The organism is Embleya sp. NPDC001921 (assembly GCF_053594475.1).
The window spans coordinates 57,672-115,342 of the sequence record NZ_JBSFEO010000031.1 but is presented as its reverse complement, the minus strand read 5'-3'; the positions used below and the strand labels follow the sequence as shown (position 1 = coordinate 115,342).

Below are 57,671 nucleotides of genomic sequence, written 5' to 3'. Positions count from 1 at the left end.
CAGGACGGCGGCGACCAGGACGCCGAATACCGGCACGCCCGCCCGGTTGAGGGCGGCGAACCGCCGGGGGAACACGCCGTCCTTCGCCGCCGCGTACGGCATCTCGGCGCACAGCAGGGTCCAGCCGTTGAGCGCGCCGATGCCGGAGACGATCGCCATCGCGGCCATCACGCCGCCCCAGGGGCCGCCGCCGAACATGTGGTTCAGCGCGTCGGAGAACGGTGCGGACGAGTCGACGAGTTCGGCGTGCGGGACGGTCCCCATCACCGCGATCGTGCTCAGCATGTACACGGCGGCACAGGCGAGCGTGCCGTGGATCGAGGCCCTGCCGATGTTGCGTTCGGGGTTCTCGACCCTGCCGGCGGCCACGGACGCGGCCTCGATGCCCGAGTAGGCGAACACCACCAGCGCCGCGGAGACCTGCAACGCGCCGAGGAAGTTCTTGCCGCTCGTGTTGAACTCGCCGAAGTTGCCGCTCTCGACGAAGAACAGGCCGACGACGGCCACGAACATCAGCGGGACGACCTTGAGCACGGTGGTCACGACCTGGAACAGGCCCGTGTTCCAGGTCCCGGACAGGTTGATCAGGGCCGGGATCCACAGGCCGACCAGGGCGATCGTGATCTTGCCGGGTGTGGAGTCCCAGTGCAGGAAGTAGTTCACGTAGCCGACCCAGGCCACCGCGATGGCGGCGTTGCCGACCCAGGCGGTGATCCAGAACGACCACGCGGTCAGGAAGCCGGGGAACTCGCCGAACGCGGCGCGGGCACAGGCGTACGGACCGCCGGCCGCCGGGACGCGCGCGCCCAGTGCGCCGAGAATCGCCGCGATCGCCAGGGCGCCGACGGTGACCAGGCCGAGGGCGAGGATGCTGATCGTGCCGTACTTGGCGAGCGTGGCCGGCAGCAGGAAGATCCCGGTGCCCAGGACGCCGCCGACCACGAGTGCGGTCGCCTGCGGGAGGCCGAGGGTGCCCTGCGAGGTCTCGCCCGCCGCGGGTGCGGGCGCCGGCGACGAGGTCTCGGGTGCGGTCGCCGGCGAGGACGTGGGGGTCGTGGGATCCACCACGTGGCTCATCGCTGCTCCTCCGTGTGTCGAGGCGATCCGGCGCCGCGGGTTCGGCTCCGCTTTCCACCACGTTCGGATCCTGCACCCGGAACCGGGCGCGCACCTCCGACACAGGTCACCACCTGCGGCGTCGCTGGAACCTCTCGACGCGGGACCGTCGATCCGCCTCGATCGGCACAGGACACTGAAGCGACATACCCGAAACTTTCCGGCAATCACGCACGCAGGGGCGGCATCCGTGTCGCCACGGATACCGCCCCTGCTGCGAACAGGTGACGCGGACTCAGAGCCTGGGGTCCACCGGCTCCGATTCCAGCGCGAGTACGGCGAAGACCGCCTCGTGCACGCGCCACAGCGCCTCGCCGGCCGCCAGTCGGTCCAGCGCCTCGGCACCCAGCGCGTGCTCACGCAGCGCCATCGAACGCTTGTGGCCCAAGCCGCGATCGCGCAACCGCTCCAGGTTCACCGGTTCGGTGTAGTCGGCGCCGTAGATGATCCGCAGGTACTCCGGACCACGGCACTTGACCCCGGGCTGCACACGTCGGTTCGCCACTCGCGCGGCCTCGCCCGCGAGTGGTTTGACGACCATGCCCTCACCGCCGGCCGCGGTCAGCGCGGTCCACCACTCGACGCCCGCCGCGACCTGTTCGTCGTCGGTGACGTCCACGACCAGTCGACCGGTGGGCGCGAGCAGCCCCGAGGTGTCGGCCGCCACCAGGCGGTCGGCGAGCGCGAGATGCCACGCGTGGTCCCGGCCCAGGTAGGACCCGCCGCGCCCGGCGAGCACCTGGAACGGCGCGAAGCGCAGCCCCGCGAGACCGTCGGTCTCCCAGCAGTACCGGCCGTACGCGTCCACGAAGGCGTGCGCGTTCGCCTCGCGGTCCCGGATCCGGTCGGCGAGTTCGCCGACGTCGATCCCGCGTTCGAGTGCGCGCGCCAGCGCGGCGCCGGCGACCGGCAGCGCGGAGGTCGCGGCCGCGCCCACCGACGCGTACTGCTGCCGCAACAACTCCTGCGCCTTCGCCGACCACGGCATCAGCTCGGCGTCGAACAGCAACCAGTCGGTGTCCAGTTCCGCCCACAGCCCCGCCGCGTCGATCGCCGCCCGCAGGCGGTCCAGGAAGCCGTCGGTGGTGGCGCGGTCGGGGAAGAAGCCGCGGCCGGTGCGGGTCCACACCGCGCCCACGCCCATCCCCTCGTCCACGCCGAACGCCTCGCGCGCGACCGCCTCGTCCCGGCACACCAGGGCGACCGCGCGCGAGCCCATGTGCTTCTCCTCGCAGATCACCGTGGTGACCCCGTCCGCGCGGAACTGCGCGAACGCCTCGGCCGGGTGTTCGAGCAGGCCCGGCAGCGTGCTGGTCGCGCACGGGGCCATCGTCGGCGGCAGGTACACCAGCCAGCGCGGGTCGATGGCGAACCGGCTCATCACCTCCAGGGCCGCCGCCGCGTTCTCCTGACGTACCGTCACCCTGCCCGCGCCGGCCGTCTCGACGTGCCGGCGACCGACCCCGCCGGGGTTCAGGTCGAGCACGTCGCCCAGGTCGAGGGTGCGCCCGTCCCGACCACCGGGGGCCTCCGAGGCCAACGGTCGCACCGGCTCGTACCAGACCTGCTCGGCCGCCACGGCGACCAACTCGCGCTCCGGCCAGCGCAGCGCGGTCAGCTCACCGCCGAACACCGCGCCGGTGTCCAGGCAGATCGTGTTGTTCACCCACACGGCACGGGGCGTGGGCGTGTGGCCGTAGACCACGGTGGCCTTGCCCCGGTACTCGTCGGCCCACGGGTAGCGCACCGGCAGACCGTACTCGTCGGTCTCCCCCGTGGTGTCGCCGTACAGCGCGAAGCTGCGCACCCGCCCGGACATCCGACCGTGGTACTTCTCCGGAAGACCCGCGTGGCACACCACGAGCCTGCCCTCGTCGAGCAGGTAGTGGCTCACCAGGGACTCGCAGAAGTCGACCACCTCGGCGCGGAACTCCTCGCTCTCCGCGGCCAGTTGTTCGAGCGACTCGGCCAGGCCGTGGGTGGTCTTGACCTGCCGCCCCTTGAGCGCGCGCACCAACTTGTTCTCGTGGTTGCCCGGTACGCACAGCGCGTGTCCCGCGCCGACCATGCCCATCACCAGGCGCAGCACGCCCGGCGTGTCCGGTCCCCGGTCCACGAGGTCGCCGACGAATACGGCGGTGCGGCCCAGGGGGTGTACGGCGTCGACCGGGCGCCCCACGTCGTCGCGGGTGATCCCGTAGCCGAGCTCGACCAGCAGCGTCTCCAACTCGGCGCGGCAGCCGTGGATGTCGCCGATCACGTCGAACGGCCCGGTCAGGTGCCGCAGGTCGTTGTATCGGCGCTCGTGCACGATCTCGGCGCGGGCGACCTCGTCCACGCCGGAGAGCACGTGCACCTTGCGGAAGCCCTCGCGTTGCAGGCCGCGCAGCGAGCGGCGCAGGTCCCGGTGCTGGCGCTGGACCACGTGCGGGGGCAGGTGCATCCGGTCCGGGCGCTCGGCGTTGCGTGCCTGGCACTCGGCCTCGGGGATGTCGAGCACGATCGCGACCGGGAACACGTCGTGGTCGCGGGCGACCTTGACCAGGTGCGCACGGGCCTCGCGCTGCACGTTGGTCGCGTCCACGACGGTCAGCCGGCCGGACGCGAGCCGCATCCGGGCGACGTGGTGCAGCAGGTCGAACGCGTCGCCGGAGGCGGCCTGGTCGTTCTCGTCGTCGGCGACCAGGCCGCGGAAGTAGTCGGAGGAGAGCACCTGGGTGGGCTTGAAGTGGGTGCGGGCGAAGGTCGACTTGCCCGCGCCCGTGGTGCCGATCAGGACCACCAGGCACAGGTCGGGCATGGTCAATGCGCGGCGGGCGCTCGCGTCGTGGGTCATGCCGTGGCTCCGGTGCCTTCGTCGTTCGCGGTGGGGGTGGGGATGGAGGCGGGGATGGGGGTGTCGATGGGTCGGGGGGCCTCGGCGGCTCGCGCGGTGCCGGCGGGTTCGGTCTCGGTTCGGGTGAACACGGCCATCTGGGTGGAGGGGCCGACCTCGGGGTCGACCTCGCCGACCGGTTCGAAGCGGGCCGCGTAGCCGTACTTGGCGGCCGCCCGCTCGGCCCACGCGCGAAACGTGGCGCGGTCCCATTCGAAGCGGTGGTCGCCGTGCCGCATGGCGCCGGCCGCGAGGCCTTCGCCGCCCGGCTCCTCGGGGGCGTAGCGGATGTTGTATTCGACGTTGGGCGTGGTCACCACGACGGTGGCCGGCCGGGCCGCGCCGAGCACCGCGTACTCCAGGGCGGGCAGGCGCGGCTCGTCCAGGTGCTCGATCACCTCGCACAGCACGGCCGCGTCGTAACCGACGAGCCGCTTGTCGGTGTAGGTCAGCGCACCCTGGATCAGCCGCACGCGGTCGCGCTGCCGTTCCGACATCCGGGCGAGCTTGAGCTTGCGCTCCGCGATGGTGAGCGCGCGGGTGGACACGTCGACCCCGACGATCTCGCGGAAGCGCGGCTCCCGGAGCATCGACCCGATCAACTTGCCGTCGCCACAGCCCAGGTCGAGCACGCGCTCGGCCCCGGCCGCCCGCAGGGCCGCGAGGATCGCGTCCCGCCGCTGCCTGGCGAGCGTCACGGGCCGCTCGTCCTCATCCGCGCCCGCGACCACGGCGTCGGCGGTCGCCGGCGTGGTCGCGAGCGCCTCCTCCGCGGCGACATCGCCGGCGCCCGCGCCTGCGGGGGCATCGCCCGCGCCCGCAGGCGCGGTCGCCCCGGTCGCGGGGGCACCCGCGGGCGCCCCCGCCGGCGTCGCGCCCACGCCCTCGGGCACGTCCGCGGCCGAAGCGGCGCTCGCGACCGCGCTCGCGACCGCGTCCGCGGCCGACTCCTCCGCCGCCCCCGCGTCCTCCTCGACCTCGTCCGGTACCGCGTTGTCCAGGTTCTCCGGCGCGGTCTCGTCGATCTCGGCGAGCCGCTCGATCGCACTGCGGGTGAGGGTGTGTCGCCGCGAGAGGTACCGGCTCGCGATCAGGTCCCGGTCCGGGTGCGCCGACAACCAGCCCTCGCCGGCGCGGAGCAGCTTGTCCACCTCGTCGGGTGCGACCCAGTAGTGCTTCGCGTTGTCCAGCACCGGCAGCAGCACGTACAACTGCCGCAGCGCCTCCGCCAGCGGCATCGTGCCGGTCAGCGCGAGCCGCACATGACGCGAGTCGCCCCACGCCGGGAAGCGCGGATCCAGCGGAATCGGCTCGATCGCCACCTGCCATCCCAGCGGCTCGAACAGCCGCCGGACCATCTCCTCGCCACCGCGCGCGGGCAGCGCGGGCACCTCGATCTCCAACGGCAGCGGCGTCGCGGGCAGTTCGGGCCGCGCGTCGCAGCGCCCCTGCATCGCGGTACGGAAGACCGTGCCGAGCGCGACCGCGAGCAGCGACGAGGCGGCGTAGGGCCGGTCGTTGACGTACTGCGCGAGCGCGAGGTCGGGCGAGCCCTTGGCGCCCTTGCCCCGCTTGACCCCGCGCGTGAGCGCGATCGGGTCGACGTCGAGCAGCAGCGCCGCGGTGCAGCGCGTGTCGTCCGCCTCGGGGTAGAACACGTGTGCTTCGCCGTAGGTCGTGGAGAACCGTTGCGCCTTCCCGGGATGCTTGTGCAGCAGGAAGCCGAGGTCGGTGGCGGGCTGATGAGTGGTTGCGATGGTCAGGAACACCAGGCCGATTATGTGCCAGACGCCCACGCGCCGACGATCGCTTTTCACCGGTCCGCGCCGGCACTCCGTACCCTCGGCACGCTCTCGACGCACCCTCGCCGTACCTCCCTTCCCGCGGAGCCCTCACCCGCCGACGCCACCGGCAACGTCGCCATCGACGCCACCTCCGTCCCCATCCCCGTCCCCGTCCCCATCGACGTCGACGTCGACGTCGACGTCGACCGACAGTTCCACCGCCATACGGCTCGCCGCCCCAGGCGCGCTCGCGACCTCTCGCGGGCTGTGCTGGCGCAGGCTGCCCAGGTCGATCGACACGTCCCGTTCGGCGGCCGCGCGCACGAGCGCGGCGAACGCCGGGTGGACGGCGGTGCCGTCGTCGGGGTCGTCGTCGGTGACCACGTGGTCCGTGCACAGTTCGCGTCCGGCCGGACGTACGCCGGCGATCGTCCGGCGGCCCGGGACGGACCAGCCCTCGGGAACCGGTTCGGCCAGCGGCAGGCACAGGGCGACCTCTGCCCCGGCCGCGTCGGCGGGGCGTCCCAGATCGAGCCAGAAGGCGCCGGTGGGTGCGATGCCGTCCGCGTGCAGGCTCGCGTACAAGTCGAGCAGGGCGCCCTCGATCGCGACGTCGGCGTCCACGACGTCGCCGTCGGGGCCCTCGATCACGGGTTCGGCGTCCTCGGGCGTCGCGACGTACTCGACGACGCCGACCCACGCCTGGGGCCCGGTCCGGCGCAGTCGCACGTCGTAGTCCACGTCGGCGCCGGCGAGCACCCGCTCCGCCGCCGCGATCGCCCGGTCCTCGCGTGCCCGTTCGGATCGGATCGCCTCCCGGCGCGCCCGCAACGCCTCGTGCGCGGAACCGCCGTCGCCCATCGCGGTGCGGATCGCCGCGAGCGGCACGCCGGCCGCACGGAGCGCGCGGACCAGGCCCGCCTGTTCGAGTTGGCCGATCGTGTACCGGCGGTAGCGCGTGTGCGGATCCACGTCCGCGGGCACCAGCACGCCCTGTTCGTCATACCATCGCAGCGCCTTGACGGTCAGGCCCGTGGCGCGCGCGAAGTCTCCGATGCCGAGGAACATCCCCATCACCTCCCGATCGACCACAGTGCCCTCTCCCGTGACGGGAGGGTCCACCGCGGGGGCACCGGGAGGGCCGGCGCATGCGCACGCGAAGTTCCGTCGGCCGGAACCGGGAGGCCGGCGCACACGCGCGGGAAGCTCCACCGCGCGGGCGTCGGAAGGGCCGCCGCAGGGGCACGGGGATGTCCCACTGCAGGGGCGCCTACCGCAGGGGGGCGCGCCGCCACGATCGTCGCGATCGCGGCGGGCGCGCGGCCCGGATCACCAGTCGTCGGGCTCGGTGACGGTCAGCAGGCGGACGAATCTCTCGTAGGACACCTGGCAGCTCTCCAGGCGCTCGTAGGTGCGGGCCGACAACGCGACGGGAGCGCTGGGTTCCAGAGCCACGCTCCAGAACCAGCCCGGCGCTCCGGTGGCCCGTCCGATCACGGGCACGAGGTCGACCACCCGGCGACGCAGCCGGTCCAGCTCGATACGGCAGGCCCCCGCCGTGACATGGCCCCGAGCGGACCGCGCGAGCACGCGGCCGTTCGGGGCGATGAGCCGCCACCGCACGTGCTGCTCGGCGTCCAGGTGGACGTCGTAGCGCGCGTGCCGTTCCGGCGTACCGTCCGGGGCCCGCGACTCATCCGAAGCGACCGGCGACATAGTCGGCCGTCCGGGGGTCGCGGGGGGCGCCGAAGATCGCGGTGGTGGGTCCGGCCTCGACGATGTGGCCGGGGGTGTTCTCCGCCGCGAGGAAGAACGCACAGTGGTCGGAGACACGTTGGGCCTGCTGCATGTTGTGCGTGACGATCACGATGGTGACGTCGTTGCGCAGCTCACCGATGGTGTCCTCGATCCGCCGGGTGGAGGTCGGGTCGAGCGCCGAGCAGGGCTCGTCCATGAGCAGCACGTCCGGGTCGACCGCCAGGGAGCGGGCGATGCAGAGACGTTGCTGCTGGCCCCCGGAGAGCGCGCCGCCGGGTTGCCTGAGCCTATTTCTCACCTCCATCCACAGGCCGGCCCGAACCAGCGAGGACTCCACGACGGCGTCCTTGTCCGCGTTGCGCACGCCGGTCAGCTTCAGGCCGGCGACCACGTTGTCGTAGATGGACATCGCCGGGAACGGGTTGGGCTTCTGGAAGACCATCCCGACCCGGCGCCGGGTCTCGATCGGGCGGCGGGTGGAGTCGTAGATGTCCTCGCCGTCGAGCAGGACCCGGCCCGCGAGTTGGGCGCTGGGCACGAGTTCGTGCATCCGGTTGAGGATGCGCAGGAACGTGGACTTGCCGCAGCCGGACGGCCCGATCAGGGCCGTGACGGAGTTGGCCGCCATTACGAGGTCGACGCGTTCGAGCACCTTGTGGGTGCCGAACCAGGCGCTGACGGCCTCCGCGGTGAGCGTGGAACCACGCCCGCCGGCGGATTGGGCCGGTAAAGGCTGGGTCTCGGCTGCGGGAGCGAGAGTCGTCGCACCGCTGTCCGGGCTGGTCACGTGCGGAGCCTCCGGGGTGTGGAGTGGGACGGGACGAGAACCGGCGTCAGAGCGTCGCCGGGAGTACGCGAGCGGCGGATTCGTACAGTGCCCACACGACGGCGAGCACGACCGGGGTGCCGAGCAGGAGCGTGACTCGGCGATCGGGATGGCGGCGCAGCGCCCAGGCCAGGACGACGAGCACGAGCGTGAACGCCTGTGCCCACAGCAGCAGTCGCACGCCGGCGTCCGCGTAGCCGCCGGTGCCCTTCTCGTCCGCGCGTAGACCTTGCGGACGGCGGCCCTCCTGGGCCTTGGGGGCGCCCTGCAGTTCGGCGATGACCACGGTGCGGCCGCCGGGCCGGATCCACGAGTCGGCGGTGATCAGCACGAGCCGGTTCTCCCGGCCGGGCGCGAGCACGTCGTCCTTGCCGTTGGTCACATGCCGGCGCTCGATCACCTTGTAGGTGAACTCGCCCTGCTGGGTGGTGGCTTCGATGCGCTGGCCGACGCGCAGTTTGCCGATGTCCTGGAACGGGCCGCCGAAGGTGTGTGCGCGGCCCATGATCACGCTGTGTCCGCCCTGGCCGGGCAGACCGCTGGTGCGCAGGTGTCCGGGTCCCTTGGCGAGCGAGTCCGCGGTGGTGCCCTCGACCACGACCTGTCTGAGGCCGATCGCGGGGATCCGCAACATCGCCACGGGGCTGCCCTTGTCGATGGTGCCGCCGAGCGGACCGACGTCGCGGTAGAGCTCGTCGGAGAGCCGGTCGGCCAGGATGCTCTGGTCGCGCGCCTGTTGGATGTCGGAGACCACGTACAGGTAGCCGACGAAGCCCGCGATGAGCAGCGCGAGCAGCGCGACCGACGCGCCGGCGATCGTGTACGGGTCGGGGCGCCCCGCACCGGGCTTGCTCGCGCTCGCGGGCGGTCGCGCGCCGGTGCCCGCGGGTGCGCTCGCAGGCGTCGATGCGGTCGCGGGGACGGTCGCCGGCGCGGTCGCGGGCACCTTGGAGACGGTGTCGGCGGTCATGCGGCTGCCCCCTGGCGACCGATCAGGCGCAGGACGGCGGCCACCGGTGGTGGCCAGTCGCCGGTGCGGCGCTTGTGCCCGAGCGAGAGCAGCACGGGGCAGGCGAGCAGGGCGGCCCCGCTCACGCACATCAGGATCAGCAGCACGACCGCGGACGGGTCGCCGGCGAGCGCGTCCTTGATCACGTTGGCGACCGAGGGGAAGGGATTGTTGTCGGCGGGCGGAGCGGCCGCGCCGACGGGGGCGGTGGTGGGCGCGGTCGACGGCGCCGCGGTCGGGGTCGTGCTCGGGTCGGTCACCGGCGGGGTGTTCGGGTTGCCCGTGTTGCCGGCGCTCGTGCCCGCCGAGGTGCCGGCGTTGTTGTTGTTGCCGCCCTGGTCGACCGGCGGCGCGGTGGTGGGCGGCGGCTCGCCGGTCCACTTGGGCGCGGCGGCGATCTTCTGCCGGGCGGCGGCGATCTGCTGCTTCTGGGCGTCGCTGAGCGGGATGTAGCCGGGCGGCAGGCTGCCGGGCTGGAAGCTCCCGGTCTGCACCTGGCCGGCGCCGGCCGCGTAGGCGAGGAAGGCGTCGATCTTGGCCGCCTTGGCGGCGGTGAGTTTGTCCGTGGAGACCATCGCCACGTCGGTGACGGTGAGCGGGTAGGCGTTCGCGACCGTGCTCTGGAAGTCGTTGGTCAGCGTCACCCCGTCCGGCCCCGGCTTGGCGGCGGCGAGGCCGGCGCGCACGGTCGCGGGGTCGGTCGGGTCGACGAAGTTGCCCGCCGCGTTGCGAATCTTGGCCACCGGCGTGCCCATCCGGGTGGCCGCCTCGACCGAGGTGATCGCCATGACGCTGTGGAAGCCGTACTTGTCCTGGCCGTCGTCCTTGGGGCCGACGTCGGTCATCGAGCGGTTGGTCGGCACCGAGTTGCCCAGCCGGTTGACGATGTCCTCGTAGACCGTCTGCGGCACGTTCACGTCGACGAGCATCTCCAGGCGGTTGGTGTACACCGCGAGCGGATAGCCGACGCTGCCCACGCGCCACTCGGGAGGACACACCACGTTGTTCTGGTCCGGTGTGCCCGAAAGCCACGCCAGGGTCTCCCGGTCGGAGGCCAGCCACGTGGTCAGCGCCCAGATGGTGTCGTCCTGGACGCCCCGCAGGATCGGGGTCCGGATGTTCCCGGGCCAGTTGCGGGTGTCGTTGATGGCGGTGAACTCCGGGTCCGTCCACAACGACCTGATCGAACCGGGCGTCTGCGGCGCGGCCGGATACGCGCCGGTGATCAGCTTCGCGATCAGACGGGGCGTCAGTTTCATCGACGGAATGGGCAGGTGGGTCTGCACGTCGTCGATGTTGAACGCGAACGCCAGCGCCCCGTTGGTCAGCGGCGCGTACACCGTCTTGGCCTTGTCACGGATGCCCGGCAGCGGTACCGGACGGGCCTGGTCGAGTGCGCCGCCGATCGGCTGCTGGGTGACGCCGATGTCGACCCCGTCGCTGAGGAAGACCTCGCGACCGCTGGGTCCGGAGCCGGCGCTCACCGTCATGTTGACCGCGTTGTTCCGGGCGGAGCACAGGCCGAACACCCACGAGGCACCCGCCTGGGTGAACTCGCCGGAACCGTTGACCGACAGGTCCGGATGCTCCATGCCCGGGCAGGCGTCGGGAGTGGGTACGAAGGACAGCGGCGTGAACGCGGCCTGCCCGGCGGCGAAGGCCAGTTCCATGTCGGTGTCCCGAGGCGCCAGGGTGTCGCCCAGGAGCACGGTCGACAAGGGCCGGAAGGAAGTGGCGGTGCTTGTCTCGTCGGGCATCACGAACACCGCGATCGAGCACGCCTGCCGGTCGGAGCAGCCGAGTTCGGCCAGTTGCAGGGCGGGCCGCACCTGGATCCAGACCTGTCCGGATCCGTCCGCGGCGGTGGGCAGCCCGGTCTGCTTGGTCGCCAGCCCCGGCGGCAGTCCGTCGGGTTGGCCGATCTCCTGGCCGTTCTGCGTCCAGCGCGGCGCCCAACAGTCCCGAGGCTTGGGCGTGGTGCCCTTGCACTGCATCACCACGATGCTGTTGGTCCCGGCGGCGAGCGTGAAGCCGGTCCACTTCACCAGGATGCGCTGGTTGACCAGGTTGGCGCTCTGCGACACGGTCACCGCGGGCCGGCCCGGCTCGGCCGCGCCGGCGGAGCCCGCGACCACGCTCAGCCAGCCGGCGAGCAGGGCCACGCACAACGCGAGAATGCCGGCGACGGACAGGGCTCGCCCGTCCGACGAGGCGGCGGATCGTTCGGTGCCCGTCACGGCGACTCCACTTCTTTCGCCCGCGTTCGGAATCGACTCCCGGCGAGGACGACCCGCGCCGATCCTCGCGCGGCGCGGCGGCACCGCGGGAGCGAAAACCGGCACGGTGTTCGAAAGTTCGCCTGCGCCGCACGGACCGGACATCTCCCGGTCACCCGGCTCGACCGGATCGACCGACTCACCCGGCTCGACCGACTCAACCGACATCGGGCCCACGTCCTCGACCGAGGCGGCTGTACAGGAACGGGGCGCCGAACACGGCCGCCGCGAGGCAGACCAGGGTCAGCGCGTAGAACCACACCGGTGGCAGCGGTGGCGAGTCGCCCGCCTCGACGGATCCCGCGCTGACGGGCCCGCCGTTCCCCTTGTCCCCGCCGGCCACGACCTCGCCGGTGCCCGCGTCGGGCGTACCGCCGTTGCTCCCGTCCCCACCCTGCGCCCCGGGCGTGCCCCCGGCACCGGGGCCTCCCGCCGTGGGAGTGGAACTCCCGCTCGGGTTGGCCGAGTTGTTGCTGTTGTTCTGGTTGTTGTTGCTGTTCGTGTTGTTGTTCTGGTTGCCGCCGTTCTGCTGCGGCTGCTGCTGTTGCGACTTCTGCTCCGGGGGGACCCAGGACGGGTCGAAGGTCGGGTTCGGGCACGCGTCGAAGTCGGCCTTCGTCGGCTTGTCCAGGTTCGCCGGCATCGCTCCCGGATCCGGCGCGCCGGGGATCGACTTGATCGCCTCGTAGCCGAAGCTGACCAGCTTGGGCGGCAGCGGCGAGTACCCCAGCCGCGGGGCCTGCGCCTGCCCCGCGCACAGGAAGTACTTGATGAACTTGCCGAGCGTCTCGCCCTTGGCCTCGTTGAACGAGAACTGCTTGGCGGCCGGCACGATCATGTAGCTGTAGCTGGAGATCGGATACGCGCGCCGATCGGCGTTGGTGTAGACGTCGTCGAGGATCTGCGTGCTGTCCGGGTTCAGCCGGGCCTTGGTGAGCGCGACGGCCACCGCGTCGGAGGTGGGCTGGACGTACACCCCGCCGGCGTTCTTGACGGAGGCGACCGGGAACTGGCGTTGGAGGGCGTACGCGGTCTCCACGTAGGTGATCGCGCCGTCGCCGTAGCCGGCCGCGACGTAGTTGGCCACGCCCTCGGAGCCCGCCTGCGCCTTGGCCGCGCCCTTGACCGGGAATTCGGAGGTCATCCCGCCGGGGAAGAACGGCCGCCAGATGTCGTTGACCTGGTTGGTCAGGAAGGCGGTGAACTGCGCGCTGGTGCCCGAGCCGTCGGAGCGAACGACCGGGGTGATCGGCGTCGAAGGCAGCGACAGCGCCGGGTTGTCGTCCTTGATCGCCTTGTCGTTCCACAGCTTGATCTGGTTGGTGAAGATCCCGGCGATGGTGCGCGGCGACAGTTGCAGGTTGCGTACCTGCTGGCCGCGGATCTTGAGGTTGTACATGAACGAGGTACCGCCGGCGACGATCGGCAGGTACTTGAACTTGGTGTTCGTGCTCGCCAGCGCCGCGAGTTCGTTGGTCGCCTTGCCGGTGCGGTCGACGTAGTTGCCCTGGAAGGGGATCTCCGACACCGCGAAGTCGACGAGGTGTTGGGAGAAGTCGGTACGTCCGGCGGTGGAGCCGTTCTGGTTGTAGTCGACGGCGAGGCCGCGGGCGGCGACGTCGGCCGCCCACTGCTTGGTCGCGGGCGCGCTCCAGGTGGAGCCGCTGCCGTGGATCGCGGCGGCGGCGGACGCGCTGCCGGCGGGCATCAGGGTGAGCGGGACGGCGAGCGCGGACGCCGTGGCCAGTCGTAGCAAGAGCGCGGGTACGCGCCTGATCCTGGTCATGAGGTGGGCTCCGGGGTGAGGGACTTGGCGACGGCGGTGCGCTGCCGCTTGCGACGCCCGGACTCGCCGGGGGTGCGCCCGCCGATCAGGCGCGCGAGGGTGAACAGCACGAGGACGATCAGCAGCAGGGTGACGCCGGCGCCCCACGCGAGGGAATTGAGCTCGTCGCTGGGCGACTTGTAGTTCTCCCAGATGAAGTACGGCAGCGAGTTCTGCACACCGCTGAAGGGGTTCCAGTTCATCCCCGCGCTGCCGCCCGCGACCAGCAGTACCGGCGCGGTCTCGCCGACCACGCGGGCGCAGCCGAGGATGACCGCGGTCACCAGGCCGCTGCGCGCGGTGGGCAGGACCACGTTCCACAGGGTGCGGAACTCCCCGGCGCCCAGCGCCAACGAGGCCTCGCGCAGCCCGTTGGGCACCAGGCGCAGCACCACTTCGGTGGCGCGGGTGACCACCGGCATCATCTCGACGGACAGCGCGAGCCCCGCGGCCAGGCCGCAGAAGCCCTGGCCCAGTGAGATGACGAAGAAGGCGTAGACGAACAGGCCCGCGACCACCGAGGGGATCGCGGTCATCGCCTCCACGACCACCCGCACCACGGCCGCGAACCGGCCGCCGACCTCGTTCATGTAGATCGCGGCGGTCACCCCCAGCGGAACGCTCAGGACGATCGCGATGCCCATCTGCTGGAACGTGCCGACGATGGCGTGCGCGGCGCCGACCGCGACGCCTTCGGTGCTCAGCGCGCTGAAGTGGCGCTGGGTCGCGGTGAAGAAGTCGGCGTGCAGGATCTGGCCGAAGCCCTTGACGAAGACGTACCCGATCACGGTCGCGACCGTGCCGACCATCAGGGCCGCGCCGGTGGAGATCACCGCGCCCGCCACCCGGTCGCTCGCGGCCACCCGGTCCAGGCGCATGCGGGTGGCGGTGGCGTAGAGCACCAGGAAGCACACGTACGCGGTGATCAGGTATCCCTGCCAGCCGGTGACCGGCAGGATCCGCCCGTAGAGCACCCAGGCGAGGCTCGCGCCCGCGACCCCCGCGCCGAGCGCGACGCCGATGTCGTCGGGGGCCACGCGGCGCAGCGCCACGCGGGCTTCCTCCGGTGGTCGCGGCGCGGTCGCGGGCGGCGGCGCGTCGGGCCCGGGCCGAACGATCGGCTCGGTGACGGTCATCGTCGTGGATCCCCTCGGTGGTGGGTCTGGTGGAGCCGCTGTTCGGTGTTCAGATCTCGGTGGACTTGCCGCTGCGCGAGCGCGCGACCAGCACACCGGCGACGGTGTTGACGGCGAGGGTGAGGACGAAGAGCGCGAGGCCGGCGGCCATCAGCGCGGAGATCGACTCGTTGTCCGCCTCGCCGTACTTCAGGACGATCAACGAGGAGATCGTCGAACCCTGGCCGTCGAGGATGCGGAACGAGAAGTCGGTGTTGAACGAGATGATCATCGCGACGGCGATCGTCTCGCCCAGGGCCCGGCCCAGGCCGAGCATGACCCCGCCGATCATGCCGCCGCGACCGAACGGCAGGACCACCGCGCGGATCACGCCCCAGCGGGTGGCGCCGAGTGCGAGTGCGCCCTCCTTCTCCCCGACCGGCGCCTGGCCGAACACCTCGCGGCTGACCGAGCAGCAGATCGGGATGACCATGGTGGACACGACCACGCCGGAGATGAACAGCGACGAGCTGAACTGGCTGTCCACGAAGCGGGCCTTGACGTCGATCGTGCGGATCTCGAAGATCGGCAGGAATTCCAGGTTCGTGGCGAGCCACCGGCTGACCGGGATCAACTGGGGTTGCAGCACGAAGAAGCCGAAGATGCCGTAGATGATGCTGGGCACCGCGGCCATCAGGTCCACGGTCGAGGTGAGCACGCCGCGCAGGCGCCGGGGCGCGAACTCGGTGATGTACAGGGCCGCGGTGAGCGCGATGGGCACCGCGACCACGAGCGCGACGAGCGCGACCAGGACCGTGCCGGTGAGCAGGCCGCGTACGCCGAACGTGCCGGACTTGGGCTCCCATACGTCCTCGGTCAGGAATCCCCAACCGGCCCGATCCAGTGCGCTGCTGCCCTGGTAGAGCAGATAGCCGCCGATCGCGACGAGCAGCCCCAGGACCAGGATCGCAACGCCGCGCGTGGTCCAGCGGAAGGCGTGGTCGGCCCTGGTCCGGCGTACCACGATCCGCCGGGGCCGATCGATGAGTTCCGGCGACTCGGGTGCGAACACGGGCGGATGTGCCATGGCTGTCGGCTCCTGGAAGCGGGTGGCGAACCGACCTGACCGTTCGTCATGTCGCCCGGCGATCAAGCCGGATGCCCCTCGCCTGGAGACAACCAGAGCGCAGCCCCTCGGCGACTGTCCGCTACGGAAACAACCGGTGCCGAGGGTGTACGGCAGTTGTCATATCCGTGCCGCGCGGGTTGTGGAGTATCCGGTTTCCGTTACAGGCGCGGCCCGTTCGTGTGGGCGCCTCGTGCGGCCCGGTGCCGTTTCCCTGCCGGACATCCCACGACGATCAAGCCGCCGGCAGCGTTGTCGGCGTCGGCCACTGCGGTCGACGGCCAGCAAATGCCAAGAGAGAGTTGAGACTTCGAATGTCCAGCGTCTTCAGCATGCGCAAGACCGCCACCGTACTGGGCACCGCGACCGCCGCCATGGCGCTCGTCGTCGGCGCCAACGCGTCGGCGAACGCGGCCACTTACGTCAACGCCGGTTCGGACACGCTGCAGAACGTCACCGCGGCGCTCGCGTCGGACTATGCCGCCAACGTCGACCCGGGCGGCAACAACTGGATAACCGTGAACGCCGGCGTCCCGGCCGGTGGCCAGGCCACCGGCAAGGCCGCGTGCAACACCCAGTACGGCACCGGCGCGAACCCGTGGCCGAACGGCTCGAGCGCCGGCATCAACGCGCTGCTGGCCGAGCGCGCCGGTACCAGTGCCAACTGCCTCAACTTCACGCGTTCCTCGCGTGGCCCGAAGGCCGGTACCGCCGAGACCACGCTGACCTTCGTCCGCGTCGGTGGCGACGCGGTCACCTGGGCCACCAAGAAGGCCGGCGCGCCCGCCAGCCTGACCGCGGCGCAGCTGCACGGCATCTACGACTGCTCGATCACCAACTGGAGCCAGATCAACGCGAGCCTGTCGGGTGCGATCCAGAAGCACATCCCGCAGGCCGGTTCCGGCACCCGCCAGGAGTTCATCGACAAGGTGCTCGGTGGCTTCGACCCGACCTCGGCCGCGAACGGCGCCTGCGCCGCGACCGTGATCCAGACCGCGCAGGAGAACCGCGGCGACGCGCCGCAGATCACCACGACCGACGCGATCATCCCCTACTCGCAGGCCGCGTACGGCGAGCAGACCACCCCCGCGTCGGGCGTGACCAACCACACCAACGGCTTCACCCCGCGCCAGATCGACAACAAGGCGCCGAACGCGACCGGCTTCATCGGCAACCGCTCGGTCTACTTCGTCTACGACCCGCTGGACACCGAGAGCGACACCGACACGATCGCGTTCATCAACTGGGCCAAGGCCCCGGCTCAGCTCCCGATCTGGCAGACCTTCGGCTTCGTCGCCTAGTCCTGGCCCGAGCCGAACCGCAAGGCGTGACCACTGGCGGGCCGTCCCGAATCGGGGGATCAGGGACGGCCCGTCCCACGGGCCTTCGGGCCCGCGGCGCAACCTCTTCTCGATGAGCGCGGGGCCCCGCGCGAGAACGTTCTCGGTGTCGTGCGCACGACGCGGCCGCCGAGGAACGACAGCAGCGGTGGGTTCGCCCTGGACGACACCGCGACGATCGTGTGCACCAGGGGGCCGAGGCTCCGGCGCAGCTCCCGATCCGGGCCTTCCACGGTTTCAGGCCCTGATCGTCGTCGGACCGACGTGATGTTCCCACTCGGTGCCTTCCCGATCCGATGTCTCGGGAGTCCTCGCGGCACTGTTCACCCTCCGGTGGCGGATCGCTCATCCATCCGCCATCGCGAGCGCCTGACGTTTCCCTCGCGGATGCCCAATCGGCCGCCGCGTGCTGTTTTGCTCGAACCCACTGACCCCGGAAGGGCATTTCATGAAGCTCCGTCGTCTGCTCGCGCTCACGGTCGCGGTTCCGGCCGCGCTCGCGATCGCCTCCGTGCCGGCCATCGCCACGGACGCCGCTCCCACGTCGTCGGCGACCAGCACGCCGGGCACGATCAAGGTGAGCCCGCTGTACGGCCCGGCCGACGCCACCGGCAAGGCGACCGTCCGCGCGAGCGTGCCGTGTGGCCCCGACGCGACCGCGTTCCGGTTCGTCGTGCGTTCGGAGGGCGCCAACGAGCGGGTCTTCGGTGGCTCGTTCCTGGGCACCCCGCTGCCGGCCGACAAGGTCGCGGACACCGCGGTCGTCGGGCTGCGTGCGCTGTTCCCGGTCGGCTCCGCCACCCAGGAAGGTGTCGCGCACAAGCTCGTCGCCCAGTGCTACACGACCGGCGCCGACGGTGTGCTGACCATCACCGAGCCCGCGTCGGTCGACCTGCGCGTCAACTCCGGTGTGTGGAGCTCGCTTTCGCCCGAGGCCCGCGCGCTGCCGACCAAGATCGGCGCGCTGCGCTTCGGTCTGGTCCTGTTCCGCGGCTTCGCGCCCGGTGAGCACGTGGACGGCGCGGTGCGCGCCGCCGACGGCACCTCCACCCCGGTTTCGCTCCAGCCGCAGATCGCGCCCGACGGCACCTGGGGCGGCGCGCTGCTGACGCTCCCGGCGACCGTGGCCGACGGTTCCTACACGCTCGTGCTCTCCGGCACGAACTCGAAGGCGGCCACCTCGGTCGCGATCACCCTCGACTCGTCCCGCCTGTGGTGGTGACGCGGCGTCGGTGACAACGCCTTGGGCCGCCGGGATTCTCCCGGTGGCCCACTTGCGATCCGTCCCCGTTTTCCTTTCTTCTCAACGGAGTTGACCAGATGAGCCTAAGACTCGCGCGCGTGCTGGCATCGTGCGGAGCCGGGCTGCTCGTAATGTCGGCCATGCCGACGCTCGCGGCGGCAGCCGACTCCGGCTCCCCGACACCGACGATCATCGTCGCTCCGGGCACCGGCAAGATCGATACCAAGGTCACGATGAAGGCGACGGTGCCCTGCGCGGAACCGGCCGTCAACTTCCGGTGGACCGTGTCCGGGGGCACGCTCACGACGCCGCGTCTGATCGGTGGCGAGACCGGCGATCCGCTTCCCGCCGATCGCGTCCCCGACCGCACCGCACCGATCCGGTTGTTCCTGGCGGCGACCGATCTCACGGGCACCTTCAAGATGACCGCGCAGTGTGTCAGCGAACTCGGCGAGTTGCTGAGTGAACCCGCGTCGGTCGACATCACCACGGCGGACGGGGCGGACGGCAAGACGTGGAGCGTGGCCGCTCCGCCCACCTCCGAGCCGCCGACCACCGCGCCGCCGACGACGACGCCACCGACCGGCGAGGACGAGACGCTCGTTCTCGATCCCACGACCGGTGAGTTGGGGGCCCGGGCGAGCATCACCGCCTCGAAGGCCTGTCCTCAAGGCGCGACCAAGTTCCTGTTCATCATGACTCCCCCCGGGGGCGGCTCCGAGATTCGCATCGGCGGATTCTCCCCGCAGCCGCTGCCCGCGGACCGCAAGCCGGCGATGACGCCGAAGCCGATCAACCCGAACGGGGCGGCCGGCGACTACCGCATCCGGGCACAGTGCCTGGACGACGCCGGCGCGGTCGTGGCGAACGACCTCGCGCGGGTCAACCTGAAGCTCGAGGGGACCACCTGGAAGGTGGTGGCCACGGTCGTCCCGACCGTGGGCTTCGACGAGGAGATCAAGATTCCCGACGCGACCGGCGTCGAGGTCAACTACTCCCTGTCGTTGACGAACTTCCCCGCGAGCGTCCCGTTCAAGGCCACGGTCACCAAGAAGAACGACACGACCTTCCCTTCGGTCGAGCTGGCCTCGGACCGGACGGACGCCCAGGGTCTCTTCACCGCGGTCCGCTCCGTCTTCCCGCGGACCGGCGCCACGTGGACCGACGGCGACTACATCCTGACGGTGACCGCGTCCGAGACCGGGCCCAAGGTCGAACGCCCCTTCAAGATCACGCTCGTGCACGCCGGAGCCACCAACGGATCGACGACCGGCACCACGACGGGCACCACGACCGGTACCACCACGGGCACCACGACCGGTACGACGACGGGCACCACGACCGGCACGACCACCGGGACCACCACCGGCACCACGGCCGGTGACACCACCGGAACGACCACGGGTACCACCACGGGCACCACGACCGGTACGACGACGGGCACCACGACCGGCACGACCACCGGAACGGCCTCCGGCACCAGTTCCGGCAGCTCCGCCGGCAGTGGCAACGGAGGCGGCGGCGGTAGCCTCGCGCGCACCGGAAGCCTGCTGGACCCGCGCCTGCTCGGCACCGCGGGCGGCACCCTCCTGATGATCGGCGGCGTCATGTGGTACCGCGCACGCGGCACCCGCAGCGCTCTGCTCGCGGGCAGCGGCACCTTCGGCGACGGCGACGAGGACACTCCCGCGACCGCCTGATACCGAGGGGACACACCGAACGGCCGCCCGCTGTAGCACCGGGGGCGGTGGGGTGAGAAGAGGGGCTCTGTCGCAGCGCACGGGCTGCGACAGGGCCCTTTCCCATTCCCGGGTCTCGCGGGCGTCCGGGGTCTCGCGGGTGTCCCGTTCGCCCTCGGCTCGCCGGTTCAGCCGCCGAGCTGGGTCATCACCTCCGACGCGATCAACTCCAGGTGGTCGAGGTCGTCCAGGTCCAGGATCTGGAAGTAGATCCGGGTCGAGCCGATCTCGGCGAACCGCCCTATCCTGTCCACCACTTCGCCCGGTGAACCGGCGAGTCCGTTCTCCCGCAGCTCGGCGGGTTCGCGGCCGATCGCCGCGGCGCGCCGGGCCACCTCGGCGTCGTCCTTGCCCACGCAGGCCACCAGCGCGTTCGAGAAGACCATGTCCTGCGCCTTGCGGCCGTGCTCGATCAGCGCGTCCCGGACCCGCTCGAACTGCCGCGCGCTGGTGTCCACCGACCCGAACGGGACGTTGAACTCGTTCGCGAAGCGGGCGGCCAGGGTCGGCGTGCGCTTGGCGCCGAAGCCGCCGATCAGGATCGGCGGGTGCGGGTGCTGCGCGGGCTTGGGCAGCGCGGGCGAGTCGGCCAGCGAGTAGTGCCGCCCGTCGTAGCCGAAGGTGTCGCCGACCGGGGTGTCCCAGAGCCCGGTCAGGATGTGCAACTGCTCCTCGAGCCGCCCGAACCTCTCGCGCGGGAACGGGATCCCGTACGCGGTGTGCTCCTGTTCGAACCAGCCCGCGCCGATGCCCAGTTCGACCCGACCTCCGGACATCGCGTCGACCTGCGCGACCTGGATCGCGAGCACGCCGGGCAGGCGAAAGGTCGCCGCCGTCATCAGCGTGCCCAGTCGGATGCGTTTGGTCTCCCGGGCCAGTCCGGCCAGGGTGATCCAGGCGTCGGTGGGACCGGGCAGGCCGTCGCCACTCATGTGCAGGTAGTGGTCCGAGCGGAAGAAGGCCCCGAAGCCGAGGTCTTCGGTGGCCTTGGCCACGGTCAGCAGCGTGTCGTAGGTCGCGCCCTGCTGAGGTTCGGTGAAGATACGAAGATCCATACACCCATCCTCTCCCGAGCGCGCGAGTCGCACGGGAGCCGACCACGCACAGCCCCCGGAAGCCGAACAGGCGTACCGCACGCACCCCGAGCGGCCGCACCGCCCGAAAGCGGAGCGGGCCCGGCGCGCGGGAGGCGATCACGCGAGCCGCGCGGGGAAAGGCACCACGTGCGCCGAGCCGCGCCGCCGACGTGGCGGGATCGCGGGGGCGTGCCGATGCGGTCGGCCCGACCAGGTCGCGGTCTCCTCGGCCGCGCGCAGCCGGACCAGATTGCGGAAGACGATCGCCCAGGCCGCCGCGCAGGCCCGGCGCTCGGCGGGCTCGAGCCGCGCCCAGTCCCCGCAGGGGTTGTCCGCCACCCCTTGCCTGGCCAGGAGCGTGAGCACCTTGGCCACTCGCCCGAGCACTCGGGCGGCGCCCGCGATCGGCACACTCGCCGGGTCGCCGCCGGGCAGCGGAACCACCGTGTCGGCGTCGGGACCCACGATCCGGGTGACGATCTCCCGGGCATCGCCGAGTTCGTCGGCGACCCGACACAGGCAGCCGCCCCGGTCCGGCTTGCCGCTCCACGCGTGCACCACCTCCTGCACGGTGTGCAGCGCGAGGGCGACGGCGGCCAGCGCGCGTGGCGTGGAATCGACGGTGGCCAGTTCGTCGTCCAGTTCGGCGAAGGTCTGAACGGTGTGCATGATCGCTCCCTCGTGCGGTACTTGTCCGGCTCGCCTGGAGTCGGTCCGGTGTGTTCACGACGCCTCCAGGTTGCGCCCGGGAGACGGACGAATCGCCCGCCACCGAACAATCTGTGGACAACCAAGCGGATTTCGGCGCGGTTTCACTCTCCGGAGTGACGTACTCCCCGGGTTGTCCACAGGACGTCGGCACGCAGAGTGACCGTGTGCCAACCTGATCGTTTCCCGGGAGGGTGCCTCGATCGATTCCCGACCGAGCACCGCGTTCCGGCCGGCCGCTCCCGAGGTCGACCGGCGATCGAGCACACGGCACGAACACACATCAGGGGGTGGTGGCATGTCCCGCACCGACGGCGACGGCACAGCGGACTACACCGTCGACACCGGCGAACTGCACGGTCTGGTCCGGCGCTTGCACAACATCGGTACCGACTACCTCGCGCGCGGCTGCTTCGCCGAGCCCGCCCGGGTCGCGGCCGACACCGCGCTGGGCACCGACGCCCTGGGCTCGCTCCCGGGCGCCGCCGAGCTGAGCGAGCGGCACCGCCGAGCCTCGGCCCGGATGGTGGACCTCCTGACCGAGATCCGCGCCGAATTGGCCACGACCCGGGTCGAACTCGGCCACACCGCCGACCGGTTCACCGACACCGAGGCCGAGGTCGGCACGCTGCTGCGCACGGTGGCGCCGCGATGACCGTCCCCGACGCGATGACCGCCCCCGACGCCGTGGACGCGTACACGGCGATCCACACGGCCCGGCCCGGCGAGGTCTGCGCCGCGGCCGACGGTTGGCGCCTGGCCGCCGCCCGGCTGGCCGAATTGCGTGACGCGCTCGCCGAGACCGCCCGGCACGGCGCGGGGATCTGGACCGGCGGCGGCGCCGAGCGATTCACCGCCCGCTGCCACGCCCTGGCCGATACCGCCGATCGACTCGCCGCCCAGGGCAACGCGCTGCACGAGCACCTCGGCGCGGCGGCACAAGCCGTGGCCCGGGCCCAAGAGCACGCGACCGACCCGACGGCGGCGCGAGCCGCCGCCACGCGCCTGGAGGACGTGTATCGCGACCTCGGTGACCGCCTGTGCGCCCTGCCCGACCCACCGAGCCCCATCGACGCACCGAAACCCACGCCATCGAGCCCGGCCACGACCACCGACATCACCGACCAGACCTTGCCCCGCCCATGCGCAGCGGCCACCGCCCCGGCCGCCACCGATCCCACTACTCCCAACGTCGCTACTCCCGAACCGACCACCAAAGACCCCGCCACCAACGACCCCGCCACCCCCGCAGCCGACTCCACCCCGACCGCCATGCCGGACGAGACCTCACCCCCACCGCCCGCCACGACGACGGCCTCGTGCGAGCCTCCCGAACCCCCGACTCCCGAGACCCCCTCGACGCTCCCGCCGACCACAACGCTCCCACCGCCCACGACGACCTCGACGACCACACCGCCTCCGCCTCCGCCTTCGCCTCCACCACCCCCACCGCCCCCGCCATCTCCACCGACTCCCCCGACCACCCCACTGGCCACCTGCATGGCCGCCACGACGCCACCCCCACCACCGGCCGACCTCCCACTCTCACCACCGCTCCCACCCGCGCCCGCGTCCGTGCCCGTGTCCGCGCCACCCCTCCCGTCTCCCTCGCACACCTGCACACCTCCATGCCCACCCGCCCCACCGACCCCGCCCATCGTCGGCAGCCCGCTGTCCCACGAGCCCCGCCCGGTACGCCCAACCGGAATCGACTCACGCCCCCAACACGCCGCGCCATCCCCCTCGGCCCCGGTCGCCCCGGTGACGGGCATCCGGGTCGCACCCGACCTACGCGGCGACGGCAGCGGCGACAACGACGGCCCGGCGACCAGACACGACGCCGCACACTCCGACCGCGTCCCCGACCTCGTCGGCGGCACCGCTCGCAGCGGCACCCACCCCATCCCCACGTCCCCCACGTGGGTGACCGCCCCCACCCCAGTCGGCACCCCCACCACCCCAACCCCCCGCACCCGCCCCGGCACCCGCTACGCAACCCACCCTGCCGAAGACTGGTGGACCACCCCACCACCACCCCAGCCACCGGCACCGGCCTGACCCACGCCGGCCCAGCCCACCCCAACCCAGCCCCACACCCGAACACACGAAAGGGCCGCCCCGACCAAGCCGGGACGGCCCTGCACCAAACACCTACACGTACACCTATCTACCTACTACCAACGCCTACACCCACACCCACCACCTGCACCCACACCCAACCCACCAACCCGCGGCAGATCACCGCCGCCCGCGCCCACCGTCCCGCTTCGCCGCACGCGGCGCCGGCTCCAGAATCGCCACCGACTCCACATGATGCGTGTTCGGGAACAAATCGAACGACCGCACCGACCGCAGCTTGAACCCGACACCCGCGAAGTACGCCACATCGCGCGCCAGCGCAGCCGGGTCGCACGCCACATACGCGACCCGTCGCGGCGTCAGCCGCGCGATCCGCTCGACGACCGCCTTGCCCGCCCCCGCGCGCGGCGGGTCCAGCACCACGATGTCGGCCCGACGCAGGAAGCCCGGCCGGCTCAGCACCTTCTCCACCGTGCCGGTCTCGAACCGCGCGCCCGGCACGTCCCGAAGGTTGTGGATCGCGTCCTCGACCGCCTGCTTGGAGCTCTCGATCCCGATGATCGTGTCGCTGTCCGCGAGCCGCTCGGAGATCGCGCCCGCGAACAGGCCGACGCCGCAGTACAGGTCGAGTGCCAGGTCGCCGGGTCGCGGCTCCAGCCCTTCCACGACGGCCTGCACGAGCACGTCCGCCGCGGCCGGGTGTACCTGCCAGAAGCCGCCCGCCGAGACCTTCCAGGTCCGTCCCGCGGCCACCTCGCGCACCGCCGGTCGGCCGTGCACCTTGCGCACCCGGCCCTTGTCGTCGGCCCGGAACACCGACACCGCGCGGTTCAGCTCGACGATCGGCATCCGCCCGTCCGCGCCCTCGGCGGGCACCACGGTGACCGCGCGGTCCAGCGAGCCGGTCGCCGAGACCGCCTCGACCGAGGCCACACCGGGCCACTCGTGCGCCTCGATACCCAGTTCCTCGACGCCGGGCGCCGCGATCGGGCAGGAGTCGATCGGCTGCACGTCGTGCGAGCGGTGCTTGCGCAGCCCCGCGCGGCCGGTCGCCGGGTCGACGGTGAACTGCACGCGCGTTCGCCAGCCGAGGCCCTCGGGCATCCCGGGCGGGCTGTCCACGCCTTCGACCTCGACGTGGACGTCGACCTTGCCCAGCCGCAGCAACTGCTCGGCCACCACGTCCGCCTTGAGCCGGCGCTGCGCGGCGGGCGTGGCGTGCTGCCAGTCGCAGCCACCGCACATACCGGGACCGGCCACCGGGCACGCGGGCGTGATCCGGTCCGGCGAAGCCGCCAGCACCTCGACCACATCACCACGCAGGAAGCGCGACGTGGGCCCACCGTCGGTGATCTCCACGACGGCCCGCTCGCCCGGGAGACCGTGCCGGACGAAGATGACGCGGCCCTCGTGGCGGGCCACGCAGTGCCCACCGTGAGCGACCGGGCCGATCTCGACCTCGTACCGCTCACCCCGCAGGGACTGGTCCGATTCGGGGGTGGTCGATCCGACAGGCACGGCACTCCTCATACAGCTCAGCTCGCACAGACATCGACAAGAGTTCGGTGATCCCTCGGCCGGCGGCGCCTGACGGCGACGCCCGGGGACGACACGACGACACAAAGAAAGCGCCTCACGGCAGTGGGCGCGGTCCCAGGGTAGTCCCTACCCGAAGAACCCGCGCCCACCGTCATGAACCACCGTCATGACCCGCTGTCATGGACCCCAGGCCATGACCCGACGTCATGACCCACAGCCACGCCCCGGATCAACCCACCGACACGAACCGACTCAGGAGCCCGAAGCCGACCCCGACCCCGACTCCCCCGCCGACGCGCCCGGCCCCGCCGACCCGCCCGACCCGCCCGACTTGCCCGACCCGCCCGTCCCGCCCGACCCCCGCCGACCATCCCCCGCACGCGGCGTGCGCGCCGGTCCGCGCCGTACCGACCCGGGCGCGACCCACGCCTTCGGCTCCTTGAGCCGCTCGGACGACTCCAACTGCCACGGCACCGAGGTCACCATGACCCCCGGCGTGAACAACAGTCGGCCCTTGAGCCGCAGCGCGCTCTGGTTGTGCAGGATCTGCTCGTACCAGCGCCCGACCACGTACTCGGGGATGTACACGTTCACCACGTCGCGCGGGCTGGACCGGCGCACCGACTTCACGTACTCGATCACCGGTCGGGTGATCTCGCGATACGGCGAGTCGAGCACCTTGAGCGGCACCTCTATCCCGCGCTCGTCCCACTCCCGCCGCAGCGCCTCGGTCTCGGCCGGGTCGACGTTGACGGTGACCGCCTCGACCACGTTGGGCCGCGAGTAGCGCGCGTACGCCAGGGCCCGCAGCGACGGCTTGTGCAGCTTGGACACCAGCACGATCGCGTGCACCCGCGAGGGCAGCTTGGTGTCGTCGATCTCGACCGCCGCGAGCTCGGCGGCGACCCGGTCGTAGTGCCGGCGGATCTGCTTCATCAGCAGGAACAGCACACCCATCGCCGCAATCGCGATCCAGGCGCCCTGGGCGAACTTGGTCACCAGCACGATCACCAGCACCGTGCCGGTCATGAACAGACCGAACGCGTTGATCACCCGGCTGCGCATCATCCGGCCGCGCGCGGCCGGGTCGGTCTCGGTCTTCAGGTGCCGGGTCCAGTGCCGGATCATGCCCGCCTGGCTCATCGTGAAGGACACGAAGACGCCGACGACGTAGAGCTGGATCAGCTTGGTGGGCTCGGCGTCGAAGGCGATGATCAGCACGATCGCGAACGCGGCCAGCATGATGATGCCGTTGCTGAAGGCGAGCCGGTCGCCGCGCGTGTGCAGTTGCCGGGGCAGGTAGCGGTCCTGGGCCAGGATCGAGCCGAGCACCGGGAAGCCGTTGAACGCGGTGTTCGCGGCCAGGATCAGGATCAGACCGGTGACCGCGAGCACGAGGTAGAACAGCGGCGACGCGAACGTGCCGCCGAAGACCGCGTCGGCGACCTGGGCCACCACGGTCTTCTGCTCGTAGTCGGCGGGCGCCCCCTGGATCTGACTGGCCGGGTCCTCCGCGAACCGCACCTTCGTCATGTTCGCCAGCGCCAGCATGCCCATCAGCATGGTCACCGAGATGGTGCCCATCAGCAGCAGCGTGGAGGCCGCGTTCTTGCTCTTGGGCTTGCGGAAGGCCGGTACGCCGTTGCTGATCGCCTCGACACCGGTCAACGCCGCACAACCGGAGGAGAAGGTACGCAGCAGCAGGAACACGAGCGCGAAACCGCTGAAGCTGTCCTCGGCCTCGATGTGGAACCCGGCGCTCTCGGCCTCCATGTCCGCGCCGGTGGCGCCGCGGATCAGGCCGAACAGGGTCATCCCCAGGATGGCGGCCATGAACGCGTAGGTGGGAACCGCGAAGAGCTTGCCCGACTCGCGGACGCCGCGCAGGTTCATCGCCATCAGCAGCAGCACCAGGCCGACCGCCAACAGCACCTTGTGTGATTGCAGTGCGGGCACCGCGGAGGCCATGTTCGCCACCCCGGAGGAGACCGACACCGCCACCGTCAGCACGTAGTCGACGAGCAGCGCGCTGCCGACCGTCAAGCCGGCGTTGGGCCCCAGGTTGACGCTCGCGACCTCGTAGTCACCGCCACCGCTGGGGTAGGCGTGCACGTTCTGGCGGTAGGAGGCGACGACGGTCAGCATGACCACGACGACGGCCAGACCGACCTTCCACGAGAAGTGGTAGGTCGCCATTCCCGCCATGGAAAGGGTGAGCAGGATCTCGTCCGGCGCGTAGGCGACGGAGGACAGTGCGTCGGAGGCGAAAATGGGCAGCGCGATGCGCTTCGGCAGGAGCGTCTCGGACAGCTTGTCGCTGCGCAGGGCTCGGCCGACAAGGATGCGTTTGGACAGATCGGTCAGTCTTGACACGCAGGTGATCGTAAGCCCATCGACTTTCGCCGGGCCGGGGGCATGCCGCAAGGCTCCCACGTGTAACGTCTCGGCGAGGTCTGCCACCCTGGTAACACCACAAACGAGCATCAGACCGGGCACAACGGACCAAATCCGGAAGGACGGCCGTGCACATCGTCATCATGGGCTGCGGGCGCGTGGGATCCACGCTGGCCCAGACGCTCGAGGAACTGGGGCATTCGGTGGCGGTCATCGACCGCGATCCCTCCGCGTTCCGCCGGCTGGGGTCGCACTTCTCCGGCCGCCGGATCAAGGGCATCGGTTTCGACCAGGACACCCTGCGCGAGGCCGGTATAGAAGAGGCCGGCGCGTTCGCGGCGGTCAGCAGTGGTGACAACTCGAACATCATCGCGGCGCGGGTCGCCCGCGAGACGTTCGGCGTGGAGAACGTGGCCGCGCGGATCTATGACCCTCGGCGCGCCGAGGTGTACGAACGCTTGGGCATCCCGACGGTGGCCACGGTCCGCTGGACCGCGGACCAGATGTTGCGCCGGCTGCTGCCCAGCGGCGCCGAACCGCTGTGGCGCGACCCGTCCGGGAGCGTGCAGCTCGCCGAGGTGCACGTGAGCTCGGCGTGGGTGGGCCACCGGATCACCCGGCTCGAACAGGCGTCGGGCGCGCGCGTCGCCTTCATCACCCGTTTGGGCGAAGGCATCCTGCCGACCTCCGAGAGCGTGATCCAGGAGGGCGACCTCGTGCACGTGGTCATGCACCAGGCGGATGTGGCCGCCGTCGAGGCGGCCTTCGAGAAAGCGCCGGAGGAGAGCTGATGCGGGTCGCAATCGCGGGCGCGGGTGCGGTGGGTCGCTCGATCGCGGCCGAGTTGTTGGAGAACGGCCACGAGGTCCTGCTCGTCGACAAGGCACCGGACGCCATCAAGGTGGACAGCGTGCCGCAGGCCGAGTGGCTGCTCGCCGACGCGTGCGAGATCTCCTCGCTCGACGAGGCCGCGCTGCAGCGCTGCAACGTGGTGATCGCCGCGACCGGCGACGACAAGGTCAACCTGGTCGTCTCGCTGCTGGCCAAGACCGAGTACGGCGTCCCGCGCGTGGTCGCCCGGGTGAACAACCCGAAGAACGAGTGGCTGTTCAACGAGGCGTGGGGTGTGGACGTCGCGGTGTCCACGCCGCGCCTGATGTCGGCACTGGTCGAAGAGGCGGTCAGCGTCGGCGACCTGGTCCGCCTGATGCGGTTCAGCCAGGGCGACGCCAACCTGGTCGAGCTGACCCTTCCGGGCGACGCCGCCCTCGTCGGCACGCGCGTCGGTGACGTGGCGTGGCCCGAGGACACGGCTCTGGTGACGATCATCCGCGAGGGCCGGGTGCTGGTACCCGGCAAGGACGACTCGCTCGAGGCCGGCGACGAACTGCTGTTCGTCGCGGCGCCGCACCGCGAAGAGGAACTGGAGGAGCTGCTGTCGGCCTGACCGACGGCGCCCTTCGAACGACGGCTCAGGCGGCGGCCAGGTCACCCATGACCTGGTCCGCCTCCTCGCTGAAGGCGCGCGCGATCGGCTCCCTGCCGTACGGGCGCAGCCGCCTGCGGAAGTCCGCGAGGAAGTCGTTGCACTGCGCGGAGGACAGATTGCCCGCGATCCGCAACGCGTCGGTGGCCTTGAGGCACGCCGCGTCCAGGTCGCCTTGGGCCAGGTGCGCCGCGGCCATGAAGGTGGTGTCCTGCGCACACCGGCGGGACGCGCCGGCCCGGCGCAGTTTGATCGACTCGCCCGCGAAGCCGTGGATCTTCTCCGGCAGGCCCAAGTCGCGGTGGCTGTGCGCGAACTCGTGCTGGAGTTCCGACTCGTCGAAGTAGTTGCACCACGACGGGTCGTCCTCGATCGGGCCGGCCGCGTCCAGATGCCGCTCGGCGACCCCCATCGCCCGCTCGCACGCGCGCCGGTCGCCCAGCGCCGCGTAGCCGCGCGCCTCCATCGCGGCCACGATCGCGCGCGCCCGCGGACCCAGCTTGTCGCCGGCCCCCTGATCGGCGGCCCGGGCCAGTTGCACCGCCTCCCAGCCGTGCCCCAGGTACACCGCCTGGCAGGCCATGTTGGCCATCACGTAGGCCCCGTACGCCGGGTCGTCGGCCGCCTGCGCGAGCCGCAGCGCCTGGATGTGGTAGCGCTGGGCGAGCGCGTGCCGGCCGGAATCGAACGACAACCAGCCCGCCAGTTCGGTGAGTTCGGCGACCGCGCGGAACAACCGGCGGCCCACCTCCTCGCCGTAGGAGCCGGCCAGCTTGGTGCGCGCGACGCCGTTGAGGTGGTTGACCACGGTGTCCCGCAGATCCCCGCCGCCTTGCGCGCGGTCGAGTCGACGAAAGGCCAGGACGGTCTGGTGAATGCGTAGTACGTCCGCGTCGCGCACGGTGGTGGGCCCGTGCGAGGTGAGTCTCTCGGGCTCACCCTCGGCCCGGGACGCGGTCGACCAGAACAACGCGGGAGCGGCGAACGCCCCCACGCCGAAGGCCGTGTTGGCCAGGAAAGTACGGCGGTTCATGTCTCTCTCCGACAATTCGGCCACGGCGTGTCTGACTTCGGCCGCGGTCCGGGCGACGTTCAGCCCGTCGAAGGGGTCGGGGGTCGGTGGCCGCCGATCGCACAGCCCGAGGTCCGCGACCGTGAGTTCGCATCCCAGCCGTCGACCGAGAGCCTCGGCCAACAGTTCGGGAATCGGCCAGCGCGGCTGGGCACCTTCCAGCCAACGGGCCACCGAGGTGTGGCTGCACCCGAGGTGCAGGCCGCGCCGTTCGGCGACCGTGTTGACCCAGCGGGCCAGTTCGCGCCGGGAGAAACCGGCTTCCGCTACCAATGCGATGAGGTCACCGTTTCCGGCCACCGTCCCCGCCTCCTTCGTCCACTGGAGGTCTAACGGGGACGCTAATCGCACAGTTACGGGATCATGCGGGAATAGCTGATTGGACCGCACCTGGCCCAAATTCTCCGGAATCGACCGGGATGCGGGGCTTGAATGATCACTCCGATGATCAACTCACGACCGCGAACGGCACATGCCACACGGCTCGAATCATCGGTCGTCCCACGAAACCGGGGCCCGATCGCGCCGCCCGCGGACACGGACTCGATCGCCACGGCGCAGCCACACATCGCTCGGCCCGCACCCACGACCGCGCCCGCCCCCAGTCCCGGTCCGCGCCCGCCCCGGGACCGCGCCCGCCCCGGGACCGGGGGCCGAACCGCACCGGAACCGCCCCGAACGCGAACCGCACCCGCACCACTCAATCCGCGACGCGATCTTCCCGCCGCTCGTCGCGCTGCTCGACCACCGCCGACGCACCGCCGTCCACCGCACCGCCACCCGCCGCGGACCGCTCGCCGACACCGCCCGCGTCGTCCGCGTCCTCTTCGTCGTCCGCGTCGACGACCCGCACCGGCGGCGGCGCCTTCGACATGATCAGCCAGGTGATGTAACAGACCACCAGGAACGGCGGCACGCCCAGCGCGACCTTCGCGATGCCCAGCGCGGTGACGTTGCCGGTCCAGTAGATCGGAATCTGGATCACGATCCGCAACACGAACATCACGAACCAGACCCACGTGGCCTTGCGGTACGCCGCGTACCGGCCCGGGTTCTGCCGCCAGGTGAAGTTCTCGCCCAGTGCCGGGCCGAGCACCACGCCGATGATCGGCCAGCGCACCAGAAGCGAGATCAGATAGGCGAGCGCGTAGCCGCCGGACAGCAGCATCCCGAACGCGTAGAAGTTCTCCGCCTTGCCGGACTTGACCGCGATCCAGCCGGCCACCGCGACACCCAGGAAGCCGCCGAGCGCGTGTTGCAGGGTCTCGCGGCGCGCGATCCGCACCACGGCGAACGCCAGCGCGACGCCGCCGGCGGTCATCGCCGAGGTCCAGGTGGAACGGCTGATCGTGTAGGCGATCACGAAGACCAGCCCCGGCACGGTCATGTCGATCATGCCGCGCACGCCACCGAAGGCGGCGATCATCGAGGCCGCGCTGTCGGTGGGGGCAGGCTGCTCGCCGGCCGCGTCGGAAGCGGGCTTTTCCATGTGGGCGGTCACTCGTTCACTCTCGGCCGACGGGGCGCAGCTCGTACCTGGGGTTGAACAGGACGGGCCGCCCCTGAGTGGTGCTCACCCGCCCGTGGGCGACCAACTGCCGCCCCGGCTCTATCCCGGCTATCCGCCGACGACCGAGCCAGACCACCGACAACGCGGCCGAGCCGTCGTACAACTCGGCCTCCAACGCCGGCACGCCCGCTCGCGGCCGAAACGTCACCGTCCGCAGCGTGCCGCCGACCGTGATCAGATCCCGCTCGACCACGTCCACGATCTTGGTACAGCCGAGCCGCTGGGTGTCGTGCAGCAGCTCCTCGGCGTGCAATTCCTCATGGGTCGACGTCCACCGATCCAGCATTCGCCGCAATCGCCCGGACCGACGCTCCACCCCGGCTGCGCTACCACTCATGCCGGCAAGGGTACCGCCTAACCCACGGCCCGCCGCTGCCCGAAATCACCCGCCGACAGGGCCCGACCCGCTCGGCCGAACCGGCACCGGACCCCCGCGGGCACATCGGACGCGCTAACCCTCGAACCGATACCCCATCCCCGGCTCGGTGAGCAGATGCCGCGGATGCGAAGGGTCGTGTTCCAGCTTGCGCCGCAACTGCGCCATGTAGACCCGCAGGTAGTTCGTCTCCGTCCCGTACTGCGGCCCCCACACCTCCTGCAACAGCGCCCGCTGGCTGACCAGCCGGCCCGCGTGCCGGACCAGCACCTCCAGCAGATGCCACTCGGTCGGCGTAAGCCGCACGTCGGCGCCGTCCCGGGAGACCCGCTTGGCCGCGAGGTCCACCGTGAACGAGTCGGTCACCACGACCGGCGCCTCCTCCTCGGGCACCGCACGCCGCACCGCCGCCCGCAGCCGCGCGAGCAACTCGTCCATGCCGAACGGCTTGGTCACGTAGTCGTCGGCGCCCGCGTCCAGCGCGGCCACCTTCTCCGCCGACGCGTGTCGCGCGGACAACACGATGATCGGGATCCGGGTCCAGCCCCGCAGTCCCTTGATCACCTCGACCCCGTCGATGTCCGGCAGGCCCAGGTCCAGCAGCACCACGTCCGGATGCCGGTCGGCGGCGGCGGTCAGCGCCGCCGTACCGTCCCCCGCGGTGTCCACGTCGTAGCCCCGAGCCTTGAGGTTGATGGCCAGGGCCCGCACGATCTGTGGCTCGTCGTCGACGACCAGGACCCGTGTCATCGTTGTTCCTCCAAAGTGGTTCGTTCCTCGGCCACAGGGGTTCGCCCCTCGACCGCGCCCGCGGCCGGCGATCCGGCCGTCCGCAGGGCCAGCACCATCGTCAGCCCGCCGCCGGGGGTGTCCTCGGCCATCAACGTGCCGTCCATGGCCTCGGCGAAGCCGCGCGCGACGGCCAGGCCGAGTCCCACCCCATTGCCCTTCGGCGCGTCGCCCAAGCGTTGGAACGGCTCGAAGATCCGCTCCTTGGACTCGTCCGGCACACCCGGGCCGCGATCGGCGACCCGCAGCTCGACCCGGTCCTTGAGCGCTCCCGCCGACACGTGCACCCGACGACCCTCGGGGTTGTGCTTGACCGCGTTCTCGATCACGTTGGCCAGCACCCGCTCCAGCAGGCCCGCGTCCGCGCACACCGCGGGCAGCGTCTCGGGGATGTCCAGCGCCACCCGGTCCTCGGCGACACCGGCCAGGGCGCCCGGCACCACCTCGTCCAGGCCGATGTCGCCCATCAGCGGGGTCACCGTCCCGGTCTGCAGCCGGCTCATGTCCAGCAGGTTCCCGATCAGCGTGTCCAGCCGGTCCGCGCCGAACTCGATCGCCGCCAGCAGCTCGGCCTCGTCCTCCTCCGACCAGCTCACGTCCTCGGCCCGCAGGCTGGACACGCTGGCCTTGATCGTGGCCAGCGGCGTGCGCAGGTCGTGCGAGACCGCCGCCAGCAGCGCGGTGCGGATCCGGTTGCCCTCCTTGAGCCGGCGCGCCTGGGCCGCCTCGGCGACCAACTGCCGCCGCTCCAGGACCACCGCGGCCTGCGCGGCGAACGCGCCGAGCACCCGACGGTCCTCGGCGGGCAACACCCGGCCCGACAACGCCAGCGCCAGCGTGTCGGACACCGGTACATCCACGTCCGCGTCCTCGGGCCGGACCGCCGGATGCGGCCCCACACTGCCCACGCACATCCACGGGCTGTGGTGCTCCTCGCGCTGGAGCAGCGCCACCGACTCCATCGCGAACGTCTCGCGCACCCGGTCCAACAGCGCCGGCAGCGCCTGCTCGCCGCGCAGCACACTGCCCGCCAGGAAGCTCAGCGTCTGCGCCTCGGCCTGACTTCGCGCCGCCTGATGGGTGCGTCTGGCCGCCAGGTCCACCACCGAGGCCACCGACAGCGCGACCAGCACGAAGATGCCCAGCGCGAGCATGTTCTCCGGGTCGTCGATGGTCAGGTTGTGCAGCGGCGGCGTGAAGTAGTAGTTGAGCAGTATCGAGGACACCACGGCCGTCAACATCGACGCCCACAGCCCGCCGATCAGCGCGACCACGACGGTGACCGTCAGGAACAGCAACATCTCGGTGGACAGGCCGTGGCTGTCACGTGTCGCGTCCAGCGTGTAGGTGAGCGCGGCCGGACCGATCACCGCCACCGCCCACGACGCGATCCGCCGCCGGCGTCCCAGCGGCGAGCGCAGCGGGCGCAGCACCCGCCCCACGCCCGCGTGCTCGTGCGTGACGATGTGCGTGTCGATGTCGCCGGACTGCGCGGCGACCGTGGCGCCCACGCCCGGGCCGAACAGGTACTGCCAGGGCTTGCGCCGACTGCTGCCCAGCACTATCTGCGTCGCGTTCACCCCGCGCGCGAAGGACAGCAGCGCGGTGGGCACGTTCTCGCCGACCACCGAGTGGAAGGTGCCGCCGAGCGATTCGACCAGCGCGCGCTGCCTGGCCAGCGCCTCGGGCGAGGCACCGGTGAGGCCGTCGCTGCGCGAGACGTACACCGCGAGCAACTCGCCGCCGGAGCCTCGGGTGGCGATCCGCGCGGCCCGACGCAGGAGCGTTTCGCCCTCCGGGCCGCCGGTGAGGCCGACCACGATCCGCTCCCGCGCCGGCCAGGTCGCGTCGATCTGGTGCTCGCTGCGGTACTGCTGGAGGTATTCGTCCACCCGGTCCGCGGTCCACAGCAGCGCGAGTTCGCGCAGCGCGGTCAGGTTGCCGACCCGGAAGTAGTTGGACAGCGCCGCGTCGACCTTCTCCGGCGCGTACACGTTGCCGTGCGCCATCCGCCGGCGCAGCGCCTCCGGCGCCATGTCGACGAGTTCGATCTGGTCGGCCCGGCGGGCCACCTCGTCCGGCACGGTCTCGCGCTGCGGAACGCCGGTGATCGACTCGACCACGTCGTTGAGCGATTCGAGGTGCTGCACGTTGACCGTGGAGATCACGTCGATGCCGGCGTCGAGGATCTCCTCGATGTCCTGCCAGCGCTTGTCGTTGCGCGAACCGGGCACGTTGGTGTGCGCCAGTTCGTCCACGAGGGCGATCCTGGGTCGCCGCGCGATGACCGCGTCCACGTCCATCTCGGTGAACGAGCCGCCTCGGTGGGTCATCTCCCGTCGGGGAACGACCTCCAGACCTTCCAGTGCCTCCTCGGTGGAGGGCCGCCCGTGGCATTCCACGAAACCGACCACGACGTCGCTGCCGCGCCCGCGCCGACGCTGCCCTTCGCCCAACATCGCGTAGGTCTTGCCGACACCGGGCGCCGCACCGAGATAGATCCGGAGCTTGCCGCGTGCCATGTCACCCATTCTCTGCCTGGGGTCGGGGAGTGCCGACACCGGCACTCCCCGACCCCGTGACCACCATGACCGCGCCGTCTCAGCCGGCGAGCTTGGCGAGCGCGATGTTCAGGTCCAGCACGTTCACCCGCTCCTGGCCGAGGAATCCGGCGTTGGGTCCGTCCACGTGCTTGTCCACCAGGGCGCGCACCTCGGCCGTGTCCAGGCCGCCGCGCTCCTTGGCCACCCGCTCGACCTGGAGCAGGGCATACGCCTTGGAGATGTGCGGGTCCAGGCCGGATCCGCTCGCGGTGACCGCGTCCACCGGCACCTTGTCCTCGCCCACGCCGTTGAACTCGGCGACCTGCGCCTTGCGGTCGGCGATGAGCTTGACGAAGACCGGGTTCTCGGGACCGTAGTTGGACGCGCCCGAGGCCAGGCCGTCGTGATCGGACGCCGAGGGACGCGGCTGGAACCACTTGGGATCGGGCCGCGTGCCCACCCCCTCCGCCTGCTCGGCGGTCAGCGCGCCGCCGCCCTCGAGGTAGGTGTAGCCCTCGCCGTCCGCCGTCGCGATCACCTCGCGGCCGTCCGCGTCGAACTTGCGCGCGTTGCCCTGTGCGTCGACCAGGTCGAACGACTGGCCGATCAGGCTGGAGCCGACGTCCTTGCCGTGCACGCTCACCATCGATCCGTCGGCCTTGTCCTTGAAGAACGCCTGCGCGACGCCGGTCATGGACAGCGGGTACAGGATGCCCAGGATCACGGTAAGCACCAGGAAGGCCCGAAGCGACGCGCCGAGGACTCGGATGCGGGTACTGAAATTGGAGGCCATCTGAATCAACCGATTCCGGGGATGAGCGAGACGAGCAGGTCGATGATCTTGATCCCGACGAACGGGGCGATCAGGCCGCCGAGGCCGTAGATCCGCAGGTTGCGGCCGAGCAGCTTGTCGGCCGACATCGGCCGGTAGCGCACGCCGCGCAGTGCGAGCGGGATCAGCGCGACGATGATCAGGGCGTTGAAGACGACCGCCGAGATGATCGCCGACTCGGGGGTGGCGAGCTGCATGATGTTGAGCTTGTCCAGCGGGGCGAGCGCCTCGGCACCCTCGATGCTCGCGAACATCGCCGGGATGATCGCGAAGTACTTCGCGACGTCGTTGGCGATGGAGAAGGTCGTCAGCGCGCCTCGGGTGATCAGCAACTGCTTGCCGATCTCGACGATCTCGATCAGCTTGGTCGGGTTGGAGTCGAGGTCGACCATGTTCCCGGCCTCTTTGGCCGCCGAGGTGCCGGTGTTCATCGCCACGCCGACGTCCGCTTGGGCCAGCGCGGGCGCGTCGTTGGTGCCGTCGCCGGTCATCGCGACCAGCTTGCCGCCCGCCTGTTCGCGCTTGATCAGCGCGAGCTTGTCCTCGGGGGTGGCCTCGGCCAGGAAGTCGTCGACGCCGGCCTCGTCCGCGATCGCCTTGGCGGTCAGCGGGTTGTCACCGGTGATCATCACCGTCCGGATGCCCATCCGGCGCAGCTCGTCGAACCGCTCCCGCATGCCCTCCTTGACCACGTCCTTGAGGTGGATCACGCCCAGGATCCGGGCGCCGTCCACATCCTCGACCGCGACCAGCAGCGGCGTGCCACCGGCGGCGGAGATGCCGTCGACGAGTTCGCCGGACCGGGCGGGCACGGCGCCGCCACGCTCGGACACCCACGCGTTGACCGCGGAGGCGGCGCCCTTGCGCACCATCCGCACACCGTTGTCGTCGGTCAGGTCGACGCCGGACATCCGGGTCTGCGCGGTGAACGCGATCCACTCGGCGTGCCCCGGTTCGCCCTGGTGTCGCTCGCGCAGCCCGTAGCGCTCCTTGGCCAGCACCACGATCGAGCGCCCCTCGGGGGTCTCGTCCGCGAGCGAGGACAACTGCGCGGCGTCGGCCAGCTCGGCCTCGGTCACGCCGTCCACCGGGACGAATTCGGACGCCTGTCGGTTGCCGAGCGTGATCGTGCCGGTCTTGTCGAGCAGCAGCGTCGACACGTCGCCCGCGGCCTCGACCGCGCGCCCCGACATCGCCAGCACGTTGCGCTGGACCAGGCGGTCCATGCCCGCGATGCCGATCGCCGACAGCAGCGCCCCGATGGTCGTCGGGATCAGGCAGACCAGCAGCGCGACCAGGATGATCATCGACTGCTCGGCGTGCGCGTACATCGCGATCGGCTGCAGCGTGACGACCGCGAACAGGAAGACGATCGTCAGCGACGCGAGCAGGATGTTGAGCGCGATCTCGTTCGGCGTCTTCTGCCGGGCGGCACCCTCGACGAGGGCGATCATCCGGTCGATGAAGGTCTTGCCGGGTTCGGTGGTGATCTTGACGACGATCCGGTCGGAGAGCACCTTGGTGCCCCCGGTGACCGCCGAGCGGTCGCCACCGGACTCGCGGATCACGGGGGCGGACTCGCCGGTGATGGCCGACTCGTCCACGCTCGCGACACCGTCGACGACGTCGCCGTCGCCGGGGATGACGTCGCCGGCCTCGCACACCACGAGGTCGCCGATGGCCAGGTCGGTGGCCGCGACCCGTTCTTCCCTGCCCTCGACCAGGCGCCGGGCGACCGCATCGGTCTTGGCCTTGCGCAGCGTGTCCGCCTGCGCCTTGCCGCGTCCTTCGGCGACCGCCTCGGCCAGGTTGGCGAACACCACGGTCAGCCAGAGCCAGACGGTGACCACCCAGGCGAACACGCCCGGGTCCTTGATCGCCATGACGGTCGTGATGACCGACCCGATCTCGACCACGAACATGACCGGGGTACGGACCATGACGCGCGGGTCGAGCTTGCGCAGGGCTCCGGGCAGCGACTTCAGCAGTTGACGGGGTTCGAACAGGCCGGCCGCGACCCGGCCGGGGCCGGTGGGGGTGTCGACGTGTTCTTCGGTGGGTCGTATCGCGGTGTCTGTCATGCCAATCCCTCGGCAAGCGGCCCGAGAGCCAGGGCGGGGAAGAAGGTGAGGCCGGTGATGATCAGGATCACGCCGACGAGCTGGCCCACGAACAGCGGCCGATGCGTCTGCAGGGTGCCCGCGGTGTCGGGGATGCTCTTCTGCTCCGCGAGTCGACCGGCGAGGGCGAGCACGAGGGCGATCGGCACGAATCGGCCGATCAGCATGGCCAACCCGATCATCGTGTTGTAGAACTCGGTGTTCGCACCGAGCCCGGCGAACGCGCTGCCGTTGTTGTTGGCGCCGGAGGTGAACGCGTACAGCACCTCGGAGATGCCGTGCGGCGAGTCGGAGTTGAGGATCGCCGCCTGTTCACCGGGCAGCGCGATGGCGATGCCGGTGAAGGTCAAGATGGTGGCCGGCACCACGAGGATGTACATCGCGACCAGCTTCATCTCGCCGGCGCCGATCTTCTTGCCCAGGTATTCGGGCGTACGGCCGACCATCAGGCCCGCCACGAAGACCGCCAGGATCGCCATGATCAGGATCCCGTACAGGCCCGATCCGACGCCGCCGGGCGTGATCTCGCCGAGCATCATGCCCAGCAGGGTGATCCCGCCGCCCAGTCCGGTGTAGGACGAGTGGAACGAGTTGACCGCGCCGGTGGAGGTCATCGTGGTGGACACCGCGAAGACCGACGAGCCGGGGATGCCGAACCGCTGCTCCTTGCCCTCCATCGCGCCGCCGGCCAGTTCCGGGGCGGCGCCGTTGCCGTGCGCCTCGGTCCACCACATCAGCAGGACCGCGACGAACCAGATCACGAACATCGCGGCGAGGATCGCGTAGCCCTGCTTGAGGTTGCCGACGAGGCGACCGAAGGCGCGGGGCATCGAGAACGGGATCACCAGGATCAGGAGGATCTCGAACAGGTTGGTGAACGCGTTGGGGTTCTCGAAGGGGTGCGCCGAGTTGGCGTTGAAGAAGCCGCCGCCGTTGGTGCCGAGTTCCTTGATCACCTCCTGCGAGGCCACCGGACCGCCCGGGATGGTCTGCGTCCCGCCGGAGAGCGTGTGCACGGTGCTCGGGTCGGCCAGGTTCTGGATCGTGCCGGACGCGACCAGCACGATCGTGCCGATGACCGCGATCGGCAGCAGGATCCGGATCGAGCCGCGGATCAGGTCGACCCAGAAGTTGCCGATCTCGCCGGAGCGGACCCGGACGAAGCCGCGCACCAGCGCGATCGCCACGGCCATGCCCACGGCGGCCGACACGAAGTTCTGCACGGTCAGGCCGACCATCTGGACCGTGTGGCCCATCGCGGTCTCGCCGGAGTACGACTGCCAGTTCGTGTTCGCCGTGAAGGACGCGGCGGTGTTGAACGCCTGGTCCGGTGTGATCGGCTTCATCCCGAGGTCGAACGGGAGGTGGTCCTGGAACCGCTGGAGGGCGTACAGGCCCAGCAGCGAGAACATCGAGAACCCGAGCACGCTGCGCAGGTAGACGGTCCAGCGCTGCTCGGCGTTGGGATCGGCGCCGATCAGCTTGTACAGGACGCGCTCACCGCGCAGGTGCTTGTCGCTGGAGTACACGCGGGCCATGTAGTCGCCGAACGGGCGATGTACCGCGGCCAGGACGGCTATCAGCAGGGACAGTTGGAGTATCCCCGCGAGCGTGACGCTCACCTAGAACCTCTCGGGGAAGATCAGGGCCAGGACCAGGTAGCCGAGCAGGGCGATGGCGACGCTCAGGCCGACGATGCCGTCCGCGTTCACAGCTTCGCCACCCCCTTGGCGATCACGACGACCAGCGCGAAGAACGCGATCGTCAGAACTACGAAGGCCAGATCAGCCATCGCGGGTGCTCCTTGGGACGGACAGGCGCTTGATCGCCCGTAAGGAGGACATTGATAGCACTTCCAAGCCGCCAAAAATCAGCATAAAAGTGGCAAATCAGAAAGCGTTGGCGGCGCCTTGACGCACCCATATGCCTTCTTGATGCGCCCTTGACATCAAGATTCGAAGCAGCCGGAACCGAGCACGCGCGCGGAGCATCGGAGCCCGGGGGCGAACACGCGCGCGGGGCCCTCGAAACCGCGACCGGACACGCAGAAGCCCGACCCCGCCTCGCGGCGGGATCGGGCTTCGGTGTCTCGTACGGGTGGTGCGGCAAGGCGGGGGCGCCTTCGTGGGCGCCCCGGGACTAGCGGACCTCGGTGATCTCCGGGCCGCGCTGGAACGGGTCCAGATCGCCCGCGAAGCGGTCCTCGTCGGCGCCCTGCTGCGGCACGGCGAGCCCGCTGTTCGGGTCGACCTGGGCGTTCTCCGGCAGACGCAGCAGGATCGGGTCGCGCGGCGCCATCGGTTCGTTGCCCCGGACCACGACGGTGTCGCGGAACATGGTCTCCAGGTCGGCACCGACGTTGGGGTCCACCGCCGCCCGACCGGAGATCACGCCGCGCAGGAACCAGCGCGGCCCGTCGCACCCGACGAAGCGCACCAACTGGTGGCCCTGGGTGCCGTCCGGAAGCTGGACGGGCACCTGGGCGCGCAGCTCCCAGCCCAGACCGGCGTCCTGCTCGTCCACGATGCCACCCTGCTGGGTGATCCCGGAGGCGATCTCGGCACGCACCTCGTGCCAGATGCTCTCGTTGCGCGGAGCGGCGAAGGCCTGGAGCTGGAGACCGCTGTCCTCGAGGACCACCGTGGCCGCGATGATCAGGTCGTTGGAGACCTCGACCCGCAACTCCATCCGCGGGTCGCTGGGGATCAGCATCCCGCCGAGATCGATGCGCTCCTCGTGCGGGTCCTCGAGCTCCTCGAAGTCCCACGGACCGTCCGGCCGGGGCGCGGGCGGGATCGGTCGGCTCAGCTCGTCGAGGTCCGAGTCGTCGGAGCCTTGCGCGGCCCCGTCGCTCGACGCCTCGTCGGCATCGCCCTCGTCATCGATGATCTCGTCGAGGTCTTCGTGCTCCTCGACGGGCAGATCATCCTTTTCGCTGCGTCGGCGACGACCGAACACGTCACAGTCCTTCCCTGTCGGAAGCCGAGTCTTGCACGATGCCCGCGCTGCCCGCCGCGACGGCGCTCGAAACGCCCATCGCCGCGTGCCCGCCGGTGGATCCGAAGCCGCCTTCGCCGCGCCCGGAACCGGGCAGCTCGGCGACCTCGTGGAACCCCGCTCGCTCGACCCGCTGGATCACAAGTTGGGCGATTCGGTCGCCGCGACGAAAAACGACCGGCGTACGCAGGTCGTGGTTGACCACGACAACCTTGATTTCGCCACGGTATCCCGCATCGACAGTGCCCGGGGCGTTCACCAGGGATACTCCGCACCGCACGGCGAGTCCCGAGCGCGGATGCACGAACGCGGCATACCCGTCCGGGAGCGCGATGGCGATGCCCGTGGGCAGCACCATCCGCTCGCCGGGGGCGATCTCGGCGTCCTGCGCGGTCACCAGGTCCGCCCCGGCGTCGCCGGGGTGCTCGTACGCGGGCAGCGGAAGACCGGGGTCGAGCCTGCGCACCAGGATGTCCACACTCGTGCTCACGGGTTCACCTCGAACGCTCGGGCCGCCTTCATCAGGTCGGGGTTGTCCATGACGCGCTGAACGTCTTCCGCACGTCCATTGTCGACGAAGTGCGCGAGTCCGACGCTGACGAACAGCGCCGCGGCCTCGACTGCGATCGGCCCCTGCGGGGAATCCAGCCGCCCCACCGCGCGCGAGTAGATCTTGCGGCCGGCCACCGCCTCGCACCACGCGTGGATGTACAGGGTGGACCCCACCGGCACCGGACGGCGGAAGTCCGTCTCCAGGTGCCCGGTCACCGCCGTGGTGTGCAGCATGTACCCGATCGCGCCGAGCGCCTCATCGAACGCGCAGGTCAGCAGCCCGCCGTGGGCCAGGCCCGGGGCTCCTTGGTGCAGCGTGGTGACGGTGAACTCGGCGTCCACGGAGACGCCCTCGCCGGCGCGCGCGCGAATGCGCAGCCCGCCGGGGGCGGCCTCGCCGCAGCCGAAGCAGTCGCTGTAGTGCTCGCCCAGCTCGGTGCCGGGAGGAGGGGCGTCCGGGTGGGGCTGGGGCACCACCGCTTCCGGAGGCGGGGTCAGGGATGTTGGTCGACTCACGCCGAAGGACACTACCGTCGTTCCGACCGACACCCGCGCAGCGGCTTGGGAGCCGCCGGCGCCGCGGCCCGAAAGGGTCGCGGGACGGAAGGAAGCGCATGACCAAGAGCGTGGTCGTCACCGGGGCGACCGGCGGGATCGGCCTTGCCGTCGCCCTGGAGCTGGCGGGGTCCGGCTTCGATGTGATCGGCACCGCCAGGACCCAGGACCGGGCCGAGCGCCTGCGCGAGGCCGCCGAGCGCGCCGAGGTGGGCGTACGCACGGTCCTGCTCGACGTCGCCGACGCCACGTCGACGGTGCGGGCCTTCACCGAGATCGCCCAGATGACCGCCGGCGGCCCGTGGGCGGTGGTCAACAACGCCGGGATCGCCCAGCCGGGGGCGATCGAGGACGTGGACGACGAGCAGATCCGCGCCCAGTTGGAGACCAACCTGATCGCGCCCGCGCGGATCGCCCGTCTGGTGCTGCCGCAGATGCGCCAACGGCGGGACGGGCGGATCGTCAACATCTCCTCGGTCTCCGGCCGGGTCTCCAATCCGTTCCTGGGCTGGTACTGCGCGAGCAAGCAGGGGCTGGCCGCGATCACCGACTCGTTGCGGATCGAGACCGCCGGGTTCGGCGTCAAGGTGGTGCTGATCGAGCCGGGCAGCTTCGGCACCGACATCTGGGAGCGCGCCATGTCCCGGCTGCCACCGCGCAAGACGTCGGCCTACAACGACTCCTACGACCTCGCCGACGACATGGTCCGGCGGGCCAAGGCGCTGCCCGGTCCGGCCCCGGTCGCACACGCGGTCCGCACCGCGCTGAGCGTGCCGCGTCCCAGGCCGCGCTACCTGGTGGGCAACGACGCCAAGGCGGGCGCGCTGCTCGACCTGCTGGCGCCCACCGCTCTCTCGGACTACGCCAAAGGGGTGGCGACGGGCCTGCGCACGCCTCCGGAGGGCGTCACCCGCGCCCTGGCCCGGCTGACCCGGCGACACGGCCCCCGCTGACCCGTGTCGGGCGCGCATGACAGGCTGGGCGCATGCAGGCGTACAGCGAACGACTCGGCGTGCCGGCCTCCTGGTGGGCCCTGACCGCCCTGATGGCCGTCTCCGGCGGGCTGGTGGGGCTGGCCTTCGGGATCGTGCCGACCATCGTGCTGGCTCTGGCCCTGGGCGCCCTGGCGGCGTGGGCCACCGGCGCCTACGGCGCGGCGCGGATCACCGTCACCGAGACCGAGCTGCTGGCGGGTCGGGCCCGGATCCCGCTGACCGCGCTGGGTGCGGGGGTCGCGCTCGATCCCGAGCAGGCCCGCTCGTTGCGGATGGAGAACGCCGATCCGCGCGCGTTCATGCTGCTGCGCGCCTACGTCCCGGGGGCCGCGCGGATCGAGGTCGTCGACCCGGCCGATCCCACGCCCTATCTCTATCTGTCCTCGCGCAACCCGCAGCGCCTGGTCGACGTCGTGGCGGCGTTGCGCGCCCGCGCCTGATCCGGCGGGGGCGGGCTCGATCCCGGCTCGACGGAGCCGGGAGTGAGCGAATCGTCCGGCGCCGCGATGCGGCGGCGGACGGCGGCGGACAGTCAAGAACGCCCGCCGGTGAATCGGCGGACGTTCGACTTCGTACGTCCTGCGTGCGTCTTCGGTACTTCCCACGATCCGCGTCACCCACCGCGTCCCGCGTCGTGCTCCCGCGTTCAAGGACGCTCGGCGAACGTCGACGGTCCAACTCCTGCCGGTACCCGTATGGCGTGTGCAGGGTTGCCGTTCATCGCCGGTCGTCCTCGACCGCACACGATCAGGCGCAGTCGCTGCAGACCGGCTGGCCGTTCTTCTCCTTGGCGAGCTGGCTCCGGTGATGCACCAGGAAGCAGCTTGAGCACGTGAATTCGTCGGCCTGCTTCGGGACGACCCGGACGGACAGCTCCTCATTGGAGAGGTCCGCACCGGGAAGCTCGAGTGATTCGGCCTGCTCGAACTCGTCGACGTCGACCGAACCGGCCGACTTGTCCACGCGCCGAGCCTTCAGCTCCTCGATGCTGTCTTCGTTGATGTCGTCATCGGTCTTACGCGGGGTGTCGTAGTCGGTTGCCATGTACCTCTCCCCCTCCGGGTGGATCTGCGGTGCTCAGTCGTGCAGACACCGCCCGTGAACCTGCTTGGACGATGCCTTCAGCGCACGTAACGCTTGAGGGGCCGGAGTTGTGCCCGACCCGAAGCGCAGATTTTGCCTTACATCAAGGCTCGTTACGCAATCGACACCCAACCGAACCCCCAAAGAGGTGACTTGGTTGGATGGGGGGCCACTGTAACCCCGTACCGCCCTGCACAACCAGGAGGAATCGTGACGGTCTACGCGCTGGGTGATCAAATACCCAAGGTGCACCCGGATGCTTATGTGCACCCGGACGCGGTCGTGATCGGCAGCGTGGAGATCGGCGCGGATTCTACGGTGTGGCCGGGGGCCGTACTGCGCGCGGATCACGGCCGGATCGTGATCGGCGAGCGCACGTCGGTCCAGGACGGATGTGTCCTGCACACGACGGCGCCGTGGCCGACGGTAGTGGGCGACGAGTGCGTGATCGGTCACATTGTGCATCTGGAGGGCTGCGTGATCGAGGATCGTTGCCTGGTCGGCAACGGCGCGGTGGTCATGCATCAGGCGGTGGTGCGCACAGGTGCCCTGGTGGGAGCGGGTGCGGTGGTCGGAAACCGGCTCGAGGTGCCGTCGTACGCGATGGCCTTGGGGGTACCGGCGAAAATTCGCGAGAACGCCGTTCCGGTCGGCGCGTTCGCGGAGACGGTGCGCAACTACGTCGAGAACGGTCGTCGCTTCCGCCGCGATCTGCGCCGGATCGACTGATCCACGCCCGCCGGGACGTTCATCCGGGTGTGTCGGATCGCACACGTGCGCCTCGGTTTGAACGCCTCGTTCGCCCCCGTATATAAGTGCGACACGGGGGGCTGGAATTTCACGGGGAGTGTCGTGCTCGAGTTGGCCGGCCTGGACAAGCGATTCGGCGAGAAGGTCGTCCTCGACGGCCTGTCGCTGACCGTACAACCAGGTCAAATGTTTGGTTTCGTCGGCACCAACGGTGCCGGCAAGACCACGACCATGCGCATCGCGCTGGGCGTGTTGGCACCGGACGCGGGGGATGTGCGCTGGCGGGGCGCGCCGGTGGACCGCGGCGTGCGCCGACGCTGGGGCTACATGCCCGAGGAACGTGGTCTGTATCCGAAGATGCGCATCCAGGACCAGTTGGTCTACCTGGCCGAACTGCACGGGATGACCCGCGCGGACGCGCGCGCGTCGGCCGAGCGCTGGTTGAGCCGGCTCCAGGTCGCGGGCGGACCCGCGGACCGGCTGGAGACGTTGTCGCTGGGCAACCAGCAGCGCGTGCAGTTGGCCGCGGCGCTGGTGCACGAGCCGGAGTTGCTGGTCCTGGACGAGCCGTTCTCCGGCCTCGACCCGGTCGGTGTGGACGTGATGGCCGGTGTGCTGCGCGAGCGTACCGCCGCCGGCGCCTCGGTGGTCTTCTCCAGCCACCAGCTCGAACTGGTCGAGTCGTTGTGCGACGCGGTCGGGATCGTCAACAACGGCCGGATGCACGCCTCGGGCACCGTGGCCGAGCTGCGCGGGGACAGCCGCGCGGTGCGCTATCGGGTGCGGCTGGCGAACGCGCCTGCGGGTTGGGCGGAGGCGTTGCCCGGCCTGAAGGTGCTCTCCTCGGAGTCGGAGGGCGACACGGTGCTGGTCGAACTGCTCCCCGGAACCAGCGAGCAGGCTCTGCTGGATGGGGCCCGGGCGGCGGGCCGGGTGCTGGCCTTCGCACCCGCGACCCCCTCGCTCGCCGAACTCTTCCGCGAGGTCGTCAACGGAACGGAGGTCGGCGCGTGAGCACCGGCGGCAGCACGTTTTGGTCCGCCGTGCGGCTGGTCGCGCGCCGCGAGTTCACCGAGCGCATCCGGGATCGGGGCTTCCAGATCTCGGTGGCGGTGATGCTGGCGATCCTGCTCGCGTCGGTGGCCATCCCGGCCGCGATCGGCGGCGGGTCGGACAAGTACGACGTGGCCTTCCTCGGGCCGCAGCAGACGCAGCTCGCACAGACCGCGCAGCGCCAGGCGACGCTGCTGGACGTGGACGTGCGGGTCGGCTCCGTCGCCGACCGGGCGGCGGCCGAGCAGGCGCTCGCGGACGGGAAGCTGGACGCGGTCGTGGACAACGGCCGGATCCTGGTGGACAGCAAGCTGCCCGACCCGCTGGCGGCCGTGCTGCAGAGCTCCTGGGCCACCGTGGAGCGCGACCAGCGGTTGGCCGCGAAGGGCATCGACCCGGGCGTGGTGAACCAGGCCTCGGCGATCGCACCGATGCCCAAGACCACCCTGGACGCGGACGCCGACCAGCGCGACGCGCGCAAGGGCATCGCCTTCATCGGCACGCTCGTGCTCTACGGCATGCTCATGCTGTTCTGCATGTGGGTGGCCAGTGGCGTGGTCGAGGAGAAGTCCAGCCGGATCGTGGAGATCCTGCTCGCGACCGTGCCCGCCCGTGCGCTGTTGACCGGCAAGATCCTCGGGATCGGCCTGCTCGGCCTGCTCCAGATGCTGGTCACCGCGGTGGTCGGGCTGGCCGCGGCGTCCGCGCTGGGCACCATCGAGTTGACCGGCGCCATGATCTACCCGGTGGCGCTGGTGCTGCTGTGGTTCGTGGTGGGCTACGCGATCTACGCGTGCATGTTCGCCGCCGCCGCGGCCCGGGTCTCCCGCCAGGAGGACCTGCAGAACGTCATCACGCCGATGACCTCGCTGCTGATCGCCTCGTTCCTGGCCGCCATCTTCCTCGGCCAGAAGGGCGGCACGCTCGCCCAGGTGCTGGCGTACGTGCCGCCGTTCTCGGCGATGCTGCAACCGGCGCTGACCGCGGCGGACGAGGTCTCGGTGCTGGAGAACCTGGCCGCCTTCGCGATCGCGCTGCTGGCCCTGGTGGCGCTGGTGCGGCTCGCGGCCCGGATGTACGAGGGCGCGGTGTTGCGGATGGGCGGCAAGGTCGGCTTCAAGGAGTCGCTCGGCGGGTCGACCCGCAAGCGCTGAAACCGACGAGTCGATGCGCGGGCGCCGAGGGGGCGCGCGCACGACAGGGCCCGCCGTCCCCGAGGGGGCGGCGGGCCCTGTCGTGTTCGGCTCGGGTGCGCTCAGCGGCGGTTGGCCGCCTTGCGGGCCTCCAGGGCGAGCCGGCGCTCCTCGAAGCGCACCACCTGGGAGTCCAGGCCGCCGAGGAACAGCGCGAGCTCCTCGCGGGCCTTCTCGCCCTCCGGGCCCAGGTCCGTGCGCTCCATGATCTTGAGGTGGCGCAGCACCGGCAGGATCACGTCGTTCTGGTGGATCGGCAGGTTGTACACGCCACCCACCGCGAGCTTGGCCGCCGCGCGCTCGAAACCGCTGATCCCGTGCCCGGGCATCCGGAAGTCGGTGACCATCTCGGTGACCGCGCGCATCGCCTGGTCCGGGGCGATCTCGAAGGCGGCCTTGAGCAGGTTGCGGTAGAAGACCATGTGCAGGTTCTCGTCCGTGGCCACCTTCGCGAGCAGTTGCTCGGCGATCGGGTCGCCGCAGGTGCGGCCCGAGTTGCGGTGCGAGACCCGGGTGGCCAGCTCCTGGAAGGTGACGTAGGCGATCACGTGCAGCGGATTGTCCATGTGGTCGCCCTGATAGCCGGCCTCCATGTGCTCCATCCGCGAGCGCTCCAGCGCGACCGGGTCCACCGCCCGGGCGGCCATCAGGTAGTCGCGGATCGCGATGCCGTGCCGGCCCTCCTCCGCCGTCCAGCGGTGCACCCACGTGCCCCACGCGCCGTCGCGGCCGAACATCGCCGCGATCTCGTAGTGGTAGCTGGGCAGGTTGTCCTCGGTCAGCAGGTTCAGCGTAAGAGCTATCCGGCCGACGTCGGTGAGCCCCGACTCCGCCGGGGTCCACGCCTCGCCGCCGAGCACGCCGTCGAAGTCGCGACCGGCACTCCACGGCACGTACTCGTGGGGGAACCACTCCTTGGCGACCGCGAGGTGGCGGTCCAGCTCGACGGCGACGACCTGCTCCAACTCACGGAGCAGGTGCTCACCGGTCGGGGCGGGGGCGAGAAGGTTCATCGGCTCTCCAGGGCATAGGCAGACAACGTCGTTCAGCGGCAGACACGGAGGACGACGCTGTGCATCGCCCGCACGACGCGTCCCTACGATTCCGTAACTTACGACAGCGTAGGTTGGTTCCACCCCAAGACGGAAATGTGATCCACGACTCTCGCACGTACGTACGATCGATTTCGGCCCCGGCGACCGCCCGCGCAGGGGCGGCCGGTGCCCGAAATCAGCCCGCCGGGAAGCCGATCCGCATCATCAGACCGCCCTCTTCCCGGGGCTCGACCTCGATCCAGCCGCCGTGCGCGCGCACGATCGAGCGCACGATGGACAACCCGAGCCCGACGCCCTTGTCGCTGGCGGTCCGCTCGGTGCGCAGCCGCCGGAACGGCTCGAACATGTTGTCCACCTCGTAGCCGGGCACCACCGGCCCGGTGTTGACCACGGTGAGCACCGCGACACCCGCGGTGGTCCCGGTCGAGATGTCGACCGTGCCCTCGGCCCGGTTGTAGCGCACCGCGTTCTGGATCAGGTTCATCGCGACCCGCTCCAACAGCACCCCGTTGCCCTGGAGCACGGCGGGGCCCAGGTCGTCGTGGAGCCTCACCTTGCGCTCGGCCGCCTCCGCGCCGGTCTGGTCCACCGCGCGGCGGGCCACCTCGGCCAGGTCGACCGGCTTGCGCTCGGTCAGCTCGTTGTCGCTGCGGGCCAGCAGCAGCAGGCCCTCGATCAGGCCCTCGCTGCGCTCGTTGGTGGCCAGCAGGGTCTTGCCGAGTTGCTTGAGCTCGACGGACGCCTCGGGGTCGCCGAGCGCGACCTCCAGCAGGGTGCGGTTGATCGCCAAAGGTGTGCGCAACTCGTGCGACGCGTTGGCGACGAACTTGCGCTGCGACTCCAGCGAACGATCCAGCCGGTCGAGCATGTCGTCGAAGGTGTCGGCGAGCTCCTTGAACTCGTCGTCCGGACCGTCCAGGTCGATCCGCCGGTGCAGATTGGATCCGGCCACCTCGCGGGCGATCGAGGTGATCCGCTCGAGCGGGCGCAGCACCCGGCCGGCCATCACGTAGCCGAACCCGAAGGCGATCACCGACAGCAGCAGCAGGGCCAGCAGCGACTGCTGGAGCAGCGAGTTCAGCGCGGCGTCGCGCTGGTGGATCTGCTGGATGGTCTGCCACTGCTCGAACTGCTCGGGCGTCATCGGCACGCCGTTGATGGTCATCAACGTGTTCGGTGCCAGGCTCAGATTCAGCCGGCCCTCGGTCAGGCTCTGCCGCACCAGCAGGTAGACGGTGCCCAGCAGGAGCACCCCGGCGATCAGGAACATCCCGCCGTACAGCGCGGTCAGCCGCATCTTGATGGTGGAGCGCAGCAGCGCGGGCAACTGCGAGGGGGCCATCCTCGACAGCCGCGACATCTCCGCCGCGTCGTCGGCGTCGCGGCCCAGGATCAGCCGCCGCCCGCCGGTGACCGGACGCTGCGGGTCGCGGCCCGGCTCGCGCACGGGTTCGCGGCTGGGCCTGGGCGGCGCGCCCGGCGGCGCGTTGGGGCGCGGCGGCTGGGGCGGCCGGCCCGGACGGGGCGGTGGGCCGGACTTCGCCGCCGGGTTGGGCTTCGCGGGCGCGGTCGAGGCGCCCGCGGCCGGCTCCGCGGAACCGGCTGCGGTACTTCCGGCTTCCGCCGGGACGGCCCGAGAGCTGTCGTTCATGGCGGTCCTCAAATGCGGTATCCGGCGCCGGGCACCGTCAGGATGACGGGCGGCTCGCCGAGCTTGCGGCGCAGTGTCATGACGGTGACGCGGACGACATTGGTGAACGGATCGGTGTTCTCGTCCCAGGCCTTCTCGAGCAGTTGCTCGGCCGAGACCACGGCGCCGTCGGCGCGCATCAGCACGTCCAGCACCGCGAACTCCTTGGGCGACAGATGCACCGGGGAACCCTCGCGCAACACCTCGCGCCGGTTCGGGTCGAGCCGGATGCCGGCCCGCTCCAGCACCGGCGGCAGCGGGGAGACGGCCCGCCGGCCGAGCGCGCGCACCCGGGCGATCAGCTCGCTGAACGCGAAGGGCTTGGGCAGATAGTCGTCCGCCCCCAGCTCCAGGCCCTCGACCCGATCGCTGACGTCGCCGGCCGCGGTCAGCATGAGCACCCGCATCGGGATGCCCGTCTCCACCACCGCCCGGCACACGTCGTCGCCGTGCACGATCGGCAAATCCCGGTCGAGCACCACCACGTCGTAGTCGTTGACGGCGATCCGTTCCAGCGCCGCCTCCCCGTCGTACACCACGTCGACGGCCATGGCCTCTCGGCGCAACCCGGTCGCGACCGCGTCCGCCAGGAGCTGCTCGTCCTCGACTACGAGAACCCGCACCGGCTGTGCCTCCTGCTCGATGAGTGGATGGATCCGTTGTCCATCTTCCTCCGCGCCCCGGTAAAGCCTCGGTAAGCCGGCCGGCCGACCGGGGCGGGCGGGACCGGCCCGGCGAGCGCGTCGTGCCGCGGACGTTACGGGACCCCCCGAAGGAGGGAAGGATTCCGGTACGCCCCGGAAAGTCCGCTGTCGGGCCGGCGGGCCGGAAATCGCCCCTGGTCACACCCTTCGGTCGAGCCCCGCCAAAGGCCCGGAACCGTGGTTTCCCCGGCGTTGCACGGGGGGAGGACAACCGAAACCGGCGACGACGAGTGACATTGGGGCGGCCTTATGGACGAATTCACGGCCGGCGTACTGCGACGCATACGTGAGACCGAACAGGCTCTGAAGCAGGCCTGTGACACCGGCGACGATTTCCTCGTCGAGGTGGAGCAGTCCGAGTTGGACGACCTCCTGCGGGTGGCGTCCGAGCACGGCGTGCGGGTGCTCCCCGAAAGCGCCTAGTCACACCGCTCGGGCGAGCGCACCCGAGCCACGCGAAGACACACGGTTCTTGATTCCCCCGGCGAGGTCCCCAGCGGACGCCGGGGGTTCGGCTGTCGGGCCGAGTTCGCGAAGGCCCGGATCCGGTGCGGGGGCACCGGATCCGGGCCTTGCGCACGCTCGGGTCTACGCGTGCAGAGCGGCCAGCGCGGCCTCGAGTTCGGCGCGCAGTCCGGCGGGCGCGGCCAGGCACAGGCTCGACCCGTCGGGCTCGGGCCACAGGTCCTCGATCACCTCGGCACCGGCCTCGCGGGCGATCAGCGCGCCCGCGGCCACGTCCCACGGGTTCAGGCCACGCTCGTAGTACGCGTCGACCCGACCGGCGGCCACCGAGCACAGGTCGATCGCGGCCGAGCCGGCCCGGCGCAGGTCGCGCACGCGCGGCAGCAGCGCGCCGATCACGGCGGCCTGCCGGGTGCGCCGCTCGACCGTGTAGCCGAATCCGGTCGCCACCAGCGCCCGGGCCGGCTCGACCGAGGCGCGGCAGTGGATCGGCTTGCCGTTGCGGTAGGCGCCGCCGCCGCGCACGGCGTGGAAGGTCTCCCCCACCACCGGCACCTCGACCACGCCCAGCAGGGTGCCCTCGGCGGTCTCGGCGGCGATCGACACACACCACCCGGGCAGGTCGTACAGGTAGTTCACGGTGCCGTCGATCGGGTCGATCACCCAGCGCACGCCGCTGCTGCCCGCGCTCGCGTCGCCCTCCTCGCCGAGGAAGCCGTCGTGCGGTCGGTGGGCGCGGATGCGTTCGATGATCAGCTTCTCCGCGGCCGTGTCCATCTCGGTGACCACGTCGGTGGGGCTGCTCTTGGTCGCCGCGACGCCGAGGTCGGCGGGACGCTCGTGCAACAGGAAGCCGCCGGTGTGCCGGGCCGCGTCGCGAGCGATGGCCAGGAGTTCCGCGGTGTCGATCGTCATGGACCCATCCTGCCGGCGCGACCGTGCAGGGCCTCGCCGCGCGGCGCCCGCGCGGCCGCCTCCGGGTCGGCGCGCAGTGCCCGGGGGTCCGGGCAGCAGCCCACCGGGCACACGTCGTGCGCGGCGCCGAGCACGCCGAGCGCGCACCGTGCGGGCGCCTCGCCGCGTACCGTCGCGGCGCGCTCCAGGAGCAGGTCGCGCACCGCGCCGGCGAATCTGGGGTCGGCGCCGGTGGTCGCCGCTCGGGCGACCGGCAGCCCGAGCCGCGCGGCGGTCGCGGCGGCCTCGACGTCGAGGTCGTAGACCACCTCCATGTGGTCGGAGAGGAATCCGATCGGCACCAGCACCACGGCCGGCACCCCGCCGTCCTCGGCCGCCGCCACGAGGTGGTCGTTGACGTCCGGCTCCAGCCACGGCACCTGCGGCGGACCGCTGCGGCTGGAGTACACCAGGTCCCAGTCGTGTTCGCGACCGAGCGCGCGCGCGACGCCCTCGGCGACCAGGCGCGCGGTCTCCCGGTGCTGCTCGACGTATCCGCCGCCGGCCGGGCCGGCGGTGCGCGCGGTGACGGTGGGGATCGAGTGGGTGACCATCACCAGCCGGGCGCCGGCCCGCACCGCCTCGGGCAGTTCGGCCAGCGCGGCCACCACGTGGTCCACCAGCGGCTCGACGAAACCGGGGTGGTCGAAGAAGTGCCGCAGCTTGTCGAACACCGGCGCCCGGTCGCCGACCTCGGCCCGGGCCGCGAGCAGGTTCTCGTGGTACTGCCCGCAGCCCGAGTAGGAGGCGTAGGCGCTGGTCACCAGGACCGCGGCACGACGGATCCCGTCGTCGGCCATCCGCCGCACGGTGTCCGCGAGGTACGGGCGCCAGTTGCGGTTGCCCCAGTAGACCGGCAGCCGCGGCCCGTGCGCGGCGAATTCGGCCTCGATCGCCGCGATCAGGGCGCGGTTGTGCGCGTTGATCGGGCTGGCGCCGCCGAAGTGGGCGTAGTGGCCGGCGGCCTCCTCGAGGCGTTCCCGGGGCACCCCTCGGCCCGCGGTCACGTTCTCCAGGAACGGGAGCACCTCGTCGGGGGCGTCCGGCCCGCCGAAGGAGAGCACCAGGAGCGCGTCGTACGGACTGGGGTCGGGGGCCTGTGTCGCGTGCATGCCTGTGATCCTCGCATCGCGATCCCCGCCCGCCCCAACGCCCCGGTGCGCGCGGGGGCGTGAGTTGCGGCCCATCGGGGCCCGACCCCTTCCCGGTCCGATGACCGGCGAGTAATGTCCGGCTGATCCCACGGCGACCCCAGGAGGAACCCGTTGAGCAGCGCCACCCCCGCCGTCTCCAAGACGCCGCCGATCTGGCGGAACTGGACCGGAAACCAGTCCGCGCGGCCGCACTCGGTGCTCACCCCGAGGTCGGCCGAGGAGATCTCGGCGGCGGTCCGCCGGGCGGCGGCACAGGGTCTGGCGGTCAAGGCCGTCGGCGCCGGGCACTCGTTCACCTCGGTCGCGGTCACCGACGGGGTGCAGATCCGCCCGGAGGGGCTGACCGAGGTGCACGCGCTCGATCGTGCGGCGGGCACCATCACGGTCGGGTCCGGGATGCGGCTGAGCGACTTCAACGCGCTGCTCGCCGGCTACGGCCTCGCGCTCGCCAACATGGGCGACATCGCGGTGCAGAGCCTGGCGGGCGCCACGTCCACCGGCACGCACGGGACCGGGCGGGCGTCCGGATCGCTGGCGGCGCAGATCCGCGGCATGGAGATCGTGCTGGCGGACGGCGAGATCACCACGTGCTCGGCGACCGAGAACGCGGAGTTGTTCGCGGGGGCCCGGGTGGGTCTGGGCGCGCTGGGCGTGGTGACCGCGCTGACGTTCGCGGTGGAGCCGCGTTTCCTGTTGGAGGCGCGCGAGGAGCCGATGCGACTGGACGCGGTGCTCGCCGACTTCGACGCGCTGTGCGCGGACAACGAGCATTTCGAGTTCTATTGGTTTCCGCACACCGACAACTGCAACGTGAAGCGCAACAACCGGATCGAGGGGCCGGCGAAACCGCTGTCGAAGGCGCGATTCCTGCTGGACGACGAGTTGTTGTCCAACGGTGTGTTCTCGCTCGCCTGCCGGGTCGGCCGGGCCGCGCCCAGGACGGTGCCCACGATCGCGCGCCTGTCCAGCCGCGCGTTGTCGGCGCGGACCTACTCGGACACCTCGCACAAGGTGTTCACCAGCCCGCGCCGGGTGCGCTTCATCGAGATGGAGTACGCGCTGCCGCGTGCGGCGGCCACGGCCGCGCTGACCGAGGTGCGCGCGTTCGTCGAGGCGGCCGGCCTGCCGATCAGCTTCCCGGTCGAGGTACGCGTGGCCCCGGCGGACGATCTGTGGATGTCCACGGCGTACGGGCGCGACACCGCCTATATCGCGGTGCACATGTACAAGGGCACGCCGCACGAGCGGTACTTCACCGAGGTGGAGAAGATCATGGTCGGGCACGGCGGGCGCCCGCACTGGGGCAAGATGCACACCCGCGACGCGGAGTACTTCGCGCAGCTCTACCCGAGGTTCGCCGACTTCACGGCGCTCCGGAACCGGGTGGATCCGGAGCGCCGCTTCGGCAACGACTACCTGCGCCGGGTGCTGGGCGACTGAGGCCGGCCGCGCCGGCGCGGTGCTAGGACGTGCCGGCGCCCGCGTTCGACCGCGAGTCGTTCTTCGCGCCGCCCTGGGCGCTGCCGCCGGCGTCGTTGCCGGCCGCCGCGCCGCCGTTCGCCGCGCCGGTCCCGCCCGAGCCGCCCGCCGAAGAGGTCGCGGGCGGCGCCGTGCTCGGCGGCGCGGAGTCGCTCGGGTCGGGCGAGGGGGTGCGGCTCGGTCGCGTGGACGGGGTGGTCGAGGGCACCGAGGTCGCTCCCGTGCCGTTCTCGCCGGTCGTGCCCTTGTCGCCGGTGTCCGGCCCGCGCGTGGGTGCGGGCGTGGATCCGGTCGGCTGCGGGGTCGAACCGCTCGGCTGCTTCGGGGTGTCGTGCCGGGCGGGCTTGTCGTCGACGATCCGCGAGATGGTCGAGCCGCCCGCGTCGCCGTGTCCGAACAGGCTCGCGAACGAGCGGCCGATCGCGGTCTCGGTGAGCGTCACGACGCCCATCGCCACCACGAACACGAGCACCGCCGCGACCAGCGAACGGGCCGGCCGGAGCCGCTTGTCGCTGTCCGTGCCGGCCGCGGCCGGTTGGGCGTCGGTCCCGGCGCCGCCGAGCGGGCGCTCGGCGCTCGTCGAGCCCGTGACCGCGGTCCGCGAACGCTCCTCGAACCGGGTGTAGTCGCCGACCGGCAGCAACATCGTCTCGTCGGCGGCCGATCGCGGGTCGGCCACGCCCGTGGGTCGCTCCGGCACGGCGGTGGGGTCCGGACTCGGCCCGCCCTCGTGCGGGGGGATCAGCGTCGCCCGCACGTCGCGCAGTTGCTCGCCGGTGCGGCGGAACAGGTGCACGTAGAGCGCGCTTCCGACCGTGGCGACCACGCTCGCGAGCGCGGCGCCGATCACCGTCCCGGCGACGCCCAGCGTGGAGAGCAGGAAAGCCGAGGAGATGGCCGCCAGGGCACTGCCCACAACCTGCACCGCGTTGACATCGATCCGGCGACGTTCATTCTCGGTCCTTTCCGGCATCACTTTCCTTGCCCGTCCGTGCACGGACGGTGGTTAATCATGAAAAACAGGACTTCACCCTGGTTACGACTGAACGGCCCATCGACATCGTTCCGATCGGCCCAATCTTGTGATCGACATCACCCCGGACGGCCGAAAACGACTCGTCCGAACGGGACGCGCCGATGCGGCGCGGTGTGTCCCGGTAGAGCCCCCGAATGGAGTACTGTTCACGCCAGGTTCCGGAACGACCTGTGCGCGAAGGGGGAGGCGACCGACCGCGGAGGTCAGGGTGGGGCGCCGCCCCGGTATCTACCCGAAATGGTGTAACCAAGGCAATTCGGCCAGTCAGGTAATAAATCCGACACGCCGGACAACTCGGTCAGGTTGTGGCCACGCCGAGGCTGGGCAGGTCACACTCGTAGCGGGAGCAACGACGCAGGTGACGTCGGCAGGCACCACCCGGGAGGTCCCCATGCCCGAACTGCGTGTCGTGGCCGTCAGCAACGACGGCACACGGTTGGTGCTGAAGGCTGCCGACGGCACTGAGTACATGTTGCCCATCGACGAACGGCTCCGTGCCGCCGTCAGGGGCGACCGCGCCAGGCTCGGCCAGATCGAGATCGAAGTCGAGAGCCAGCTCCGCCCGCGTGACATCCAGGCCCGGATAAGGGCCGGTGCCACCGCGGAGGAGGTCGCACAGCTCGCCGGAATCCCGGTGGACCGGGTGCGGCGTTTCGAGGGCCCGGTCCTCGCCGAGCGCGCCTTCATGGCCGAACGCGCCCGCAAGACCCCCATCCGTCGGCAGGGCGAGAGCACCGGCCCGCTGCTCGGCGAGATCGTCACCGAGCGCCTGCACCTGCGCGGCGCGGACTCCGAGTCCGTGCAGTGGGATTCGTGGCGACGCGACGACGGCAGCTGGGAGATCCTGCTGCTCTACCGCGCCGACGGCGAGATGCGCTCCGCGAGTTGGAGCTTCGATCCGCCCCGGCGCCTGGTCACCACCAACGACGACGAGGCCCGTTCGCTGATCGGCGAGCACCCGGCGGCGTCCGAGACCCCGTTCCCGTTCCGACCGCGCCTGGCCACCATCCCGCGCGAGAGCGACGACGACGCGATCACCAGCCTGCTCGACGCCGTCCCGGGCCTGCGCGGCGAACCGCAGACCCAGTCGGCCTCGCCCGGCCCGATGCGCATCGACGTCACCGCGCTGGCCGAACGCCCGCGCGTGGGCAGCATCGAGCGCGCGGAACGGGCCGAGCGCCCGGAGCGGATCGAGCGCGTCGAGCGTCCCGAGCGGATCGAACGCGTCGAGCGGTCGGAACGCCCGGAGCGCGCCGAACCGATCGAGGAAGAGGAGACCCAGGCCCCCGCCGCGGCGGCGGGCGCGGGCAGCGCGTACGAGAACGTCCTGGTGCCGCGCG

The 57,671-nt window shown here is 71.1% G+C and carries 49 protein-coding genes (2 of these 49 cut by a window edge); 15 read left to right on the top strand and 34 right to left on the bottom strand.

Annotation, left to right across the window (positions count from 1 at the left end; all coding sequences use genetic code 11):
* From ACWCPW_RS31575 to pstC, 11 genes are all read right to left on the bottom strand, one after another.
* Positions 1-1,077, bottom strand: partial view of an amino acid permease gene (locus ACWCPW_RS31575; protein WP_449764969.1) — the 5' portion only. Its footprint begins 378 nt before the window's first position; only the first 1,077 of its 1,455 coding nucleotides appear in the window; its start codon is at positions 1,075-1,077; the stop codon falls past the left edge of the window.
* A 274-nt stretch (positions 1,078-1,351) separates the two neighbouring features.
* Positions 1,352-3,952: a polynucleotide kinase-phosphatase gene (locus ACWCPW_RS31570; protein ID WP_449764968.1), complete on the bottom strand. Its 2,601-nt coding sequence runs from the start codon at positions 3,950-3,952 to the stop codon at positions 1,352-1,354.
* Positions 3,949-5,760, bottom strand: a complete 1,812-nt coding sequence (locus ACWCPW_RS31565; protein WP_449765013.1) for a 3' terminal RNA ribose 2'-O-methyltransferase Hen1 — start codon at positions 5,758-5,760, stop codon at positions 3,949-3,951. Before ACWCPW_RS31565 ends, ACWCPW_RS31570 begins: the two co-directional genes overlap by 4 nt.
* Before the next feature lie 123 nt (positions 5,761-5,883).
* Positions 5,884-6,843 (bottom strand): MerR family transcriptional regulator, encoded by a 960-nt coding sequence (locus tag ACWCPW_RS31560; RefSeq protein WP_449764967.1) that lies wholly within the window; start codon positions 6,841-6,843, stop codon positions 5,884-5,886.
* Positions 6,844-7,104: 261 nt separating this feature from the next.
* The gene (locus ACWCPW_RS31555) at positions 7,105-7,491 is read right to left on the bottom strand and encodes a YegP family protein (RefSeq protein ID WP_355529452.1); all 387 of its coding nucleotides are present in this window, start codon (positions 7,489-7,491) and stop codon (positions 7,105-7,107) included.
* Entirely contained in the window at positions 7,469-8,185 is a 717-nt protein-coding gene (locus ACWCPW_RS31550) for a phosphate ABC transporter ATP-binding protein (RefSeq protein WP_449765012.1), read from the bottom strand. The genes ACWCPW_RS31555 and ACWCPW_RS31550 overlap by 23 nt, the downstream gene beginning before the upstream one ends.
* A 181-nt stretch (positions 8,186-8,366) precedes the next feature.
* Positions 8,367-9,329 carry a sortase gene (locus tag ACWCPW_RS31545; RefSeq protein WP_449764966.1) on the bottom strand — a complete coding sequence of 321 codons (963 nt, stop codon included), beginning with the start codon at positions 9,327-9,329 and terminating at the stop codon, positions 8,367-8,369.
* Complete coding sequence (locus ACWCPW_RS31540) at positions 9,326-11,605, bottom strand: hypothetical protein (RefSeq protein ID WP_449764965.1); 2,280 nt, start codon at positions 11,603-11,605, stop codon at positions 9,326-9,328. Before ACWCPW_RS31540 ends, ACWCPW_RS31545 begins: the two co-directional genes overlap by 4 nt.
* Before the next feature lie 196 nt (positions 11,606-11,801).
* A complete protein-coding gene (pstS, locus tag ACWCPW_RS31535) occupies positions 11,802-13,430 on the bottom strand; it encodes a phosphate ABC transporter substrate-binding protein PstS (protein WP_449764964.1) in 1,629 nt (542 codons plus the stop codon).
* Positions 13,427-14,605 carry a phosphate ABC transporter permease PstA gene (pstA, locus tag ACWCPW_RS31530; RefSeq protein ID WP_449764963.1) on the bottom strand — a complete coding sequence of 393 codons (1,179 nt, stop codon included), beginning with the start codon at positions 14,603-14,605 and terminating at the stop codon, positions 13,427-13,429. The genes pstS and pstA overlap by 4 nt, the downstream gene beginning before the upstream one ends.
* Before the next feature lie 49 nt (positions 14,606-14,654).
* Positions 14,655-15,671, bottom strand: a complete 1,017-nt coding sequence (gene pstC / locus ACWCPW_RS31525) for a phosphate ABC transporter permease subunit PstC (protein WP_449764962.1) — start codon at positions 15,669-15,671, stop codon at positions 14,655-14,657.
* A gap of 371 nt (positions 15,672-16,042) precedes the next feature.
* On the opposite strand from pstC, the gene ACWCPW_RS31520 reads away from it, so the two are divergent.
* The 3 genes from ACWCPW_RS31520 to ACWCPW_RS31510 all read left to right on the top strand — a co-directional run bounded on the left by ACWCPW_RS31520 (position 16,043) and on the right by ACWCPW_RS31510 (position 19,993).
* Positions 16,043-17,011 (top strand): PstS family phosphate ABC transporter substrate-binding protein, encoded by a 969-nt coding sequence (locus tag ACWCPW_RS31520; RefSeq protein WP_449764961.1) that lies wholly within the window; start codon positions 16,043-16,045, stop codon positions 17,009-17,011.
* A 487-nt stretch (positions 17,012-17,498) separates the two neighbouring features.
* Positions 17,499-18,272: a hypothetical protein gene (locus tag ACWCPW_RS31515; RefSeq protein ID WP_449764960.1), complete on the top strand. Its 774-nt coding sequence runs from the start codon at positions 17,499-17,501 to the stop codon at positions 18,270-18,272.
* A 98-nt stretch (positions 18,273-18,370) separates the two neighbouring features.
* Positions 18,371-19,993 (top strand): hypothetical protein, encoded by a 1,623-nt coding sequence (locus tag ACWCPW_RS31510; RefSeq protein WP_449764959.1) that lies wholly within the window; start codon positions 18,371-18,373, stop codon positions 19,991-19,993.
* A gap of 167 nt (positions 19,994-20,160) precedes the next feature.
* Here the strand turns inward: ACWCPW_RS31510 and ACWCPW_RS31505 are convergent, their stop codons facing one another.
* Both ACWCPW_RS31505 and ACWCPW_RS31500 read right to left on the bottom strand, forming a co-directional pair.
* On the bottom strand, positions 20,161-21,087 hold the full coding sequence (locus tag ACWCPW_RS31505) for an LLM class F420-dependent oxidoreductase (protein WP_449764958.1): 927 nt from the start codon (positions 21,085-21,087) through the stop codon (positions 20,161-20,163).
* Positions 21,088-21,225: 138 nt separating this feature from the next.
* Complete coding sequence (locus tag ACWCPW_RS31500) at positions 21,226-21,777, bottom strand: hypothetical protein (protein WP_449764957.1); 552 nt, start codon at positions 21,775-21,777, stop codon at positions 21,226-21,228.
* Between the two features lie 337 nt (positions 21,778-22,114).
* Here ACWCPW_RS31500 and ACWCPW_RS31495 point away from each other — a divergent pair, with 337 nt between their 5' ends.
* Together ACWCPW_RS31495 and ACWCPW_RS31490 are read left to right on the top strand one after the other, a co-directional pair.
* Entirely contained in the window at positions 22,115-22,471 is a 357-nt protein-coding gene (locus tag ACWCPW_RS31495; RefSeq protein WP_449764956.1) for a hypothetical protein, read from the top strand.
* On the top strand, positions 22,468-23,874 hold the full coding sequence (locus ACWCPW_RS31490) for a hypothetical protein (RefSeq protein ID WP_449764955.1): 1,407 nt from the start codon (positions 22,468-22,470) through the stop codon (positions 23,872-23,874). The genes ACWCPW_RS31495 and ACWCPW_RS31490 overlap by 4 nt, the downstream gene beginning before the upstream one ends.
* A gap of 180 nt (positions 23,875-24,054) precedes the next feature.
* Here the strand turns inward: ACWCPW_RS31490 and ACWCPW_RS31485 are convergent, their stop codons facing one another.
* Both ACWCPW_RS31485 and ACWCPW_RS31480 read right to left on the bottom strand, forming a co-directional pair.
* Positions 24,055-25,425, bottom strand: coding sequence for a class I SAM-dependent RNA methyltransferase (locus ACWCPW_RS31485; protein ID WP_449764954.1), 1,371 nt, complete (start codon positions 25,423-25,425; stop codon positions 24,055-24,057).
* A 261-nt stretch (positions 25,426-25,686) separates the two neighbouring features.
* Positions 25,687-27,807, bottom strand: coding sequence for an APC family permease (locus tag ACWCPW_RS31480; protein ID WP_449764953.1), 2,121 nt, complete (start codon positions 27,805-27,807; stop codon positions 25,687-25,689).
* Between the two features lie 149 nt (positions 27,808-27,956).
* Here ACWCPW_RS31480 and ACWCPW_RS31475 point away from each other — a divergent pair, with 149 nt between their 5' ends.
* Both ACWCPW_RS31475 and ACWCPW_RS31470 read left to right on the top strand, forming a co-directional pair.
* A complete protein-coding gene (locus ACWCPW_RS31475; RefSeq protein WP_449764952.1) occupies positions 27,957-28,619 on the top strand; it encodes an NAD-binding protein in 663 nt (220 codons plus the stop codon).
* A complete protein-coding gene (locus tag ACWCPW_RS31470) occupies positions 28,619-29,275 on the top strand; it encodes a potassium channel family protein (protein WP_078974936.1) in 657 nt (218 codons plus the stop codon). Before ACWCPW_RS31475 ends, ACWCPW_RS31470 begins: the two co-directional genes overlap by 1 nt.
* A 25-nt stretch (positions 29,276-29,300) precedes the next feature.
* Here ACWCPW_RS31470 and ACWCPW_RS31465 read toward each other — a convergent pair whose 3' ends face one another.
* The 12 genes from ACWCPW_RS31465 to ACWCPW_RS31410 form a co-directional block, all read right to left on the bottom strand.
* A complete protein-coding gene (locus tag ACWCPW_RS31465) occupies positions 29,301-30,686 on the bottom strand; it encodes a hypothetical protein (RefSeq protein WP_449764951.1) in 1,386 nt (461 codons plus the stop codon).
* A gap of 400 nt (positions 30,687-31,086) precedes the next feature.
* A complete protein-coding gene (locus ACWCPW_RS31460; protein WP_449764950.1) occupies positions 31,087-31,875 on the bottom strand; it encodes a DUF3159 domain-containing protein in 789 nt (262 codons plus the stop codon).
* Positions 31,876-31,891: 16 nt separating this feature from the next.
* A complete protein-coding gene (locus tag ACWCPW_RS31455) occupies positions 31,892-32,293 on the bottom strand; it encodes an OB-fold nucleic acid binding domain-containing protein (protein WP_395859852.1) in 402 nt (133 codons plus the stop codon).
* A 114-nt stretch (positions 32,294-32,407) separates the two neighbouring features.
* The gene (locus ACWCPW_RS31450) at positions 32,408-33,082 is read right to left on the bottom strand and encodes a response regulator (protein WP_078974940.1); all 675 of its coding nucleotides are present in this window, start codon (positions 33,080-33,082) and stop codon (positions 32,408-32,410) included.
* A complete protein-coding gene (locus ACWCPW_RS31445; RefSeq protein WP_449764949.1) occupies positions 33,079-35,643 on the bottom strand; it encodes a DUF4118 domain-containing protein in 2,565 nt (854 codons plus the stop codon). Before ACWCPW_RS31445 ends, ACWCPW_RS31450 begins: the two co-directional genes overlap by 4 nt.
* Before the next feature lie 79 nt (positions 35,644-35,722).
* Positions 35,723-36,457 (bottom strand): potassium-transporting ATPase subunit C, encoded by a 735-nt coding sequence (locus ACWCPW_RS31440; protein ID WP_449764948.1) that lies wholly within the window; start codon positions 36,455-36,457, stop codon positions 35,723-35,725.
* A gap of 5 nt (positions 36,458-36,462) precedes the next feature.
* Positions 36,463-38,577 (bottom strand): potassium-transporting ATPase subunit KdpB, encoded by a 2,115-nt coding sequence (gene kdpB, locus ACWCPW_RS31435; protein ID WP_449764947.1) that lies wholly within the window; start codon positions 38,575-38,577, stop codon positions 36,463-36,465.
* Positions 38,574-40,238: a potassium-transporting ATPase subunit KdpA gene (gene kdpA / locus ACWCPW_RS31430; RefSeq protein ID WP_449764946.1), complete on the bottom strand. Its 1,665-nt coding sequence runs from the start codon at positions 40,236-40,238 to the stop codon at positions 38,574-38,576. The genes kdpB and kdpA overlap by 4 nt, the downstream gene beginning before the upstream one ends.
* Positions 40,239-40,328: a K(+)-transporting ATPase subunit F gene (gene kdpF / locus ACWCPW_RS31425; RefSeq protein WP_391581698.1), complete on the bottom strand. Its 90-nt coding sequence runs from the start codon at positions 40,326-40,328 to the stop codon at positions 40,239-40,241.
* A gap of 427 nt (positions 40,329-40,755) precedes the next feature.
* Complete coding sequence (locus ACWCPW_RS31420) at positions 40,756-41,574, bottom strand: DUF3710 domain-containing protein (RefSeq protein ID WP_449764945.1); 819 nt, start codon at positions 41,572-41,574, stop codon at positions 40,756-40,758.
* 1 nt (position 41,575) lies between these two features.
* Positions 41,576-42,103: a dUTP diphosphatase gene (dut, locus tag ACWCPW_RS31415; RefSeq protein WP_395859858.1), complete on the bottom strand. Its 528-nt coding sequence runs from the start codon at positions 42,101-42,103 to the stop codon at positions 41,576-41,578.
* Complete coding sequence (locus ACWCPW_RS31410) at positions 42,100-42,681, bottom strand: PaaI family thioesterase (protein WP_395859859.1); 582 nt, start codon at positions 42,679-42,681, stop codon at positions 42,100-42,102. The genes dut and ACWCPW_RS31410 overlap by 4 nt, the downstream gene beginning before the upstream one ends.
* Before the next feature lie 98 nt (positions 42,682-42,779).
* On the opposite strand from ACWCPW_RS31410, the gene ACWCPW_RS31405 reads away from it, so the two are divergent.
* Together ACWCPW_RS31405 and ACWCPW_RS31400 are read left to right on the top strand one after the other, a co-directional pair.
* The gene (locus ACWCPW_RS31405; RefSeq protein ID WP_449764944.1) at positions 42,780-43,673 is read left to right on the top strand and encodes an SDR family oxidoreductase; all 894 of its coding nucleotides are present in this window, start codon (positions 42,780-42,782) and stop codon (positions 43,671-43,673) included.
* 32 nt (positions 43,674-43,705) lie between these two features.
* The gene (locus ACWCPW_RS31400; RefSeq protein WP_449764943.1) at positions 43,706-44,155 is read left to right on the top strand and encodes a DUF3093 domain-containing protein; all 450 of its coding nucleotides are present in this window, start codon (positions 43,706-43,708) and stop codon (positions 44,153-44,155) included.
* 307 nt (positions 44,156-44,462) lie between these two features.
* On the opposite strand, the gene ACWCPW_RS31395 is transcribed toward ACWCPW_RS31400, so the two are convergent.
* Positions 44,463-44,759 (bottom strand): DUF4193 domain-containing protein, encoded by a 297-nt coding sequence (locus ACWCPW_RS31395; protein ID WP_395859864.1) that lies wholly within the window; start codon positions 44,757-44,759, stop codon positions 44,463-44,465.
* A 249-nt stretch (positions 44,760-45,008) separates the two neighbouring features.
* On the opposite strand from ACWCPW_RS31395, the gene ACWCPW_RS31390 reads away from it, so the two are divergent.
* The 3 genes from ACWCPW_RS31390 (at position 45,009) to ACWCPW_RS31380 (ending at position 47,755) form a co-directional block, all read left to right on the top strand.
* On the top strand, positions 45,009-45,527 hold the full coding sequence (locus tag ACWCPW_RS31390) for a gamma carbonic anhydrase family protein (RefSeq protein ID WP_449764942.1): 519 nt from the start codon (positions 45,009-45,011) through the stop codon (positions 45,525-45,527).
* A 123-nt stretch (positions 45,528-45,650) separates the two neighbouring features.
* Positions 45,651-46,562 (top strand): ABC transporter ATP-binding protein, encoded by a 912-nt coding sequence (locus ACWCPW_RS31385; RefSeq protein ID WP_449764941.1) that lies wholly within the window; start codon positions 45,651-45,653, stop codon positions 46,560-46,562.
* Entirely contained in the window at positions 46,559-47,755 is a 1,197-nt protein-coding gene (locus tag ACWCPW_RS31380; RefSeq protein WP_449764940.1) for an ABC transporter permease, read from the top strand. Before ACWCPW_RS31385 ends, ACWCPW_RS31380 begins: the two co-directional genes overlap by 4 nt.
* Before the next feature lie 101 nt (positions 47,756-47,856).
* On the opposite strand, the gene ACWCPW_RS31375 is transcribed toward ACWCPW_RS31380, so the two are convergent.
* The 3 genes from ACWCPW_RS31375 to ACWCPW_RS31365 form a co-directional block, all read right to left on the bottom strand.
* On the bottom strand, positions 47,857-48,807 hold the full coding sequence (locus ACWCPW_RS31375) for an acyl-ACP desaturase (protein WP_449764939.1): 951 nt from the start codon (positions 48,805-48,807) through the stop codon (positions 47,857-47,859).
* Positions 48,808-49,024: 217 nt separating this feature from the next.
* A complete protein-coding gene (locus ACWCPW_RS31370) occupies positions 49,025-50,500 on the bottom strand; it encodes a sensor histidine kinase (protein WP_449764938.1) in 1,476 nt (491 codons plus the stop codon).
* Positions 50,501-50,508: 8 nt separating this feature from the next.
* Positions 50,509-51,162: a response regulator transcription factor gene (locus ACWCPW_RS31365; protein ID WP_449764937.1), complete on the bottom strand. Its 654-nt coding sequence runs from the start codon at positions 51,160-51,162 to the stop codon at positions 50,509-50,511.
* 330 nt (positions 51,163-51,492) lie between these two features.
* Here ACWCPW_RS31365 and ACWCPW_RS31360 point away from each other — a divergent pair, with 330 nt between their 5' ends.
* Positions 51,493-51,666 carry a hypothetical protein gene (locus ACWCPW_RS31360; protein ID WP_449764936.1) on the top strand — a complete coding sequence of 58 codons (174 nt, stop codon included), beginning with the start codon at positions 51,493-51,495 and terminating at the stop codon, positions 51,664-51,666.
* Between the two features lie 165 nt (positions 51,667-51,831).
* Here the strand turns inward: ACWCPW_RS31360 and ACWCPW_RS31355 are convergent, their stop codons facing one another.
* Together ACWCPW_RS31355 and ACWCPW_RS31350 are read right to left on the bottom strand one after the other, a co-directional pair.
* The gene (locus ACWCPW_RS31355) at positions 51,832-52,623 is read right to left on the bottom strand and encodes an inositol monophosphatase family protein (protein ID WP_449764935.1); all 792 of its coding nucleotides are present in this window, start codon (positions 52,621-52,623) and stop codon (positions 51,832-51,834) included.
* A complete protein-coding gene (locus tag ACWCPW_RS31350) occupies positions 52,620-53,774 on the bottom strand; it encodes a ferrochelatase (protein ID WP_449764934.1) in 1,155 nt (384 codons plus the stop codon). Before ACWCPW_RS31350 ends, ACWCPW_RS31355 begins: the two co-directional genes overlap by 4 nt.
* Before the next feature lie 153 nt (positions 53,775-53,927).
* Between ACWCPW_RS31350 and ACWCPW_RS31345 the strand changes: the two genes are divergently transcribed.
* Positions 53,928-55,256, top strand: coding sequence for a D-arabinono-1,4-lactone oxidase (locus ACWCPW_RS31345; protein ID WP_449764933.1), 1,329 nt, complete (start codon positions 53,928-53,930; stop codon positions 55,254-55,256).
* Positions 55,257-55,278: 22 nt separating this feature from the next.
* Here the strand turns inward: ACWCPW_RS31345 and ACWCPW_RS31340 are convergent, their stop codons facing one another.
* Positions 55,279-56,268, bottom strand: a complete 990-nt coding sequence (locus ACWCPW_RS31340) for a hypothetical protein (protein WP_449764932.1) — start codon at positions 56,266-56,268, stop codon at positions 55,279-55,281.
* A gap of 421 nt (positions 56,269-56,689) precedes the next feature.
* On the opposite strand from ACWCPW_RS31340, the gene sepH reads away from it, so the two are divergent.
* On the top strand, positions 56,690-57,671 hold the 5' portion of the coding sequence (gene sepH / locus ACWCPW_RS31335; RefSeq protein ID WP_395859883.1) for a septation protein SepH. It continues 143 nt past the right edge of the window; 982 of the gene's 1,125 nt are visible here — the first part of the coding sequence; the start codon lies at positions 56,690-56,692; its stop codon lies beyond the right edge, outside the window.

Coding starts and splice junctions, on each gene's coding strand:
- ACWCPW_RS31570 (WP_449764968.1), bottom strand. CDS start 3,952: ATGACCCACGACGCGAGCGCCCGCCGCGCATTGACCATGCCCGACCTG.
- ACWCPW_RS31560 (WP_449764967.1), bottom strand. CDS start 6,843: ATGTTCCTCGGCATCGGAGACTTCGCGCGCGCCACGGGCCTGACCGTC.
- ACWCPW_RS31555 (WP_355529452.1), bottom strand. CDS start 7,491: ATGTCGCCGGTCGCTTCGGATGAGTCGCGGGCCCCGGACGGTACGCCG.
- ACWCPW_RS31545 (WP_449764966.1), bottom strand. CDS start 9,329: ATGACCGCCGACACCGTCTCCAAGGTGCCCGCGACCGCGCCGGCGACC.
- pstS (WP_449764964.1), bottom strand. CDS start 13,430: ATGACCAGGATCAGGCGCGTACCCGCGCTCTTGCTACGACTGGCCACG.
- pstA (WP_449764963.1), bottom strand. CDS start 14,605: ATGACCGTCACCGAGCCGATCGTTCGGCCCGGGCCCGACGCGCCGCCG.
- pstC (WP_449764962.1), bottom strand. CDS start 15,671: ATGGCACATCCGCCCGTGTTCGCACCCGAGTCGCCGGAACTCATCGAT.
- ACWCPW_RS31520 (WP_449764961.1), top strand. CDS start 16,043: ATGCGCAAGACCGCCACCGTACTGGGCACCGCGACCGCCGCCATGGCG.
- ACWCPW_RS31515 (WP_449764960.1), top strand. CDS start 17,499: ATGAAGCTCCGTCGTCTGCTCGCGCTCACGGTCGCGGTTCCGGCCGCG.
- ACWCPW_RS31510 (WP_449764959.1), top strand. CDS start 18,371: ATGAGCCTAAGACTCGCGCGCGTGCTGGCATCGTGCGGAGCCGGGCTG.
- ACWCPW_RS31505 (WP_449764958.1), bottom strand. CDS start 21,087: ATGGATCTTCGTATCTTCACCGAACCTCAGCAGGGCGCGACCTACGAC.
- ACWCPW_RS31500 (WP_449764957.1), bottom strand. CDS start 21,777: ATGCACACCGTTCAGACCTTCGCCGAACTGGACGACGAACTGGCCACC.
- ACWCPW_RS31495 (WP_449764956.1), top strand. CDS start 22,115: ATGTCCCGCACCGACGGCGACGGCACAGCGGACTACACCGTCGACACC.
- ACWCPW_RS31490 (WP_449764955.1), top strand. CDS start 22,468: ATGACCGTCCCCGACGCGATGACCGCCCCCGACGCCGTGGACGCGTAC.
- ACWCPW_RS31485 (WP_449764954.1), bottom strand. CDS start 25,425: ATGAGGAGTGCCGTGCCTGTCGGATCGACCACCCCCGAATCGGACCAG.
- ACWCPW_RS31470 (WP_078974936.1), top strand. CDS start 28,619: ATGCGGGTCGCAATCGCGGGCGCGGGTGCGGTGGGTCGCTCGATCGCG.
- ACWCPW_RS31460 (WP_449764950.1), bottom strand. CDS start 31,875: ATGGAAAAGCCCGCTTCCGACGCGGCCGGCGAGCAGCCTGCCCCCACC.
- ACWCPW_RS31455 (WP_395859852.1), bottom strand. CDS start 32,293: ATGAGTGGTAGCGCAGCCGGGGTGGAGCGTCGGTCCGGGCGATTGCGG.
- ACWCPW_RS31450 (WP_078974940.1), bottom strand. CDS start 33,082: ATGACACGGGTCCTGGTCGTCGACGACGAGCCACAGATCGTGCGGGCC.
- ACWCPW_RS31445 (WP_449764949.1), bottom strand. CDS start 35,643: ATGGCACGCGGCAAGCTCCGGATCTATCTCGGTGCGGCGCCCGGTGTC.
- ACWCPW_RS31440 (WP_449764948.1), bottom strand. CDS start 36,457: ATGGCCTCCAATTTCAGTACCCGCATCCGAGTCCTCGGCGCGTCGCTT.
- kdpB (WP_449764947.1), bottom strand. CDS start 38,577: ATGACAGACACCGCGATACGACCCACCGAAGAACACGTCGACACCCCC.
- ACWCPW_RS31405 (WP_449764944.1), top strand. CDS start 42,780: ATGACCAAGAGCGTGGTCGTCACCGGGGCGACCGGCGGGATCGGCCTT.
- ACWCPW_RS31400 (WP_449764943.1), top strand. CDS start 43,706: ATGCAGGCGTACAGCGAACGACTCGGCGTGCCGGCCTCCTGGTGGGCC.
- ACWCPW_RS31395 (WP_395859864.1), bottom strand. CDS start 44,759: ATGGCAACCGACTACGACACCCCGCGTAAGACCGATGACGACATCAAC.
- ACWCPW_RS31375 (WP_449764939.1), bottom strand. CDS start 48,807: ATGAACCTTCTCGCCCCCGCCCCGACCGGTGAGCACCTGCTCCGTGAG.
- ACWCPW_RS31370 (WP_449764938.1), bottom strand. CDS start 50,500: ATGAACGACAGCTCTCGGGCCGTCCCGGCGGAAGCCGGAAGTACCGCA.
- ACWCPW_RS31360 (WP_449764936.1), top strand. CDS start 51,493: ATGGACGAATTCACGGCCGGCGTACTGCGACGCATACGTGAGACCGAA.
- ACWCPW_RS31355 (WP_449764935.1), bottom strand. CDS start 52,623: ATGACGATCGACACCGCGGAACTCCTGGCCATCGCTCGCGACGCGGCC.
- ACWCPW_RS31350 (WP_449764934.1), bottom strand. CDS start 53,774: ATGCACGCGACACAGGCCCCCGACCCCAGTCCGTACGACGCGCTCCTG.
- ACWCPW_RS31340 (WP_449764932.1), bottom strand. CDS start 56,268: ATGCCGGAAAGGACCGAGAATGAACGTCGCCGGATCGATGTCAACGCG.